The organism is Streptomyces sp. NBC_01515 (genome assembly GCF_045040345.1).
Lineage (GTDB): Bacteria > Actinomycetota > Actinomycetes > Streptomycetales > Streptomycetaceae > Streptomyces.
Window position 1 is genome coordinate 9,820,471 of record NZ_CP109416.1, and the last position, 57,671, is coordinate 9,878,141.

Sequence of the window (57,671 nt, forward strand, 5' to 3'; positions counted from 1 at the left end):
GACGCCTCGGCTGAGCATCAGCAGGGACAGCAGGTTCTTGATCTGGCGCACCCGCAGGCACTCGACGTCGGCGTCGTCGGTGGGGCCCTCGACGCCGCAGTTCCAGCTGTAGTTCTCGTCGGCGCCGTCGGCGTTGGCCTCGCCGTTGGAGTGGTTGTGCTTGGCGTCGTAGCTGACCAGGTCGTTGAGGGTGAAGCCGTCGTGGCAGGTGATGAAGTTGATGCTGTTGGTGGGGAGTTCGTCCTGGGCCGCGAACAGGTCGGCCGAGCCGCCTAGCCGGGAGGCGACCTCGCCGACCATCCCCGCGTCACCGCGCACGAACCGCCGTACGTCGTCCCTGAATGGACCGTTCCACTGCGCCCAGCGCTTCCCCGGGAACCGGCCGACCTGATAGAGGCCGCCGCCGTCCCACGGCTCCGCGATGATCTTCGTCTCGGCCAGCACCTGCGACAGCTCGATCGCCCACAGGGCCGGCGGCACCGCCATCTCGTAGCCCAGCGGGCCGCGCGAGAGCTCGGAGGCGAGGTCGAAGCGGAAGCCGTCGATGTGGTGCTCGGTCACCCAGTACTCAAGGCTCTCCACGATGAACTTGGTGACCATCGGATGGTTGGCGTTGACGGCGTTGCCGCACCCGGTGAAGTCCATGTAGTGCGAGCGGTCCTGCGGCCACAGGTGGTAGTACGCCTCGTTGGCCGCGCCCCGGAAACTGATCGTCGGCCCGAACTCGTTGCCCTCACTGGTGTGGTTGAAGACCACGTCGAGGATGACCTCGATGCCCGCCTGGTGGAACGCCTTCACCATGTCGCGGAACTCGGTGATGTGCGTGGCGAGATGGGGGCTGGAGCAGTAGCCGGTGTGCGGGGCGAAGAAGCCGTAGGGGTCGTAGCCCCAGTAGTTGCGCCGCGGGGTGCCGTCCGGTCCCGTGCGCAGGACCTGGGTCTCGTCGAAGTCGAAGACCGGCAGCAACTCCACGGCGGTGACGCCGAGTTCACGCAGATGCGGGATCTTGTCGATGACGGCGGAGAAGGTGCCGGGACGCTCGGCGTCCGAGGTCGGCGAGGCCGTCAGACCGCGCACGTGCATCTCGTAGACGACGGTCTCCGCCATCGGCGTGCGCAGCGGGGTGTCGCCCTCCCAGTCGTAGTCGTCGAGGTCGACCACCAGACTGCGCATGCAGCTCTCGACGTTGTCGCCGGGGCCGATGGCGTGGGTGCGCTCCCAGCGGCCGTTGATGTTGGCGCGCGCGTACGGGTCGATCAGCACCTTGCGGTGGTCGAACCGGGTGCCCAACTCACCGTTGTCACGTGGCCCGTCGATGCGGAACGCGTAGACCTGGCCGGCGCCGATCCCGCTCACGTGGCAGTGCCAGAAGTGGAAGCTGCGGTGGCGGTCGGGCAGCAGCGTGATGGTGCGGTACGGCTGCGGGCTGTCGCAGTGCTCGAAGAGCAACAGGTCGACCCGCGTGGCGTGTTCGGAGAAGAGCGAGAAGTTCACACCGTCGGCGTCGACGGTGGGGCCCAGCGGCTGTGGCCGCCCGGGGGTGACGTCGGAGGGACGGCCGCCGAGGGAGCCGGTGGCCTGGTCGGGGCGTAAGGTCAGCTGTTCTGTCATGGCATCGGTCGCAGAGTCCGTCGGAGTGTCGTACGCATGGGTGGCCACCCTCAGGTGAGTGCGGCCCGGGCCGCGGTCGGGGCGTCGGCGCGGAGGCCGGCGAAGAGTTCCTGCCAGGGCACGGGAGAGGCGCCCGGTCCCGTCTCGCTGCGCATCTCGAAGGTCACGCCCTGGGCGGCGGGCGAGTACAGCGCCTGCACACAGGCGTCGGCGACGAGCGGGCGGGCCACCCGGCCGTCGCCCAAGTCGCCCTGTTCCAGGTGCAGATGACCGTGGCCGAGGTCGTCGGTCAGCCAGCCAGGACGGATCACGGTGTACGGCAGCCCGGAGGAGCGGACCGCGTTCTCGCCGGCGAGGCGCCAGTCCAGCATCCGGCCGTAGGCGTTCATGGGGTGGTCGCGGCGGGTCACATGGCGCTGGCTGACCAGCACGACGTGCGGGGCCGCGGCGGTGGAGCGCAGGGCGTCGAGGACATGGCGGACCCCGGTGTGCAGGGTGGTCTCGGGGCTGTCGGGACCGGCGTCGTCGGTGCCCGGCTCCACGATGTAGACGACCGCCGAGCAGCCGTACAGCGGGGTGCGGACGGAGTCGGGGGAGCGCACGTCGGCCGCGAAGAACTGGGCCTGCGGCGGGGTGTGGCGGCGGGCGCGCTGGGTGCTGCGGCCGATGACGCGGACGCTCTCGCTCCGGGCGAGCAGTTGACGGGCGACGAGCCGGCCTGTGCGGCCGGTTCCTCCTATGACGGCGATCGGGCTGTCCATCGAGATCTCCACGGGGGCTGCGGAAGAGCCGGAAAGGGCGGGGGAGTTGGGGCGCTCAGATCCAGTGCAGGATGTCGTCGGAGCTGGTCAGATGGGTGCCGGTGGGCAGCCCGGTGACGGCGGGCACCCGCAGCCGCGGATAGACGCTCACCCCGGACAGCCGGGTGCCGGGCCGCAGGTCGGCGGCCTCGCCGATCGCGGAGTGGACGAGCCGGACCGGGTTGTCCCGCTCGGAGTGCACCCGCGCCATCGGCCCGACGTACGAGTCGGTGATGCGGGCGTACGGGCCGACGACCGCGCTGTCGCCGATCGCCGTCCGGCTGAGCCGGGCGCCCTCGTCCACGTCGACGCCGTCACCGATGTCGCTGAACCGCAGCTTCACGCCCGGCCCGATCTCGGCGTTGCGCCCGATGCGCACGGCGGGGCCGATGACCACACTGCCCTCGGAGATCTTCTGGGCGAGGGTGGTGCCGGTGACGCTGTCCTTGGTGCGCAGGCTGGACTCGTGGATCCAGTACGGCGGGTCGGTGCTCGTCGGTTCGCCCATGGCCCGGGTCATCCACCGGTAGCGGCCGGCGAGCACGTCGCCGAGGGTCGCGAGGTAGTCGGCGATGCTGCCGAGGTCGCCGAGCCGGTCGATCGGCGCGGCGGCGACCGGCAGTCCGCGCCCGACCAGCCAGGGCAGCAGGTCGCCGCCCCAGTCGAGGCGCTGCTGGGCGAGCCGGATCATCTCGGGGTTGCGCGCGGCCAGCCGCAGCCGGCCGCAGTCCACCAGGTACATCCCGGCGTTGGTCGGCAGGGTGCGGACGGAGGAAGGCAGCGATGTCTCGGGGAAGATCCGGTGGACGCGGTCCAGCGTGGGCTTCTCCACGAACCCCGAGACCAGCCCGTCCGGGGAGGTTTCCATCACGCCGTACTTGCCGGCGATCTCCTCGGGGGTACGGCCGACCGAGGCGACGGTCACGACGGCGTCGGCGGCGTCGTGCGCGTCGTTCAGCCTGTTCAGGTCGAACTCGAAGACGGAGTCCACCGGCAGCACCAGCGCACGGCCCGTCAGGTCCCACTGTTCGAGGTTGTGCAGGGTGGCGGCGCCCGATCCGACGTTGTACCGGTCCAAGCGGGCACGGGAGTAGTGGATCTCCACGCCGAACCGTTCGCCGTGGCCGAGCACGAGCTTGATCTGGCTGTGGTTCTCGGCGCCCTGGGCGATCACGTAGAAGCGGCGGATGCCCTGGTCGCGGCAGGCCTCGACGAGCCATTCGACGACGGAGCGGCCGACGAACGGGATGAGGGCCTTGCTGCGGATGTAGTCGGCCGAGGCGAGGGTGAGCGGCTTGGCGCGTTCGCCCCTGCCTCCCGCCAGGATGATTCCTAACGTCTCGTCCCCCATGACAGTCCTGCCTCCTCGGCTGACAAATCAACGCTCTTCAGTCAACTCGTGCTGTCATGTGGAGTCAAGTAAAAAGTAAAACAAGGTAGTTGGGGTGAACGCGAAGAGGCCCTGGTCGATGTCTCGACCAGGGCTGATGCTGCTTGACAAGAATGTGCGAGCGGGTCCGGGATTTAGATGACTCTCAGCCGGACCAGGGCGCCGAGCGTCAACGCGCCCGGAATGATGGGGATCCAGACCGTGATGATCCGGTACGCCAGCACCACCGCCGTAGCCACCGCGACCGGGCCGCCCGCCGCGACCAGCGCCACGATCAGCGCGGCCTCCACCGAGCCGATCCCGCCCGGCGTCGGCACCAGCGCGACCGCGACCGTCGCCGCCAGATAGGCGAGCGCCATCTGCGCGGGCGGCACCGGCAGGTTCAACGCCTGCCCCACCGCGACGAGTCCGGCCGCCTGGAGCGCGGGGAACGCCAGCGAACCGCCCCACAGCGCGAGCGCCCGCGCCGGCCGCGTGTGCACGGAACGCGCCTCGCTGAACGCCGTACGGAGGAACGACCGGATCGCCGTCCGCAGCCGCCGTACCAGAACGAGGACCAGGACCGCCGCGCCCAGCACGGCACCGATGATGAGGAGCAGCGGGCCAAGTGCCCCTGCGGGCAGGAGAGTTCCGAGGCGCAGGGCGTCCGGGAAGGCGATCAGCAGACCGGTGAGGAGAGTCAGCCGGGCTATCGACTCGGCGAGCAGGAACAGGGCGAGCGCGGCCGACGAACGGGCCAGCGGCAGCCCGCACACCGTCAGGAAGCGCAGGTTGACCGCGCCCGCGCCAAGTCCCGTGGGCAGCAGGTGATTTGCCGCGCCCGCCGCGAACTGGGTGGCCAACAGCCGCCGCGCGGGCAGCCGTTCGACCACGGCACCCTGCCGGGTGAAGGCGGCGGCGACCCAGGTCAGACAGGTGGCACCGGCCGCCGCCACCAGCCAGGGCCATTCCGCCGCCCGCAGCTGGGCGAAACCCTCGACGAGAACGGACCGGTGCTGGACGGCGACGACGGTGACCAGGAGCAGCGGGAGCAGGCACAGGATCTGCCGGACGCGGACGTGTCTCACATCACTGGAGGGTTTCCGCGCCACGACAACTGCGGGTTGCGGCAGCGGGGACAGCTCCTTACGCGCGCCCTTACACGTGCCCTCGCGCCACTCCTCGCGCGGGGATCCGGCGAATCCGTTGACCTCAACGACGCTTGAGGTCCTACGGTCTCTCCCATGAGCATGGAGAGCACGGCCTGGACCCAATTGCACACCGTCATGACCGCAGAACAGGAACGCCGCCCGTTCGCCCGCGCCACGCTGCGCCGCATCGCGGAGTTCGCTCGGCCGCACCGCCGCCCGATCGCGCGGTTCGTCCTGCTCGGGGTGGTGACCGCGCTGCTCGCCGTCGCGACCCCCGTACTGGCCGGACATGTCGTCGACGCGATCGTGTCGGGCGGCGACGACGGGACCGTCGTACGCCTCGCCCTGCTCATCGCGCTGATCGCGGTCGCCGAGGCGGCCCTCGGGATTCTTGGCCGGAGGCTTTCTTCCGCGCTCGGGGAGGGGCTCATCCTCGATCTGCGGACGGCTGTGTTCGATCATGTGCAGCGCATGCCGGTCGCGTTCTTCACACGTACCCGTACGGGCGCGCTCGTCTCCCGACTCAACAACGACGTCATCGGAGCCCAGCGCGCGTTCAGCAACACCCTCTCCGGAGTGGTCAGCAACTTCGTCACACTGCTGCTCACCCTCGCCGTGATGCTCACCCTGTCCTGGCAGATCACCCTGCTCGCGCTCGTGCTGCTGCCGGTGTTCGTGATCCCGGCCCGCCGGATGGGCAGCCGGATGGCCGGCATGCAGCGGGAGGCGGCCACGCTCAACGCCGCGATGAGCACCCGCATGACCGAACGCTTCTCCGCGCCCGGCGCGACCCTCGTCAAACTCTTCGGCCGCCCCGACGAGGAGTCCGTGGAGTTCGCGGAGCGCGCGAGCCGGGTCCGCGACATCGGCGTCCGCACGGCCACCGCCCAGTCGGTGTTCATCACCTCCCTGACCCTGGTCTCCGCCCTGGCCCTCGCCCTCGTCTACGGCCTCGGCGGCTGGTTCGCCCTGCACGGCACCCTGGAGCCGGGCGCGGTCGTGTCGCTGGCCCTGCTCCTGACCCGCCTCTACGCCCCGCTCACCGCCCTCGCCGGCGCCCGCGTCGAGGTGATGAGCGCCCTCGTCAGCTTCGAGCGCGTCTTCGAGGTCCTCGACCTCAAGCCCCTGATCGAGGACAAACCCGACGCCCGCGAGATCCCCGAGGGCCCGGTCGCGGTCGAGTTCGACGAGGTCCGCTTCGCCTACCCCTCCGCCGACAAGGTCTCCCTCGCCTCACTGGAGGAGGTCGCCTCCCTCGACACCCGCGGCGGCGCCGAGGTCCTGCACGGCATCTCCTTCACCGCCGAACCCGGCCAGACCATCGCCCTCGTCGGCTCCTCCGGCGCCGGCAAGTCGACGGTCGCCCAACTCCTGCCCCGGCTCTACGACGTCGACGGAGGGGCCGTACGCGTCGGAGGCGTCGACGTCCGCGACCTCACCGCAGCCTCCCTGCGGGCCACCCTCGGCATGGTCACCCAGGACGGCCACCTCTTCCACGACTCGGTCCGCGCCAACCTCCTGCTGGCCCAACCCGCCGCCAGCGAGGACGAGTTGTGGGACGCGCTGCGCCGCTCCCGCCTCGACGATCTCGTACGGTCGCTGCCCGACGGCCTGGACACGGTCGTCGGCGAACGCGGCTACCGGCTCTCCGGCGGCGAGCGTCAACGCCTCACCATCGCCCGGCTGTTGCTCGCCGGCCAGCGCGTCGTCATCCTCGACGAGGCCACCGCGCACCTGGACAACACCTCGGAGGCGGCCGTCCAGGAGGCGCTCACCGAGGCGTTGCAGGGCCGCACGGCGGTGGTGATCGCCCACCGGCTGTCCACCGTGCGCTCCGCCGACCAGATCCTCGTCGTCGAGGCGGGCCGCATCGTGGAACGCGGCACGCACGACCAACTCCTCGCCACCGGCGGGCGATACGCCGAGCTGTACCGCACGCAGTTCGAGAAGCAGCCGGAGATTGGACCGGTCCAGGAGGCGGTGGTGTGACGGAGGATCGGCGTAACGGGCGTCAGGGCTCGCGGTGTTCGTGCGCCGCGTTCTCCAACTCCTCGGCCTCCGCCTCGGCCACCCGGATCTCGGCCTCCACGTCGATCGAGCGGCTCAGCCACCAGTACAGCAACCCGGCGACCGGCAGTCCGACGAACAGGGAGAGGTCGGCGCCGTCCATGGCGTGCGCGATCGGGCCGACGTAGAGGGTGCCGACGGAGAAGAACGGCACCATGACGCCGAAGCCCACCAGGTAGGAGATGATCCCGTGCCAGCCCCAACGGCCGTAGATGCCATGGGGGTTGAAGATCTCGGCGATCGCGTAGTGGCCGCGGCGCACCACGTAGTAGTCCATCAGGTTGACCGCGGTCCACGGGATGAACAGGTAGAGCACCAGCAGCAGGAAGTTGTTGAAGTTCGTCAGGAAGTTCGCGGTCGCGGCCATCGCGCCGGCCAGGGAGAGCGCGGCGGTCAGCCCGATCGTCAACGCCCTGACGGAGACGGTCGGTTGGACCTTCTTGAACGAGTCGATCGCGCTGATCAGGGTCAGTGAACCGCCGTACATGTTCAGCGCGGTCACGGAGACCAGGCCCAGGGTGGCGAAGAGGAGCACGATCGCGCCGAAGCCGCTGAACACCTTGTCGCCGGCCGCGTTGATCGAGCGGATCGTGTCGAAGTCCTTGCCCGCCCAGGCGGCGAGCAGCGCGCCGAGCGTCATCAGCCAGACCCCGCCGAGCGCCGAGCCGAAGTAGGTCCAGTAGAAGGTCTTGCGGACGGTCACGTCCGGCGGGAGGTAGCGCGAGTAGTCCGAGACGTAGATCGCCCAGCTGATCTGGTAACCGGCGACCACACCGAACTGCGCGAGGAACGGCGTCCAGGAGAAGCCGCCGAGGTCGAAGGAGCCGGCCGGGTAGTGCAGGGTCGCCAGCACGCCCACGGTGAAGATCCCGAAGACGACCAGGAAGGTGTACGTCAGGAACTGCTCCGCCTTGTGGATGACGTCGTAGCCCACCAGCGCGATCACGAAGCCGACCACGGTGACCACGGCCACCCACATCTTGGTGCCGCCGTGCACCGTGGTGTGCAGGGCCTCACCGGCGAGGATCGTGTTGAAGACGTTGAAGCCCGCGTACTGCACATACGCGAACAGCCACACCAACAGGGCGCCCACGTAACCGAATTGGGGCCGCGACTGGATCATCTGCGGCAGCCCCAGCTGCGGGCCCTGGGCCGAGTGGAACGCCATGAAGAAGGTGCCGAGCAGGGTGCCCGCGACGATCGCGATGAGCGACCAGATGAGGTTGCCGCCCTCGGTGATGCTGATCAGGCCCACGGCGAGCGTGGCGATCTGCGCGTTCGACATGAACCACAGGGGGCCCAGATGCCACAGCTTGCCGTGGCGCTCGTTCAGCGGGACATAGTCGATGGAACGTATCTCCAGCCCCGACACCCGGGGCTCTGATGCGGTGGTCACGGTGCCTCCAGGGTGCTGATCAGGCCTGTGTGGCCACATTCATCCCCCGCACGGGTCCCGGCAACCGCAACTGAATCTGTGAACCACTCTCTTTACCTGGTCCATACATGGCGCCCGGGACTGTGCTGGCGCGCGCCCCTCGCTGTAAATTAAGGGACCAGCCCTTGACCTGCATAAACGCAGGCAGGGAGCCTAGATTCGGGAGTGCCTCCATGCTGCGCACCATGTTCAAATCGAAGATCCACCGCGCCACCGTCACCCAGGCCGACCTGCACTACGTCGGCTCCGTCACCATCGACGCCTACCTGCTGTACGCCGCCGATCTGCTGCCCGGCGAGCTGGTCCACATCGTCGACATCACCAACGGCGCCCGCCTGGAGACATACGTCATCGAGGGCGAACGGGGCACCGGTGTCATCGGGATCAACGGGGCCGCGGCCCACCTCGTGCATCCCGGAGACCTGGTGATCATCATCAGTTACGCTCAGGTGTCCGACGCCGAGGCGCGGGCGCTTCGGCCCCGGGTCGTGCACGTGGACTCCGCCAACCGGATCGTGGGCCTGGGCGCCGATCCGTCCGAGCCGGTGCCGGGTTCGGAGCAGGCGCGCAGCCCGCAGGCCGTCACGGCCTGACCATCGCACCAGGAGGAAGCCCATGAGCGAGACCGAGATCCGCGACGACCGGGCGGCGGGCCGCCTGGAGGCGATCGCCGACGGTGAAGTCGTGGGCCACATCGAGTACTTCGTCCTCGAATCCCCCGCGCGCGCCCTCGTCCCGGTCCACACGCTCGTGGAACCGGCCCACGAGGGAAAGGGCATCGCGGGTTCCCTGGCCCGCGAGCTGTACGGCATCGCGGCCCGCGAGGGCATCGTCGTCGCCCCGCTGTGCCCGTACGTCGTCAAGTGGGCGGAACGTCATCCTGACGAGGCGCCCGCCGCGGACCCGGAGTTGCAGCGGGCGGCGATGGAGTGGCTCAGGGCGCATCCGGGGCGGTTCTAGGGCGCCGTTCGACTGTGGCGTTGGTCGAGGAGGAGGGGCGGCGCATCGGCCGCAGGTCTCACGAACCGTTCGTGTCCCACGCACCGTTCCCATCTACCGAGGGCTGCGCCCGGCTGGTCGCGGACGCCGTCGACGCGGTCACCGGTGCCGACGTGATCGTCCTCGCGCAGGGGGCCACGGCACCGGCCCAGCGGCTTCCGGCCACGCCGATCCCGGTGCTGTCGAGTCCCCGCCCCCGGGCTCGCGGCCGGTGCACGCCGGGTGAGTGAGTCCACCCGGGTGAGTGTCCGGGCCGGTCACGGGTACGCGGGGGAGTAGTCCAGGGCCGACGTAGCCGACATTCACCACTGACTGGAGGACACGATGACCCAGCCGTACCCCGACCCCGTACCCCCGGCACCCATGCCGGGCCCCGGTCCCACGCCGGACCCGGTGCCCGGACCCGGTCCCGTACCCGTGCCGGACCCGGAGCCCCCGGTACCGCTCCCCGCGCCGCCGCCGGGCCCCGGCCCCACCCCGGGGCCGTCCCCGATCCCCCCGGGCCCGGAACCCGTACCGACCCCGAAACCGGGACCGCCGCTCACCTGACGGCTGCCCTGAACCGGGTCACCCGGCACCGGCCCCGCCGTCCTGGCAGGATGCCCCCATGGAACGTGTGCTTGGAATCGGCGGATATTTCCTGCGGGCCACCGACCCGGAGGTTCTGAGCGCCTGGTACCGGGACTGCCTCGGACTGGACGCCGACGAGCACGGGCTGTGGGGTCAGGAAGCCGGGCCGACGGTGTTCGCGGCGTTCGAGTCCGGGACCGACTACTTCGGGTCCCGGACCCAGCAGACCATGCTCAACTTCCGCGTCCGCGACCTCGACGCGATGCTCGCGCAGCTGCGCGCCAAGGGCGCGGACGTGGCAGAGGAGACGCAGGACATGGAGGGCGTCGGCCGCTTCGGCTGGGTCACCGACCCGGAGGGCAACCGCGTCGAACTGTGGCAGCCCGCCTGACTCGTGGTCTTCCGGCAGGCGGGCTGTGGCAGCCCGCCTGACCCGTGGCCCTTTCCAGCGGGCGGGCTGTGGCAGCCCGCCCGGCCGTGTTCCGGCGCCCCCCGGCCCGGGTATTCCCTACGCCGTAACCTCCGACCGATCCCCACCCCACAGCGTGTGGAATGCCCCGTCCCGGTCCACCCGGCGATACGTGTGCGCCCCGAAGAAGTCCCGCTGTCCCTGCGTGAGCGCCGCGGGCAGCCGCTCGGCGCGCAGCGCGTCGTAGTAGGCGAGGGCCGCGGAGAAGCCGGGTGTCGGGACGCCCTGGCGGGTGGCCGCGACGACGACTTCGCGCCAGTCGTCCTGCGCCGCCGCGATCTCCTGCGCGAACGTCTCGTCGGACAGCAGGCTCGGCAGGTCCGCGCGGGCGTCGTACGCGGCGCGGATGCGGTCGAGGAAGGCCGCGCGGATGATGCAACCGCCGCGCCAGATCGAGGAGATGGCGCCGAGGTCGACGTTCCAGTCGTACTCCTCGCTGCCCGCCGCGATCTCGTGGAAGCCCTGCGTGTACGACACGATCTTCGACGCGTACAGCGCCTGCTCGACCCGGTCCGCGAAGGCCCCCGCCTCGGACTCGCTCAGGGGCGAGGCCGTGGGACCGACCAGACCCCGTGAGGCCTCGCGCAGCGCCGCGTGGCCGGAGAGGGAGCGGGCGAAGACCGCCTCGGCGATGCCCGAGACCGGGACGCCGAGGTCGAGGGCGATCTGGACCGTCCAGCGGCCGGTGCCCTTCTGTTCCGCCTGGTCGACGACCACGTCCACGAACGGCTTGCCGGTGGCCGCGTCCACGTGGGACAGCACCTCGGCGGTGATCTCGATCAGGTAGGAGTCCAGCCGGCCGGTGTTCCAGGTGCGGAAGATGTCCGCGATCTGCGCGGGGGAGTACCCGGCGACATCGCGCAGCAACTGGTACGCCTCGCCGATCAGTTGCATGTCGGCGTACTCGATGCCGTTGTGGACCATCTTCACGAAGTGCCCGGCGCCGTCAGGACCCACATGGGTCACACAGGGCGCCCCGTCCTCGGCCTTCGCGGAGATCTTCTCCAGCATCGGACCGAGCGAGTCGTACGACTCCTTCGGGCCACCCGGCATGATGCTCGGCCCGTGCAGCGCGCCCTCCTCGCCGCCGGAGACGCCCATGCCGACGAAGTGGATGCCCTGTTCGCGCAGGTCGCGCTCCCGGCGCCGGGTGTCGGCGAAGTGCGCGTTGCCACCGTCGATGATCATGTCGCCCGGTTCGAGGAGCGGGGCGAACTCCTGGATCACCGCGTCCGTCGGGTCACCGGCCTTCACCATGACGACCAGGCGGCGCGGCCGCTCCAGCGCCGCCACGAAGTCCTTGGCGGTCTCCGCCGCGATGAAGTCGCCCTCACCGCCGAACTCGTCCACCAGGTCACGGGTGCGGGACGCGGTCCGGTTGTGCACGGCGACCGTGTAGCCGTTGCGCGCGAAGTTGCGGGCGAGGTTGCGGCCCATGACCGCGAGACCCGTGACGCCGATCTGCGCTGAAGTGCTCATTCGGTTGGCTCCTAAAGATCAGGAAGGTCCTGACATCGGTGGTACCGGTCGTGCTCGCCAGTATTGCCCCACTGACCATCCTGGCCCGCCGGTACCCCGACCGCACGTGCTGGCCGTGCGAAGTTGTCCGCCTTCGGTCGGTGTTCCACCTGCGCTCCTTCCGCGGAAACGCAACCCCAACCCCACCTGCCCCACCCGTTTCCCAACGGGCGGGGAATACCGGTCACTTGAGCCACAGGGAGGCCGGTTGCCGTCTTGTCATGGCCTGTTCGGGGCGCTTATTTTTGGCCCTCCTGACGCATGTGGAGGGGGATTCCCCATGGCCGTACGCGGCCGGCACCGCCGGTATCAGCCGAGCAGGATCAACCGGGCCTCGCTGCTCACGGTCACGGCGGGCGGTGCGGGCATCGCGATCCCGCTCGCGGCCGTGGGCGCGGGCACCGCGCAGGCGGCCGATGTGAGCACCTGGAACAAGGTCGCGGCCTGTGAGTCCAGCGGCGACTGGAACATCAACAACGGCAACGGGTTCTACGGCGGGCTGCAGTTCACCCAGTCCACCTGGGAGGCCTACGGCGGCAGGGCGTACGCGCACCGCGCCGACCTCGCCACCCGGGACCAGCAGATCGCCGTAGCGGAGAAGGTGCTGAAGGGCCAGGGGCCCGGCGCCTGGCCGGTGTGTTCGGTGCGTGCCGGGCTCACCCGTGGCGGCGGCACCCCCGACATCCACGTCGGCGGCACCAGGAGCGAGAGCACCGCGGCGCACAAGGCCAAGGCCAAGGACGCCAAGACGCAGACCGTGGTGAAGCGGTCCGTGAAGGACGTCCAGCCGCAGACCACACCGCAGTCCCGCGCGGGCACCGCCGAGATGTACACGGTCGTGCGCGGCGACACCCTTTCCGGGATCGCCGACACCGAGCGCGTCGACGGCGGCTGGCACGGGCTCTACGCCGCGAACCGCAGCACCGTAGGGGACGATCCCGACCTGATCCTGCCGGGCCAGCGGCTCAGCCTGCACGGCAAGGCGGCCACCACAGCCCACACGACGACGAAACCGGCCACCAAGTCCCCGAAGAAGAAGGCCTCTTCGGACACCGCCGAGAAGGTCACCCACAAGAGGACGACGAGTCACTCGCTCGTCGCCCCGGTGAACGCCCCCATCGGCACCGCGTACCACGCGGAGGGTTCCTCCTGGTCGAAGGGCTACCACACCGGCGTCGACTTCCTCGTCCCCACCGGCACCTCGGTGAAGGCCATCGAGAAGGGGACGGTCGTCAGCGCGGGGTGGGCGGGGTCGTACGGCTACCAGGTGGTGATCCGGCACGCCGACGGGCGGTACTCGCAGTACGCGCACCTGTCCGCGATCTCCGTGCGGGACGGCCAGTCGGTCGGCGAGGGGCAGCGCATCGGGCGCTCCGGGTCCACCGGGAACACCACGGGCCCGCATCTGCACTTCGAGGTGCGGACGGGGCCCGGCTTCGGTTCCGACATCGACCCGCTCGCCTATCTGCGGGCCGGCGGCGTCAAGATTTGACTCGGGTACGGCGCCGGTCGTGGACCGGCATCATCACGTACAGCCCGGCGTGGAACGGACCGAAGTAGCCGGCCGGTTCAGCGGGTCCGGCCGGTTCCAGGGTCTCGTAACCCTCGCCGGCCGGAATCGCCGCCTGGGCCGGGACGAGGATCCCGTCGCCCGGTGTGCCGGCCGTGATGTCCGCGGCCGGCACGTCGACGTTCGCGCTCACGCCGACGGGCTGTCCAGGGAGGGCGTCCAGCAACTCCTCGACGGGCGAGGGCACCACAGGAGGTGTGGTGGTGTCGGCCGGTACGCTCTCGCTGCCCAGCCGCTCCGTGGTCAGCAGGATCAGGCCGCCCGCGGCCACCACTCCGGCGGACAGGGCGAGGAGGGTGCCCGTCGTGCCGTAGCGGAAGGTCTCACCGAACATCGTGATGCCGACCGCGGCCGCCACCACCGGGTTCACGACCGTCAGGACCGCCAGCGGAGCCGCCAGGCCCGCGCCACGGTAGGACGCCTGCGAGAGCATCAGACCGGCGACCGCGAAGACCGCGATCACGCCGAGGAACGGGATGTCGGTCGCGGAGACCGCGCCGTTGTCCCAGTCGACCGTCACCGTCTTCGTGAACACCGAGGACATGCCGAACGCTATGCCGGACGCGGTCGCCAGCAGCACGCTGCGCACCGCCGGGTGCCGGTGTGCCGCGCGGCCCGCGATCATCAGGGTCACGACCACCGCGCCGGTGAACACGGCCACGGACACCCGCTGGGCGGTGCTCAGCGACTGACCCTCGGACGTCCCCACCAGGGACAGCAGACCCGCGAGACCGATCGTCGCCATGATGGCGCCGCGCCAGGCGGTGGAGCCGGCCTTGCGGCCGACGAACAGGGCCGCCATCGGCAGCGCGAACACGATCGTCAGCGCGCCGAGCGGCTGCACCAGGCTCAGCGGGCCGTAGGCCAGCGCCACCACGTGCAGCAGACCGCCCGTACCGTTCAACGCGACCGCCGCCCACCAGCTCGGGCGGCGCAGCGGCGCGTACTCCTGGTCGGGGGAGGACACCGCGACGCGCTCCTGCACGATCGCTCCGCCGGCGTAGGCCACGGCGGAGACGAGCGACAGCAGGATGGACAACGCGAGGGCGCTCATCGGCAGCTCCTCTGCGTCAGGCGGGTACCTCTGGCACCACGCGGCGAACGGTCGGCTTTCATACAGAACACGATGCCGCTTGATGTTCTTCCCGTCGTCGTACCTGAGCACCGATTGGGTAGTACTGCCGATGGAGTACGAAAGGCCCCTTGTCCTCCCCAAGGTGGGTGACACCGGACGACACCCCCTGGGGGAAACCCCTAAGAGCCTTGGTACTACTGCTCTTCGTGGACCTCGACCCCGAACTCGCCGCGCTCCGCCCCCTCGGCGGCTTCTTCGTACTACGCACGGGCGCAGCCCCGCACGGCCCGCTGCCGACGCTCGCGCGGACCTACGAAAACCCCGAGTCGGAGGTTTACGGAAATTCCCTGACTTTTCGTGTCCAGGTCGTCGCGGACCGTCTCCAGGCCCCTGAGCTGCGCATCGCCGCCTCGATCGCCCAGCAGGCGCTCGCGGCCCGCCTGTGGTCCGTGGCGCTCGGCTGCGCCGCCCTGTACGGCGGGATCCCCGACCTCGACCCGCGCCTGCTGCACTGGGACGCCGACAGCGGCGCCCCGGACGACCTGTGGCTGGCCGAGGTGCGCCCGCTGCCGGCCGACGCCCTCGCCGAGACCGTGCTCCACGGCCACCTGCAACCACTGAACGCGGCCCTGGCAGCCCGCCACCGCACGGCCACCGGCCTCCTGTGGGGCAACGCGGCCTCCGCGCTCGCGGGCGCCGCACGGGAACTGGACCGCTGGGCACGCGCGCGTGGCCGTACGGAAGTGGCCACGCGCGCGCGTGCGCTCACCGCGGAACTCTTCGCCCACCCGCTCCTCGCCGGAACCGGAACGTTCACCGGCACCTCCTTCCGGCGCCGCAGCTGCTGCCTCTACTATCGGGTCCCTGGTGGCGGCGTGTGCGGGGACTGCTGCTTCACACAGCCGCCTGGCTCTTCCCGAAACGCCGCTTCTGGGTGACCATGAGGGCAATCGGCCGCCGAGAACAAGGGGTTTCGGGTGCGAGTGGGACTACTGACCCGGGAGTACCCGCCGGATGTGTACGGCGGTGCGGGCGTCCATGTGGAGTTCCTCGCCCGGGAGCTGAGGCCCCTGGTCGATCTCGACGTGCACTGCTGGGGCGAGGGCCGCACGGAAGGCGTCGTACGCCACCGCTCCTGGCCCACCCTCGACGGCGCCAACGACGCCCTGCGCACCTTCTCCGTGGACCTCTCCATGGCCGCCGCCCTCGAAGGCCGCGAGCTCGTCCACTCCCACACCTGGTACGCCAACCTCGCCGGCCACTTCGCCAAGCTCCTCTACGGCATCCCGCACGTGATGACCGCCCACTCGCTGGAGCCGCTGCGCCCCTGGAAGGCCGAGCAGCTCGGCGGCGGATACGCCCTCTCCAGCTGGGCCGAGCGCACCGCGATCGAGGCCGCCGACGGCGTGATCGCCGTATCGGGAGCCATGCGCGAGGACATCCTCACCTGCTACCCGACGCTGGACCCCGCCAAGGTGCAGGTGGTCCACAACGGCATCGACACCACGCTCTACCAGCCCGACCACGGCACCGACGTCCTCACCCGGCTCGGCATCGACCCCGACCGCCCCTACGTGCTGTTCGTCGGCCGGATCACCCGCCAGAAGGGCGTGCCCCATCTGCTGCGCGCCGTGCGGGACATCGACCCGGCGGCCCAGGTCGTGCTGTGCGCGGGCGCGCCGGACACCCCCGAGATCGACCGCGAATTCCGCGAGCTCTTCCAGGAGCTGAGCAGCGTCCGCGCGGGCGTCCACTGGATCCCGCAGATGCTGCCGCGCCCCGAAGTGATCCAGCTCCTCACCCACGCCACCGTCTTCGCCTGCCCCTCGGTGTACGAGCCCCTGGGGATCGTGAACCTGGAGGCGATGGCCTGCGGTACGGCCGTGGTCGCCTCGCGGGTCGGGGGCATCCCGGAGGTGGTGGCACATGGGGAGACGGGACTGCTGGTGTCCGTCGACGACGACTTCGAGGCCAACCTGGCGCTGGCTCTCGACTCCGTGCTCGCCGACCCGGAGACTGCGAAACGGATGGGCGAGGCCGGGCGGGAGCGCGCGGTGGGCGAGTTCGGCTGGGACGCCGTGGCGCTGCGCACCGCGCGGCTCTACGGGGAGATCGCCAAACAGGCTTAGTGTGCGCTGCTCAGGGGCAGGCTGGGGTCAACCAGGGTGAGGGGAGCGGCCATGCGTCGTGGCGGACCTTCGGTGCTCGGGATCGTACTGGCGGGCGGTGAGGGCAAGCGGCTGATGCCCTTGACCGCCGACCGGGCCAAACCCGCGGTCACCTTCGGCGGAACGTACCGCCTCGTGGACTTCGTGCTGTCCAATCTCGTCAACGCGGACATCCTCCGCATCTGCGTCCTCACGCAGTACAAATCGCACTCGCTGGACCGCCACATCACGACCACCTGGCGCATGTCCAGCCTGCTCGGCAACTACGTCACACCCGTCCCGGCCCAGCAGCGCCTCGGCCCGCGCTGGTACCTCGGCAGCGCGGACGCGATCCTGCAGTCGCTGAACCTGATCTACGACGAGCGCCCCGAGTACGTGGCGGTGTTCGGCGCCGACCACGTGTACCGCATGGACCCGCGCCAGATGCTCGCCCAGCACATCGAGAGCGGCGCGGGCGTCACCGTGGCCGGAATCCGCGTCCCGCGCGCGGAGTCCTCGCAGTTCGGCGTGATCACCCCGGGCTCGGACGGCCAGACGGTGGAGAACTTCCTGGAGAAGCCCGCCGACCCGCCCGGCCTGGTGGACGACCCGGAGTGCGTCTACGCCTCGATGGGCAACTACATCTTCACCACCAAGGCGCTGATAGAGGCCCTCCAGCGCGACGCGGAGGACCTCGGCTCCGTGCACGACATGGGCGGTTCGATCCTCCCCGCGCTCACCGAGCGGGGCGAGGCCGCGCTCTACGACTTCAGCGCCAACCACGTCCCCGGCGAGACGACCCGGGACCAGGGCTACTGGCGGGACGTCGGCTCCCTGGACGCGTACTACGACGCGCACATGGACCTCATCGCCGAGCGTCCCGCCTTCAACCTCTACAACCGCAACTGGCCCATCTACACCCACTCCGGCCAGCTCTCCCCGGCCCGTTTCAACGCCGGCGGCATGGCGAGCGAGTCGATCATCAGCTCCGGGTGCCTCATCCGCGGGCAGGTCACGCGCTCGGTGCTCTCCCCGGGCGTGGTGGTCGATCCCGGAGCCGTCGTCCAGGGCTCGATCCTGCACGACAACGTCCACATCGGGCGGGGCGCGGTGGTCCGGGGCGCGGTCCTGGACAAGAACGTCGAGGTACCGCCGGGCGCGACGATCGGCGTCAACCCGGAGCGCGACGCCGACCTGTACACGGTCTCCAAGGGCGGCGTCATCGCACTCGGGAAGGGCCAACTGGTCACGTAGCGCCACGTCTTGGCGATCCGGGGCCCCGGTGCTTTTCGGCCGCACCGGGGCTTCGCGCTGCCCGGGTGCCTGCCGTGCCCCCTTCCCACCCCCACCCCGCCCGTGCTTGTCATGTCCCTGGACGGAATCCGGAATCCGTGTTGTCATGCCAACTGCCGCCTATGACAACGTTGTTATGGAGGTTCCGTGCGCATCAGACGACTCAGAGACCGACTCGCGTTACTGCTCGCCCTGGCCCTCGGCATCGCCGGGCTGGCCGCCGTCCCCACCGCGAGTGCCACCGCCGCCGACGACCCCGTCGAGATCCACGGCCTGAAGGGCGAGTACTACACCCAGTCCGCCCCCGGCGCCTTCGACTTCGCCGACCTCAAGGCCACCGGCGTCGACCCGAACCTCGACTTCGACAATCTCGAACCCCGACTCGCCTTCACCACCGGCCAGTCCGACGACGTCAGCGTCCGCTGGACCGGCAAACTCGTCCCGGCGAAGACCGGCCCCCACACCTTCTCGATCATCGGCGACAACGGCTTCCGCCTCTGGATCGGCGGACAACTCGTCATCGACCACTGGGTCGACGACTGGGACACCGAACAGACCTCCGCCCCCGTCGAGTTGACCGCCGGCACGGCCTACGACATCAAGGTCGAGTACTTCGAGCACTACGGCGGCTCCAACCTCCACGTCCGCTGGACCGAGCCCGGCGGTACGAAGACGGCCATCCCGCAGTCGGCCTTCCGGCTCCCCGACGGCTACGACTACGACGGCGCCATCGCCGCCACCGTCACCAGCACCGGCCGCACCCTGAAACTCGACTTCGCCCAGCCCCTCGCCGCACCCCCGGCCGACCTGACCGACCACCTCGAAGCGGTGATCGGCGGCGCCAAGTGGCCCCTGGGAACGGCCAAGTTGGACCCGACGGACCCGCGCACCCTGCTCGTCCCGCTCACCGAACCGGTCGTAGGCAACAAGACCGGCACCGCATCCGGCACCGCGGACATCCGCTACGACGGTGAAGCCGGCCTCGCGGCAGCGGATGGCAACGTTATCAACGGCTTCTGGAGCACCGGCCCGAACCGCTCCACCTACGAACTGCGCACCCAGTGGGCCGACAAGGTGGGCCCGCACAACGCCCTCCCCGAGTACCCGCGCCCGCAGCTCACCCGCACCGACTGGCGGAACCTGAACGGGAGTTGGCAGTTCGCCGCGGCGACAGCGGGGGAGCAGCCGCCGGTCGGGAAGAACCTCGCCGAGCGCATCCTCGTCCCGTACCCGGTGGAGTCCCAACTCTCGGGCCTCGAACGCCACGAGGACCGCATGTGGTACCGCCGCACCTTCACCGTCCCCGCCGACTGGAAGATCGGCTCGGGCAAGCGCCTGATGCTCAACTTCGGCGCCGTCGACTGGCGGGCCGAGGTCTACGTCAACGGCACGAAGGTCACCGAACACCAGGGCGGCTACGACAAGTTCGGCGCCGACGTCACCGATGCCCTGAGGCCCGGCCGCACGCAGGAGCTGATCGTCGGCGTCTACGACCCCACCGACGCGGCGAACGGCGAGAACCCCCCGATCGGCAAGCAGCGCCTGGACCCGAGCGGCATCTGGTACACCCCGACCTCCGGCATCTGGCAGACGGTCTGGATGGAACCGGTCGCTCCCGACCACGTCGACTCCCTCAAACTCACCCCCGACGTCGCCAAGAGCCAACTCACCGTCGAGGCCAAGGGAGTTCGGGACGGCGTACCGATCACGGCGACGGCGTACGACGGAAAGCGGCAGGTCGCCACCGTGCACGGCCGCACCGGCAGCCCGCTCACCCTGACCGTCAAGAACCCCCGTCTCTGGTCACCCGACGACCCGTTCCTCTACGACCTGAAGGTCACCGTCGGCAAGGACCGCGTCGGCAGTTACTTCGGGATGCGCTCGATCGCCGTCCAGAAGGTCAATGGCGTCCCGCGCACGGTCCTCAACGGCAAGCCCATCTTCATGATGGCCACGCTCGACCAGGGCTTCTGGCCCGACGGTCTCTACACGGCCCCGACCGACGAGGCCCTCGCCCATGACCTCAGGATCCACAAGGAGTTGGGCTTCAACGCGGTGCGCAAGCACATCAAGGTCGAGCCCGATCGCTGGTTCTACTGGGCGGACAAGCTCGGCCTCATGGTGTGGCAGGACATGCCCGCGATGACCGCCGGCGTGAACCCGTCCGCCGCCGCCCGCGCCGAGTACGAGCGTGAGATGAAGCAGATGATCGACGAGCACATCAGCAGCCCGTCGGTCGTCATGTGGGTGACGTTCAACGAGGGTTGGGGCCAGTACGACGAGGCCCGCATCGCCGACCAGGCGAAGGCCTGGGACCCGACCCGCCTCGTCAACAGCATGTCCGGCATCAACCTCGGCGTCGACGGCGGCACCGGCGACATCATCGACGAACACGGCTATCCCAGCCCCGCCCTGCCACCGCATCCGGACGGTCAACGCGCCCTGGTGAGTGGTGAGTACGGCGGTCTCGGGCTCGCGGTGCCGGGACACGCGTGGTCGGTGCAGCAGTCGTACGTCGACGTCGATCCGGCCGCCTACACCGACGACTACCTCGCCAAGCTCGCCGAGGTGCACGCCCTGACCTGCCAGGGGAGCAACGGCGCGGTCTACACCCAAATATCCGACGTCGAGGGCGAGTTGAACGGGCTCATGACGTACGACCGGCGCGTGCTCAAGCCCGACGCGCAACGGGTGAAGGCCGCTCAGCAGGCCCTGATCCGCGACGCCTCGCAGGCGACTCCCGCGAACTGCCCCACCACCTGACCCCTTTCGCCAACTGGAGGCCCACCCGCATGAGATGGACCCGGCGCCTGCGCCTGGGCATGGCGGGGGCGGTGGCAGCGTCCGCGCTGTTCGCCGTCCCCGCCGCGGCCGAAGCATCCGGCCATGGTCGACTCACCGACCTGGTCAACCCGTTCATCGGTACCGAGAACGACGGCAACACCTATCCCGGCGCCGCCGTGCCCTTCGGCATGGTGCAGTTCTCGCCGGACACCGGCCACAACACCGGATACGACTACTCCCAGAACCACATCCGCGGCTTCTCCCTCGTGCACCTCTCCGGCGTCGGCTGCGGCCTCGGCGGCGACCTGCCCGTACTGCCGACGACCGGTGACGTGACGCAGACCCACTACGCCCAGTACGCGGCCGAGTTCAGCCACGACGACGAGCACGCGAGCCCCGGCTACTACCAAGTCGGCCTGAAAACAGGCATCGAGGCCGAACTGACGGCGACCGCGCGCACCGGCGTCCAGCGCTACACCTTCCCGGCCACCGACAAGGCCAACGTCCTGCTGAACGCGGCCCAGTCACTCCACAGCGGGGTCACCTCGAAGGTCGAGGTCCTCGACAACCGGACCGTGCGCACCTCCATCACCGGCCGCGGCTTCTGCCAGGACACCAAGCCGTACACCGTCTACACGGTCACCCACTTCGACCGGCCCTTCACCACGTACGGCACGTGGAACGGTCCAACGGTGACCGCCGGTTCGCGGACCGGGAGCGGTGGCGCGTACGTCCGCTTCGACACGTCGAAGGACCGTACGGTCGAGGCGACCACCGCCCTGTCGTACGTCGACGCGCACGGCGCGGCCGTCAACCTCCGTGCGGAGGGCGGGAGTTCGTTCGACGCGGTACGTCACCGCGCCCAGCGGGCCTGGGAGGACCGGCTCGACGACGTGCGGGCACAGGGCGGTTCCGACAGCCTGCGCCGGACCTTCTACTCGTCCCTGTACCGGTCCTTCCTCGCGCCCAACATCGGCAGCGACGCCGACGGCCGCTACACCGGCTGGGACCAACAGGTCCACCGGGCAAGGGACTTCACGTACTACCAGAACTGGTCCCTGTGGGACACCTACCGCACCCAGTCCCAGCTCCTCGCCCTGCTCGCACCCCGTGAGGCCCGCGACATGGCGATCTCGGTGATCAAGATCGACGAGGAGAGCGGCTGGCTGCCCAAGTGGGGCTACGGCACGGTCGAGACGAACATCATGACCGGCGACCCGGTCACCCCGTTCCTCACCAACGCCTACCAGCAAGGCCTGTTGAAGGGGTACGAGGAGCGGGCCTACCGGGCGCTGAAGCAGAACGCCGACGGCGTGCCGCCCACCGACTCGGCGGCCGTGGGCCGGGAGGCGAACAAGGAGTACCTCGCTAACGGGTTCGCGCCGTACATCAAGGACCGCCCGCACGCGAAGCCCGGTGACTCGGACTACGACCACGGGGCCTCGGCCACCCTGGAGTACGCCCTCTCGGACGCGATGCTCGCGCAGATGGCCCGCGACCTCGGGCACGGCGCCGATGCCGCGCGCTATGCCGCCCGCGCCCAGAGCTACCGGAACATCTTCGACCCCTCGACCGGCTTCTTCCGCGCCCGTGACGCCTCCGGCGCCTTCGTCGGACCGGCCGATCCGGCGCAGAGCGAGGGCTTCCACGAGGGCACGTCGTGGCAGTACCAGTGGCTGGTGCCGCAGGACCTGCCCGGCATGGTCGACCTCATCGGCGGCCGGCAGGCGGCCAACGACCGGCTCGACTCCTTCTTCGCCTACGACCAGCTGCTGGCCGACCCGGCGAAGACCGCGCGCGAGGTGTGGGTCAACGGGCCGTACGACTACTACAACGCGGACAAGTACAACCCGCAGAACGAGCCCGACCTGATCGCCCCGTACACCTACCTGTCCACCGGGCAGCCGTGGAAGACGACCGACGTCGTCCACGCCGCGCTGACCCTCTTCACGGACGGCCCGACCGGCATGACCGGCAACGACGACCTCGGCACGATGTCCGCCTGGAACGTCCTGTCGTCGATCGGGATCTTCCCGGTCCAGCCCGGTTACGACACCTGGGGCCTGTCCACGCCCGTCTTCGACCGGGTCGACCTGACCCTGGACCGCCGCTACTACCCGCACGGCGCCCTGACCATCAAAGCGCCCGGCACCTCGGCCGCCGACCGCTACATCCAGGCGGCCCGGACGGACGGGACGCCGTACGACCGGACGTACCTGACCACAGGCGATCTCCGCTCCGTACGGTCGCTCGACTTCACGGTCGGCCCGCACCCGTCGGAGTGGGGTACATCACCCCAGGCGGCGCCACCTGCGCTGAAGTGATCCCGTGCGCCTCTAGAGTCCCACCCCTCCCAGAGGGGTGGGATCGGGGCGAGACGTAACCTGCCGTTAACTGTGCGTAGCTTGATCGTACTTGACCGTAATCGCTTGTCAGCGCTTGACTGCTGGCTCACCCCTAGTCGACGCGAGGCAAGCAATTGACTTCTGACCTGCTCGCTCCTCTCGACCTTGCGTTCTGGAACATCGAGTCCGACCGGAACCCGATGCACCTGGGCGCACTCGGCGTCTTCTCGGCACACTCGCCGACCGCGGGAGCCCACGCCGCCGACCTCCTCGCCGCCCGTGCCGCCGCCGTTCCCGGGCTGCGGATGCGCATCCGGGACGTGTGGCAGCCGCTGTCCCTGTCCTTCGGGAGCGCCACCCGCGAGGCCGACCCCGACTTCGACCCGCTCCACCACGTCCGGCTGCACGCCCCGACCGCCGACTTCCAGGCGGACGCGGGCCGGCTCATGGAACGCCCGCTGGAGCGCGGCCGGCCGCCGTGGGAAGCGCATGTGCTGCCCGGCGAGGACGGCGTCTCGTTCGCGGTGCTGTTCAAGTTCCACCACGCCCTGGCCGACGGACTGCGGGCGCTGACCCTCGCCGCCGCCATCCTCGACCCGATGGACATGCCCGAGCGCCGACCGCGCCCCGAGCAACCCGCACGCGGGCTCGTCCCCGACGTGCGCAAGCTGCCCGAACTGGTCCGCGGCGCCCTGTCCGACGTCGGCCGGGCCCTCGACATCGGGGCGTCCGTCGCCCGCTCCACCCTGGACGTCCGCTCGTCGTCGGCGCTGACCTCCGAGCCCTCGGGCACCCGCCGTACCGCCGGAGTCGTCGTCGACCTCGACGACGTGCACCGCATCCGCAAGACCGTCGGCGGCACCGTCAACGACGTGCTCATCGCGGTCGTCGCGGGCGCCCTGCGCAGCTGGCTCGACGAACGCGGCGACGGCAGCGAGGGCGTCTCGCCCCGCGCCCTGATCCCCGTCTCCAAACGCCGTCCGCGCAGCGCGCAGCCACAGGGCAACCGGCTCTCCGGCTACCTGATACGGCTGCCCGTCGACGACCCGGACCCCCTCGCCCGGCTCGACTCCGTGCGCGCCGCCATGGACCGCAACAAGGACGCCGGACCCAACCGGGGCGCCGGCGCCGTCGCCCTGCTCGCCGACCACGTCCCCGCCCTCGGCCACCGGCTCGGCGGGCCCCTCGCGGCCCAGGCCGCCCGGCTCTGGTTCGACATCCTCGTCACCAGCGTCCCGCTGCCCGGCATCGGCCTGAAGCTCGGCGGCAACCCGGTCACCGCGGTCTTCCCGTTCGCCCCGCTGGCCCGCGGCCAGTCCCTCGCGGTCGCCGTGTCGACGTACCGGGGACAGGTCCACTACGGCCTGGTCGCGGACGCCGAGGCCGTACCGGATCTCGACGTGTTCGCCCGCGCGCTCACCGAGGAGGTGGAGACGCTCATCACCGCCTGCGGGTCGTGACCTGGCGCGGGTTTGGTGCTGCGGCCCGGCGCTCCGTAAAATTCCCGGTTCGACGGTGTGCGCGATCGGGCGCCGCCGCAGGTGACCCAAGGAAACGGCAGCGCGATGACGGTGACAGAGAACGGCTCCACGACCCCGGACGAGGTCGTGTACGGGCCCGGCATCGACCCCGAGCGGCTGGCCGTCTGCCTCAGCGTGCTCGACGAGCTGGAGAAGATCGACGTCGACCACCCCGACGCGATCACCGTCCGCCGGGCCACCGCGGGCATCTACCGCAGCGTCAAGCAGCGCCGCCGCCAGGAGCGCCGGGCCGCGAAGACCGCACACGACAAGGCCGTCACCGAGTCCACCGCGACCGGCTCCGCCCAGCGCATCGACGACGAGACCGAGGGCCTCCTCCCGTCGTCGGTGACGGAGGAGGGCCGGATCGCCGGGATACTGCAGCGCCCGCGTTCCTGCTACACCTGCAAGACCCGGTACGTGGAAGTCGACTACTTCTACCACCAGCTCTGTCCCGACTGCGCCCGCCTGAACCGCGAGAAGCGCGACGACCACGCCGACCTCACCGGCAAGCGCGCCCTGCTCACCGGTGGCCGCGCCAAGATCGGCATGTACATCGCGCTGCGGCTGCTGCGCGACGGCGCCCACACGACGATCACCACGCGCTTCCCGAAGGACGCCATCCGCCGCTTCAAGGCGATGGACGACTCGGCGGACTGGCTGCACCGCCTGGAGGTCGTCGGCACAGACCTGCGCGACCCGGCGCAGGTCGTGGCCCTCGCCGACCAACTCGCCGAGGCGGGCCCCCTCGACATCCTCATCAACAACGCGACCCAGACCGTACGCCGGCTCCCCTCCGCCTACGCCGCCCTCGTCGACGGCGAGAGCGCCCCGCTGCCCGCCGGTGAACTCCCCGCCCACCACGTCATCGGCGCCTTCGGCTCCGGCGCGGTCGACGGCCTCGCCGCGCTGCCCGTCGGCATCAGCGGCCTCGACGCCCAGCAGGTCGCCGACCTCGCCCTGGTCGCGGGCAACGCCAGCGTCGCCCGCCACCTCGACGGCACGGCCATCGACGCCGGCGGCCTGGTGCCCGACGTCGTCGACACCAACACCTGGGTGCAGACCATCGAGCAGATCTCTCCCGTGGAGCTTCTCGAAACCCAACTCTGCAACTACACAGCCCCGTTCATCCTCATCAGCAAGCTCCGCCCGGCCATGGCCGCCGCGGCGAAGGCCGCGAGGAGCGGACGCGCGTACATCGTCAACGTCTCCGCGATGGAAGGCGTCTTCGGCCGCGGCTACAAGGGCGCCGGACACCCCAACACCAACGCCGCCAAGGCCGCGATGAACATGGTGACCCGCACCAGCGGCCAGGAGATGTTCCAGACCGACGGCATCCTCATGACCTCCGTCGACACCGGCTGGATCACCGACGAACGCCCCCACTACGACAAGCTCCGCCTCGCCGAGGAGGGCTTCCACGCCCCCCTCGACCTGGTCGACGGAGCCGCCCGCGTCTACGACCCGATCGTCCTCGGCGAACAGGGCGAGGACCTGTACGGCGTCTTCCTGAAGGACTACGCGCCGGGCAAGTGGTGACCGGGGACTGTCGTCAGGTGCGGTGAGGCGGCGCGGCCGACCTCAGCCGGTCGTGGACCGCGTACCCGCCCGACGTGTGCGCCGCCCGCACCCGGGTCCCGCCGTCCACCAGCAGATCCGCCCCGGTGATCCACTCGGCCTGGTCGGAGGCCAGCCACAGCACGGCGCGTGCGATGTCGGCCGGTTCCCCGATCCGGCCGAGCGGCAGTCCGGCGGCGACCTCCGCCTCGCCGGGCTCCCATACGAACCGCGCCATGTCGGTGCGGACGAGCCCGGGGGAGACGGAGTTGACCCGCACCTTCGGCGCGAGTTCGCCCGCGAGCTGTGCGGTCAGATGCAGCAGCGCCGCCTTGCTGGTGCCGTACGCCCCCACGTTCGGTCCGACATGCCCCGCGCCCTCCGTGCACACGTTGACCACCGCGCCGCCGTGCTCCCGCATCCACGCCCGCCAGGCGCACTGCACCAACCGCAGCGGCGCCTCGACGTTCACGGTGAACGCCGTCCGCCACGCGTCCGGATCGGCGTCCATGAGCGGGCCGTACGGCTGGTTCGTCGCCGCGTTGTTGACGACCACGTCGATCCGCCCGAACGCGTGCAGCGTCAACTCGGTCAGCTCGCGCAGGTGTTGCGGGTCGGCGACATCACCGGCCAGGCCGACACCGCCCAACTCCTGGGCGGTGCGCCGCACTTCGTCGGCGTTCCGCGCGCTCAGGCAGACCAGCGCCCCGGCCTCGGCGAACGCCTCGGCGACCGCGCGCCCGATCCCGCGCGTGCCGCCGGTGATCAGAGCGGCCCGGCCCCGTAGACCGTACGACGACGTCATCGCCGTACCGTCTCATGACGGACCGTCAGTCGACAGCCCCCAGGCGGGAGTTGGGAAGTCGGGAGTTCCGGGCGGCCACTATGCCCAGTACCGTGCGCCAGTCCTCCAGGACCCCGGCGTCGAGGCCGACGACCTTGGCCGCGTCGTCGGCCTGGCGCAGGGTGATCGCGTCGTCGGCGAGCGGGTCGCGCTCGAAGGCGGCGGCCTCGGCGGGGGACATGGGGCCGCCCTGGGTGCGCAGGGTCAGCGTGCTCTGTGCGGACAGGTCGCGGCCGGGGGAGGAGGTCGCCAGGTAGCGCTTCGCGGGGACGTGCAGGCGGACGAGGTGGGCGACCCGTTCGCCGAGCAGGGCGCGGACGGCGTTCGCCGCGTGGTCCGCGTGTCCTGCGTCGTCGCCCGGCTGAAGGAGATGGCCGATGTCGTGGACCAGGCCGGCGACCTGAAGTTCCTTGTCGGCGGGGCGACTTCGCCGTAGCAGCGCGGCCGTCTGCAGTGCGTGGTCGTGCAGATCGACGGGGTCGCCGCTCCGGTCGGGGGTGTCCCAGGCGCCCCGACACGCGTACAGCAGATCCATCAGCTCCTCGACGCTGCGCAACTCCATGCGTCAGTCCTCCCGCGAGACAGCCCGTGCGGAACGCCAGGAGATCATGGCGAGCTGTCGACTCAGCCAACGGGACCTGAACTGCGTGACGCCCGCCGCTCCCCGGACCTCGCCGTGTGCGTCGGTCGCACCGGGCTGTAAAATCTGGTCATACCGGACAGGTGTGGGCGACGTCAGCGCGCGTATTTCGATGACCGGTGCAGTGACAGCGAAGGACACCACCATGGACCGCTCGGATTCCGAAGGCCGTCCCGGCGACGACTTGGGGCGTGGCGCACCGGGGGTCCCGGCGCGCGGTCGTGGGCCCAACCGCCCCGGTGACATCTCGCAGGAAGATGACACGGCACCCTCGGCGGGGTGGGGTGCGGCGCGCAGTGTGACGCGGGTCCTCGCCAAGACCCGCGAGCCGGTCGGCGGACCGCTGGCGATCGTGAGAATGAACCACGAGAACGGCGGGTTCGACTGCCCGGGATGCGCGTGGCCCGACGACCGCAAGGGCCTGCACCTGGACATCTGCGAGAACGGGATCAAGCACGTCACCTGGGAGATGACCCGCAAGAAGGCCGGCCGGGAGTTCTTCGCCGCGCACACGGTCACCGAACTGGCCGACTGGCCGGACTACGCGCTGGAGGACCAGGGCCGGCTGACCGAGCCGATGGTGTACGACGACGCCACCGACAAGTACGTCCCGATCTCCTGGCCGGACGCGTTCGCGCTGGTCGGACGGACGCTGCGCGGCCTGGACAGCCCCGACCGGGCCGCCTTCTACACGTCCGGCCGGCTCAACAACGAGGCGACCTTCCTCTATCAGCTGTGGGTGCGCGAGTTCGGCACCAACAACCTGCCGGACTGCTCCAACATGTGCCACGAGGCCTCCGGCCGTGCCCTGCAGGCCGCGCTGGGCACCGGGAAGGGCACGTGCGACATCGCCGACTGGGACGCGGCCGACCTGCTGATCGTCATGGGCGTGAACGCGGCGTCCAACGCCCCGCGCATGCTCACCACGCTCGCCAAGGCACACCGGCGCGGCGCCCAGATCGTCCACGTCAACCCGCTCGTCGAGGCGGCCGCGCGCCGGACCATCGTGCCGCACGAGTTCGCCGCGATGGCCGCCTTCCACTCCACCGCGACCGGCGACCAGAACGTGCAGGTCCGCATCGGCGGCGACCTCGCCCTGCTGCGCGGGATCGCCAAGGCGGTGTTCGAGCGGGCCGAGGAGAACCCGGCGGTGCTCGACGGCGGCTTCATCGAACGGCACACCGCGGGCTTCGCGTCCTACCGCGACCTGGTGCGCGCCACCGACTGGGCCGAACTGGTGCGGCAGTCCGGGGTGAGCGAGAGGGAGATCCGCGAGGTCGCCGGCCGGTACCTGGCCGCCGACCGCACCGTCATCTCCTGGTGCCTGGGCGTCACCCAGCAGGACCACGGGGTGGACACCGTCCGCGAGATCGTGAACCTGCTGATGCTGCGCGGCAACCTCGGCCGCGAAGGAGCCGGACCCTCGCCGGTGCGCGGCCACAGCAACGTCCAGGGCAACCGCACCTGCGGCATCGACCACCGTCCCGCACCCGCGTTCCTCGACGCGCTCGACGAGGTCTGCGGAATCTCCGCGCCCCGTGCGCACGGACTGGACACCGTCGGCACCATCAAGGCGATGCGCGACGGCCGGGTGAAGGTGTTCGTCGCGATGGGCGGCAACTTCGTCCTCGCCGCCCCCGACACCGACGCGACCACGGCCGCGCTGCGCACCACCGAACTGACCGTCCAGGTGAGCACCAAACTCAACCGCAGCCACCTCGTCCACGGCCGCAAGGCGCTCATCCTCCCGTGCCTCGGCCGCACCGAGAAGGACACCCGGGCGACCGGGGAGCAGGGCGTGAGCGTCGAGGACGCGATGAGCGAGGTACACCTCTCCTTCGGCATGCGCAAGCCGCCCGCCGAGACCCTCAGGTCCGAGTGCGCGATCGTGGCCGGGATGGCACGGGCGACCCTGCCCGACTCGGCAACACCGTGGGAGGAGTACGTCGAGGACTACGACCGGATCCGCGACACCATGGCCCAGGTCCTCCCGGGCTTCGAGGACTTCAACCGCCGGGTGCGCGAACCGCTCGGCTTCCGCATCACCCAGGCCGCCCGCGAGCGCGAGTTCCACACCGCCTCCGGCCGCGCCGAGTTCCACCCGGGCGAACTCCCCGACGTGACCCCGCCCCAGGGCATGCTCGTCCTCTCCACCATGCGCTCGCACGACCAGTGGAACACCACCGTGTACTCCGACGACGACCGCTACCGGGGGGTAAAGAACCTGCGCACCCTGCTCTTCATGAACCCCAAGGACATGGCCGAACGGGGCCTGGCCGAGTTCGACCTCATCGACATCACGAGCCACGCACGCGACGGCAGCACCCGGTCGGTCTACGGCTACCGCGTCATCGCCTACGACATCCCGCCCGCCAGCGTCGCGGGCTACATGCCCGAACTCAACATCCTCTGCGGGCTCGACGACTACAGCAGGCAGAGCGACCAGCCCCTGATGAAACACCAACTCGTCACCGTCACCCCGTCGCAGGACGGGCGAACACTATGAACGCAATGATCGACGGGTAGTCCCCACCAGCGGCGGTTCCTAACATCACGGTGCGCAGGGCAACTTCGCACAGCGAATGCATAGGAGCCGCTCCCGTGACGACACTTGATCCGCCCGTACCGCCACGCCGGAGACTCCCGGCCCCTCGCCACCGTCGGGCGGTACTGGCCGCCGGCGTGGCCGCGGCACTCCTCGGCACGCTCGGCAACGCCCCCGCGCCCCGGACACAGGCCGAGCGGCCCGCGGTGACCGCCTGCCCGCCCAACCTGCTCGGGAAAGCGACGTGTTACACCGGTCAGGACACCAACGGGGCGTACTACGCGATGGCCGTTCCGGCCCGCTGGAACGGATCCCTCGTCGTGCACGCACACGGCGGACCCGACCTCGGCGACTCCTCGGACCCGGCACGCAGCACCGACGATCTGCAGCGTTGGGCGGTGATGGTCGACGAGGGATACGCGTGGGCCGGCTCGTCCTACCGCCGCGGTGGCTACGGCACCCGGATGGCCGCCGCCGACACCGAGAACGTACGCAAGCTGTTCGTCTCGGAGTTCGGCAAGCCGAAGCGCACCTATGTGCACGGCCAGTCCTGGGGCGGCGACGTGGCCGCCAAGGTCGCGGAGACCTACGGCAGACACCCCGGTGCCTACGACGGCGCACTGCTCACGAGCGGTGTCCTAGGCGGGGGTTCGCGCGGCTACGACTACCGGGTCGACCTACGGGTGGTCTACCAGTACTACTGCCACAACCACCCCCGCCCGACCGAGCCGCAGTACCCGCTGTGGCAGGGCCTGCGCGCGGACTCCACCATGACGAGCGCCGGACTCCGTGCCCGCCTCCAGGAATGCACCGGATTCGCCTCCGTCCCCGCGGACCGGACCGCGCTCCAGCAGCGCAACCTCGACGACATCCTCGCCGTCACCCGCATCCCGGAGCGCGCGCTCGAATCACATCTGCGGTTCGCCACCTTCACGTTCCGGGACATCGTGTCGACCCGCCTCGGCGGCCGTAATCCCTTCACCAACCAGGGTGTGCGGTACTCGGGTTCACACGACGACAAGGCACTCAACGCGGGCGTCGAACGCTTCTCGGCCGACCCCACCGCACGCCGTGACCTCTCCTACGACAGCGACCTGACCGGCGAGGTCTCCATCCCGGTTCTCACGATGCACGCGATCGACGACCCGACGGCCTTCGTCGAGCACGAGTCGGCCTACCGCGCCACGCTTCAGGGGGCCGGCAGGGGCGGCAACCTCGTCCAGACCTTCACGAAGGAGACCGAGCACAGCGCGCTGAGCGACTCCGAGTGCGCCAACTCCATTGCGGCGCTGGACACTTGGGTCCGTCACGGACGCAAGCCGACCGCGCGCTCGGTCGCGGCTTCCTGCGCGGCCTTCGACCGGAAGTACGGCAGCGGGTGCTTCTACGACCCGGCATTCCACCCCGCGCCGTACGCCTCCCGGATCCGGCCCCGGCCGGGCGGCCTCGCCTGGCCCGCCATGACCGCGAAGCAGGAGCGGGCGTGGAGCCGGATCGACGGCGTGGGGATCGCTCCCTGAACCCCGGCCGCGCGAGGAGTTCCCGGGCCGGTCCCGCAGGACCGGCCCGGGAGGGCTCACTGGGTGTAGGTGTAGTGCGGGCTGTCGTACTGAGGCCCGTTCTTCTCGTAGGTGAACCAGTAGGTCAGGGTGGAACCGGTGGCGAGCGTGACGTTCTGTGTCCAGGTGCCGCCGCTGTTGGTCATCCGGAAGTTCTGCTGGCCGGCGCCGTTGATCAGGTAGTGCACATCGACGTACGCCGCGGGTGTGGTCGGAACGAACGTGATCTGCGCCTGACTGGCGCTCACGTGGGTCACCCCGGCGGTGTAGTCCGGCGTCGTCGTGGTCCCGCCGGTGCTGCCGCCCGTCGTACTGCCTGTGGTGCCGCCGGTCGTCGTGCCGCCGGTGGTGCTTCCGCTCGGGCTCTGCTGGTAGACGGCGAACCAGTCGACGCTCATGGCGGCACCCGATGTGATGCTGCCCGCCTGTGCGGCCGAACTGCAGCCGCAGACCTTGTCGGGGTAGGAGCCGGCGATCGCCAGGTCGAAGATGGCCATGAACCCGTGGTCGACGGCGGCCTGCCACGTCGCGACCGACACCTGGTTCTCATTGACGGTGAAGGTCAGATTGCCGTCGAGGTAGAAGCGGAGCTGCTCCGCGGCGGTGTTCGTGCGGTCGATGATCGCGGAGTACGTGTGGTAGCCGGTCTGGCAGCCCGGGCACGGCTGAAGATTGCTGGTGATGCCGTCGGGGTCGTGGCACTCGCCCGCCCACACGCCGCAGTGGAAGGTGGTGGAGTGCTGGCTCAGCGCGTTGACGTCCTCCATGATGTCGAACTCGCCGATGCTCGGCCAGTTCGTCGCGCCGACCGGGCGGGCCGCGCCGCCCATCGCCCAGAACGCGGGCCAATAGCCCAGTCCGCTGGCCGGGTTGGGCTGAAGGATGGACGCGCTCATCTCCAGCTGGCCGCCGGCCGGGGCGGCGAAGTCGGTGCGCTGGGTCTCGATGCGTCCCGAGGTCCAGTGGCCGGACCCGTCGCGGAGAGCCTTGATGACCAGGTGGCCCTGGCCGTCCTGGTAGACGTTGCTGGTGGAGTCGGTGGCCGACTCGACCTCGCCCGTTCCCCAGTTGGCGGCACCTCCGGCGTAACTGGTACCCAGGTCGTACAGCCAGTTGGTCCGGTTCAGCGCGCTGCCGGACGCGCCGTTGAAGTCGTCCGAGAAGAGGGTGGTCCAGCCGGTCGGCGCACCCGGTACGGCCGCCGAGGCGCTGCCGCCGGTGCCGATCAGGCCTGCGAGCGCGCCGATGAGCAGCACCAGAGCGCTGCCCAGAACGAGGGGGACGGTTCTCTGTCTGCCGGCCGGAACACCGGTGGGCGGTGGGGAGGTTGTCATCGTTGTGGTGCTCCCTGTCAAGCATGCGGGATGGGAGTGCTGCAGGGGCCTGCCTCCTGGTGGGGCTGGGGAGCAGGTCGTCTCCGTCGTCTGGCGACATGGTCTGCTGACATCTTTGAGAGCGCTCTCAGGGTGATCATGAGTCTGCGGTTCCTCGTTGTCCTCCTCTGTGTCGACGCCGCCGCACTGTGGATCCTGGTGCGCGCGGCCGATTACGGACGATCCGCCATGTCGTAGGGGAAGAGCCTGAGTTGGCCGCTCACCGGGCGGAAATCGCCGTTTCAATGCAGGAGTGTCCGGCGCGACTCTTCATGCGTCAATGGCTTCAACGTGATCGGTTGAGGAGCGGGTCTTCTGGCGACGCTCTATGGAGTTCCGGAAAAGGTCCGAACCAAGCTCCGCCGGGCTGTGGAGCGCTCTCCGGCGACCGGTCGAGCGCGGTGGTGTCCCGTTGAGCTGCGGTTCTGTGACGGCGGCAGCGGGAGGGAGGATCTGTCGTCTCGCCGACGGCCTTCGACGCCGCTCGCAGACCTCGCGCGGCGGCTTCAGGAGTCGAAGGCAACCGCTCGCGCGCAGCCCATTCGGTCCGGGTGGGCAAGACCCGATGGCCGCATGTCCCTAATCTTTACCCCATGTTTTCAGCCCCATCGAGCGCCGGGTCGCTCATTTGGTTAACCTAAGGCAGACGGACAGCGACAAGGGGTCCCACCCACACCCATGGTCCGTCCCGGGACAAGCCGGTCACAACGGCCTGCTCTCACACGAGTAACCGGCGCCACCGCGTCCGAACTGCCTTCAACCCACGCCCGAGCGGGCCAGGTACCGGACCGGAGACGGCCGGTTGTGCCCCGAGGGTTACCCGACACATAAGGAGTGCGCGGTGACACCGGAGAAGACGAATCGCGAGCAACGCCCCGAAGAACGCACGGAGCGTGCGGGCCGCCGGTCCGACGAGCTCGGCAGCCTGGCCGTGTGGGCACGGTCCGCCCCCATCCGTCTCGCGGGCTACGAGGACGACCTCGCCGAGCCCCACATCCTGCCCAGCGTGGACTGACCCCCACGGGACCCTTCGCGATCGCCGACAGCATGGGCGTGCGAAAATCACGCCCATGCTGATCAGAGAAGCCGCGGCCGACGACTGGCCGCGGATCTGGCCTTTCTGGCACCGGATCGTCGCCGCCGGCGACACCTACACCTGGGCCCGGGACACCTCCGAAGAGGCGGCCCGGGCCCTGTGGACGTCCCCGCCGAAGCGCGTGTACGTCGCCGAGGACGAGACCGGAACCGTCGTCGGCTCGGCCTTCGTCACCCCGAACTACGGTGGCCCCGCCGACCGCATCGCCAACGCCGGCTTCATGGTCGACCCCGACCACGGCGGCCGCGGCATCGGCCGCGCCCTCGCCGAACACATCCTCACCACCGCCCGTGACCAGGGCTTCCGCGGCATGGTCTTCAACGCCGTCGTCGAGACCAACCCCGCCGTCAAGCTCTGGCTCTCCCTCGGCTTCACGATCCTGGGCACGGTCCCGGACGCGTTCGACCATCCCCGGGACGGCCGCGTCGGCCTGCACGTCATGTACCGCGCCCTCTAGAAGCGCCTTCTGGGAGCGCGGTCGAGAAGCACCTTCCAGAGGCGTCTTCTAGTCGAGCGGCGCCGTCCGCTGCCACGGGTGCAGCTTCTCCAGCTGCTCCGCCAGCTCCAGCAGCGCCGCCTCCGACCCCGGCCGCCCCACCAGCTGTACGGCGCAGGGCGCGCCCGAGGGCAGGGTGCCGAACGGGACCGACATCGCGGGCCAGCCGGTGAGGTTCCAAGGGGGCGTCAGCGGCGAGTAGTTGGTGTTCGCCAGCACATTGCGCAGCCAGCCCCGCTCGTGCCACGGCCCGGCCTTGGGGGAGCGGCGGGCCAGCGCCGCCGTCAGCAGGATGTCGTGCTCGGCGAAGAACGGCGCGAGGCGCTCCCGCAGCCGCTCCCGGCCCTTGCCGGTACGGACGCTCTTCACGAACCGCCGCCCGATCGCCGCGTGCACCCGGGTCCGCCGCGACAGCTTCCGCGGATCGAGCCCCGCCGCGTCCACCGACGTGCCCGCCGTCCAGTGCGCGAGCGACGTGGTGCTCAAGGACAGCGGATACGGCGGATCGGCGCGCCGCACGGTGTGGCCCGCCCCGTTCAGCAGGCCGGCCGCCTCGCGTACGGCGGTCGTATACGGCTTGCTGACGGCCACTCCGGCGAGCGGGCTGCGCACAGAGGCGGCGATCTTCCGGACGGTGGGTTCGTCGGGGCGTACGACCTCGACGTCCGCGATGACCGAAAACATCAGCCGGGCGTCCTCGACGGTCGTCGCCAGGGGTCCGTTCTCGGACATTCCGAACCAGTCGCCGTCGCCGATACCGGCCGGGACGACCCCGAACCCCGGCTTGATGGTGACCAGGCCGCAGTTGGCCGCGGGTATGCGCAGCGAGCCCATGCCGTCGTTGCCGAGGGCGATCGGCACCATGCCGGCGGCTACGGCGGCCGCGCTCCCGCCCGATGAGCCGCCCGCCGTGCGGGCCGTGTCCCACGGGTTGCGGCTGGTTCCGTGGACGCCCTCGGTCGTACCGAAGATGCACAACTCGGGCACGTTCGTGAGCCCGACGACCACCGCGCCCGCCGCCCGCAGCCGGGCCACGGTGATGTGGTCGTGGTCGGCGGGGGTGTCCGGGGTCGCGGCGGAGCCGACCCGGTTGGACTCGCCGGTCACCGGGAGGTTGTCCTTCACGGCCACCGGCACGCCCGCCAGGGGGAGTTCGGCCAGATCGGCCCGCGCGCCCACCTCGTCGGCCTCCGCGAGCGCGGCCTCCGCCCGCACCACCCGGAACGCGCCGATCCGCCCGTCGAGCCGCTCGATCCGGGCGAGATGCTCGGCCACCACCTCACGGGGCGTGACCCGCTTCTCGCGGACGGCGGCGGCGATCTCGACGGCGGTACGGCCGACCCAGCTGGTCACGGGCACGCTCCTTCTCACTACTCGCGAGTATGTAGGGAGAACTGTGCCTCGGCCGGGGCGGTGCGTCGAGAGGTGACCGGTCTTGGACATTCGAGGCCGTCTTGTTGGACTTTTCGCGAGCCGGTATCGGGTAGGCGCCGACTGACCTGCTGGTCATCCGATCAATGGCCCAACTTGGCTGCTCCCGCCGCCCATTGACAGCCCCTGAGTGCAGTCCAATCATCAGTCGTCCGATCAATCGCGACCGGTGGAGTGGCATGGCTGAGCGCAGGAAGAGACGGTTCCGGTTCATCGGCTTCGCGGCGGTGTTCGCACTGCTCGCCGCACCCACGGTGCCGGCGGTCGCGGTCCAGCAGGAGCGCGCGGTGCCGGTGACCGTGCCCGCGCTGTCCAACTGGACTCCTCGACTCGGGAGTTACGACTTCGGGACCGGGACCCGGCTCGTGGCCGACAGCAAGAGCGAGCGCGATGTCGCCGACACCCTCGCCGACGACCTCAAGGCGGCCGGTCACGGAACAGTGCCCGTAGTCCGGGGAGGTGCCACCCGCCCCGGTGACATCGTGATCGAAGTCCGGTCGGACAAGGGCTCGTTGGGTGCGGAGGGCTATGAACTCCAGGCGGGCAAACGGCTGTCGGTGACCGGCGCGACCGAGACCGGCGCCTTCTACGGCACCCGGACCCTCCTCCAACTCCTCGCGCAGGGTGACCACATACCGGCCGGACGCACGATCGACATACCGCGCTACAAGGAGCGTGGGGTCGGCGTCTGCGCCTGCTACATCCACATCTCCCTGCCCTGGCTGGAGAACCTGGTGCGCGAGATGGCGTACCACAAGCTCAACCAACTGCTCCTGGAACTGAAGGTGAAGAGCGCCGCGCACCCGGAGGCGAACACCTGGGGCTACTACACCCCGGACGAGATGCGCCGCCTCGTCGCCCTCGGCGACAAGTACCACGTCGAGATCATTCCGGAGATCAACTCCCCGGGCCACATGGACCCTTGGATAGAGAACCGCCCCGATCTCCAACTCACCGACAGCGACGGCAACAAGCAGCCCGCCCGGCTCGACGTCACCCAGCAGGCCGCGTTCGACTACTACACGAGCCTGATGGACGAGTACGCGCAGGTCTTCACCGCGACGTCCTGGCACATGGGTGCCGACGAGTACATGCTCGGCTCCGACTACTCCAAGTACCCGCAGATGCTGCGCTACGCCCAGGAGAAGTACGGCGCGAGCGCCACCCCGCAGGACGCGTACATCGACTTCATCAACCGCGTCCAGGCCTACGCCGCGAGCAAGGGCAAGAAGCTGCGCATCTGGAACGACGGACTCACCGGCGCCAACACCGTGCCGGTGGCCGCGGGCACGACGGTCGAGCACTGGCTGAACGTCACGGAGAAACCGAGCCAACTCATCGCCGAGGGCTACCCGTTGATGAACGCGGCCTACTCCCTCTACCTCGTCCGCGGCGGCTTCCACAGCGACACCGAGGGTCTGTACGACCAGAGCTGGGACCCGCGCAGCTTCGAGGGCGAGAAGCTCACCTCCAGCGACGGCATCACCGGCGCGAAGATCAGCCTCTGGCCCGACAACGGCCGCGGCGAGACCGAGAACGAGGTCGCCACCGACACCGAGCCCGCCCTACGGCACCTCGCCCAGGCGACCTGGGGCGATCCGCATCCCGACGCCACGTACGCCGCATTCACCGCCCGGGGTACGGCAGTCGGGCACGCGCCCGGGTGGCGGGACCTGACCCGGGTACCGGTGCCGGACGGGACATACACCTTCCGGACGGCAGGCGCCGGCATGGCCGCCACAGTGCGGCGCACGCCGGACGGTTACGCGACGCTGCGGACCGCCGACGGCTGCCTTGAGGTGCGGGGCGGCAAGCTCACCCTCAACGTGCCGCTCCAGCCCGGGGTTTCGGCGACCCCGCAGCCCTGCGATGCCACGAACACCATGCAGCGCTGGGAGTTGGTGCCCGCGGCGGGCGGCTACCGACTCGTGAACGCGATCACGCAGATGGCGCTGAGCGTCGCGGCCGACGGCCGGCTCGTGCAGTACCCGCCGGACCAACACCAGCCCGACACCTGGCACTTGACCGCCCACTGAGCAACCAGAGGAGTCCCACCCCATGGCCCTCTCCAGACGTCTCTTCGTCCTCTCGGCCACCGCGCTCGCCGCGACCGGCACCGCCACGGCATCCGCCCTCGCGGCTACCCCGACCCCGTCCGACTCCCGCTCCCGCATCCCCGTCAGCGCCGACGACACGGAAGCCGAGCTGGTCCGCAAGGCCTCCCAAGTCCGGCCCACCGCACGGCAGGTGGCCTGGCAGAAGCTGGAGCGGACGGCGTTCCTGCACTTCGGCGTGAACACCTTCACCGGCCTGGAGTGGGGGACCGGCGACGAGGACCCGAACGTGTTCCAGCCGACCGGCCTCGACACCGACCAGTGGGCCCGCGCCCTGCGCGACGGCGGCTTCAAGCTCGCCATCCTCACCGTCAAGCACCACGACGGCTTCGTCCTCTACCCCTCCCGCTACACCGACCACACGGTCGCGTACAGCAGTTGGCGTGCGGGGCAGGGCGACGTACTGCGCTCCTTCGCCGACTCCATGCGGCGGTACGGCCTCAAGGCCGGCGTCTACCTCTCGCCCGCCGACGAGAACCAGTACCTCCACGGCGTCTACGCCAACGGCAGTGCACGCACCACGCGCACGATCCCGACACTCGCCGACGGCGACGACCGCACCCCGGACGCCTTCTACACGCTGGACGCCACCGACTACGGCGCCCACATGCTCAACACCCTCTACGAAGTGCTGACCGAGTACGGCCCGATCGACGAGGTCTGGTTCGACGGTGCCCAGGGCCGTATCCCGCCGGGCCACGTCGAGGACTACGACTGGGACAGCTGGTACACCCTGGTCAGGTCGCTGGCCCCGGACGCGGCGATCGCCGTGACCGGACCGGATGTGCGCTGGGTCGGCAACGAGGCTGGCATCGCACGGGAGGACGAGTGGAGCGTCCTCCCGGTCAAGGCCGAGCAATACGGGCGTACGGACTGGGCGTTGTCGTACGACACCCCCGACGAGGGCAGCCGTGCCGCGCTCGTCTCGGCGCAGCCGAACACCGACTACCTGCAGTGGTGGCCCGCCGAGTGCGATGTGTCGATCCACGACGGCTGGTTCTACCACCCGGGCCAAGTCCCCAAGAGCGTCGACGAGTTGATCGACATCTACTTCGGCTCGGTCGGCCGCAACGCGGTCCTCCTGCTCAACGTGCCACCGGACACGGACGGCTTGCTGGCGGCCCCGGACGTGGCACGCCTGCGGGAGTTCCGCGAGCGCGTGGACCGGGAGCTGCCCGAGGACCTGGCGCGCCGGGCCCGGACGGCCGTCTCGCCGGGCCGGGTCACCGTCGATCTCGGCACTGAACAGGCCGTGGACCGCGTCCGGTTGGCGGAGGACACAGCGCGCTACGGCCAGCAGGTCGAGGCCTTCGTGGTCGAGGCGTACGTCGACGGGGCCTGGACGGAGGTGACCCGCGCCGGAACGATCGGCGCGAGCCGCATCCTGCCGCTGGCCGCGCCTGTACGGGCCCGGCGGTGGCGAGTTCGCGTGACGGCAGCCCGGGACGCCGTGAGGATCGCGGAGTTCGGGCTGTACCGGTCGCGGGTCTGAGCGGCGGCCGGAAACCGCCTGCGCTCACATCTCGCTGAGGAGCTTCTCCAGGAAGGACACCGACTCGGGGGCCGGTGACGCCACCATGCTCAGCCGGTCCATGACCGCGAGGTAGCGGTCGACCTCTTCGGGCTTGTCCAAGTAGAGGGCGCTGGTGAGCTGTTCGAGGTAGACGATGTCCGGCAGGTCCGGCACCGGGAAGCGCAGCACGGTGATCGGGCCGCCGGCGGCGGCGTGGCCGCCCACGTGGAACGGCAGCACCTGGAGGGTGACGTTCGGCAGGGCGGCCGTATCGATGAGGTGCCGCAGCTGCTCGCGCATCACGTCCGCCCCGCCCAGCGGACGGCGCAGCGCGGCCTCGTCCACCACGACCCACAGCTTCGGGGCGCCGGGCCTGGTGAGCAACTCCTGCCGGGTCATGCGGAGTTCGACACGGCGCTGGATCGCGTCCGGGGTGTCGACGGGACGGCCGAGCCGGATGACGGCCTCGGCGTACGCGGCCGTCTGCAACAGGCCCGGGATGAACTGCACTTCGTAGGTGCGGATGAGGGAGGTGGCCTCCTCCAGGCCCAGGTGCTGCTCGAACCAGGTCGGGAAGGCGTCGCCGTACGCGCGCCACCAGCCGGGTTCGTTGGCACGGCGGGCCGAGTCGAGGAACTCCTGCCGTGCGTCCGGCTCGTGGAGGCCGTAGAGGGTCAACAGGTCGGCTACGTCACGCTCCTTGAAGCCGACCCGGCCCAGCTCCATGCGGCAGAGCTTGGCGTCCGAGGCGCGTATCGCCGAAGCGGCCGTGTCCCGGGTGATGCTGAGGGACTCGCGCAGGCGGCGCAGGCGCGTGCCCAGCATGATGCGCTGGACCGTCGGACCGCCGCGCTGAAGGCTCAGCACGTCCGAACCCGAGGGCGCGTATTCCGGTTGAGCTGCAGTCATGTTCATCCCCTCGGCGGTCGCGCCGATACCGTCCGCAAGTTTTCGGGACTCAAAAGAGGATCGTAGCACCGAGGTTCCGGATAACTGCAGGGAGTGAAGGAGCCGGAAGGTGCCGGCCTGTGTCCGGCGCCTTCCGGCCAATCCGCGGGTTTGCCTGACCTCAGCGGCCGGGGAGTAGGCCGTCGAAGTCGCCGTCCTTCACACCGCGGACGAATGCGGAGATCTCGGCGCTGGTGTAGACGAGCGCCGGACCTTCGGGGTGGCGCGAGTTGCGTACGGCGACCTGACCGTCGGAGAGCGCGGCCAACTCGACGCAGTTTCCTTCAGGGTTGCTGTGGTGGCTCTTGCGCCACTGCGCGTCGCTCAGCAGGGTCGCCGCCATGCCGTTCGCGTGCTCTATGTGAGGCCTCATCGCTCCCCCGGAAGATCGAATGCAATTGCAGCTTCAATTGCACCCATTGGTGATGTGGAGGACGATAGCCCTCGGGGGGACCGCTCGCAAGATCGTCTGCAATTGCAGCGGTAATTGCCGATGCACTTGCGTTCGCAGGGGCGGGCGGAGGACGATGCTCCGGACAGGTGTAGTGCGCGCAGGTGTTCTCTCTTCCCAGGGGTCTCAGGGGTCGCGATGTCCGCAGAGCAAGTCGTACGACCGGTCGACACCCTGCGGATCGAGGGGACTTGGGAGTGGCTGTGCAGGGTCGTCGACCAGGTGGGCCCACCCGAGCCGGGGCGGACCGTCACCCTGGTCCCGGCCGTCGGCGACGGGCGCGACCCCGCTCTCTGTTCCGTGCTGGTCGTGCCTCCGATGCCTCAATCGGCCCAGGTGGCACGGGACTTCACCCGCGCGGCGCTGGCCGACCGGGCCGGGGACGAACTCGTCGACGACGTGACGGTCACCGTGTCGGAGCTGGTGAGCAACGCGCTGCGCTACGGCCGGGCGCCCAACTCCCGTGCGGAGCCGCAGCCTTCACTCTGGCTCGCGGTGTGGGACCGGCTGCCGTACGCGGTGTGCGCGGTGACCGACGACAGCGATCGCATACCCGTGGAGGGGCACCCCGACGAGTTCGCGGAGTCCGGGCGCGGACTGCAGGTGGTCTCCGCGCTGAGCGAGTCGTGGGGATGGAACCTGCGGGCGGGCGGCGGGAAGACGGTCTGGGCGCTGTTCAAGATCTGACCCGGGGGATACGTCCGGGGGATACGGAACGACAAGAGGGGCACCGGTAACTCCGGTGCCCCTCCTCTCTGTTACTGCTCAGACCTTGCGGCCGATGCCGCAGATCGCGTCCACGTCGGACGGGTCGCGGCCCACGTCGACCGGCTCCGGGTGCCACTGTGAGGTGGGCACGATGCCGGGCTCGATGACCTCCAGGCCCGTGAAGAACGCCTCGATCCGCTCAGGGCCGCGCAGGTGGTATGAGCTGGCCGAGTTGGCGTTGTACACCGAAATGGCTTGGTTCAGCGCCGCGTTGGTGTCGGTGCCGTCGCTCAGCGCGAGGTAGCTGCCCGGGGGCAGGGCGTCCAGGAAGCGGCCCACGACGGACTCGGGCTCGTCCGAGTCCGGGATCTGGCCCAGGATGCCCAGCATCGTCAGCGCGATCGGCTTGCTGAAGTCCAGGGTCTGCGCGGCGACTTCGAGGATGCCCTCGGGGTCGCGCACATCGGCGTCGAGGTAGGCGCAGGCGCCTTCCGGGGTGCTGGTGAGCAGCGCCTGGGCGTGCACCAGCACCAGCGGGTCGTTGTCGACGTACACGATGCGGCTCTCGGGCGCGATGCGCTGTGCGACCTCGTGCGTGTTGTCGACGGTGGGCAGGCCGGTCCCGATGTCGAGGAACTGGCGGATGCCCGCCTCTTCGGTGAGATAGCGCACCGCCCTTACCAGGAAGCGCCGTTGGAGGCGGGCGAGGAGGGCGATGTCGGGGAACATCTGGACGATCATCTCGCCGGCCTCGCGGTCGGCGGCGTAGTTGTCCTTGCCGCCCAGGAGGAAGTTCCACACACGGGCGGAGTGCGGCCGGTCGAGCTGAAGCCGGTCGGCCAGCGGGTCTTCGGAGGTCATGGGCAAAGCCTCACACGAAGTACCCGGCGGTGTCCGGCGATTCGGACTCGAAACGGGGGACACGCCCCCTTTCATGCCCGCGCCGCTCCCGTGCTGTCCCGCTCGATCAGCCGCGGCACCGGCACCCGCACCGTGCGCGCCGGACCGCCGTCCAGCAGCGCGGTCAACTCCCGGGCCGCCGTACGGCCGAACTCCACACTGTCCCGGGACAGCGCCGACAGCCACGGCCGGACCATGCGGCACAGCGCGGAGTCCTCCCAGGCGACCACCGACACGTCCGCCGGTACGGAGAAGCCGAGTTCGGACGCGGCGGCCACCCCGGCGACGGCCATCACGTCGTTGTCGTAGATCAACGCCGTTGGGGGAGCGGGGACTTCGAGGACCCGGCGGGTGACGGCGGCGCCCGCCGCGTCCGAGTAGTCGGTGGTCACCGAACGCACCTCGGTCAGCTCGCGACGGGCGGCCTCGGCGCGCAGGGCGCGGATACGGCGCTCGGTGTGCGCGAGGCCCGGCAGGCCGGCGATGTGCACGATCCGCCGGTGGCCGCGCGCGTACAACTCGTCGACGACCGAGGCCATCGCGCCCGCGTCGTCGGCCCACACCGTCGACAGGCCGGGGTGGCGTTCGTCGGGTGCGCCGCCGATCACCACGGCGGGCAGGCCCAGTTCGTCGAGGAGGTCGGGCCGCGGGTCGGAGGTGCGCGGGTCGGCCACCAGGACGCCGTCCACGCGGTGTTCGGCCCACCAGCGCCGGTACACCGCGCACTCGTCGTCGACGTCCTCGGCCATCTGGAAGAGCAGGCCGAGATGGCGCTCGGCCAGCACTTCCTGGATGCCCGAGACGAGTTGGAGGAAGAAGGAGTCGACGCCGAGGGTGTCCGCGGGCCGGGCGAGGACGAAACCGACCGTCGCCGCCCCCTCACCGGACAGCGCCCGCGCCGCCGTACTGGGCCGCCAGCCCAGCTGTTCCGCGACCCGGCGCACCCGGTCGCGGGTGATCTCGGAGACGCCGGGCCGGCCGTTGAGCGCGAAGGAGACCGCGCTCTCGGACACGCCGGCGCGCTGCGCGATGTCCTTCATCGTCGGCCGACGCGCGGGCGACCGCTTGCCTGACAAGCTCGCACTCCATTCCACCGGTGCCGCGCACTAATGCGCTTGAGTCAGCACACCCTAAAGCGCATTAGTGATCCACCGCAAGAATGCCAACACGCCTCGCTGACCAGTGCAGTTGGCCGGAACCGGCCAACTAATGAATTTAGCTGAGCGGAATCCATTGACTCGCCCGCCGGGGAGCGTGCAAGGTCTGCCCCGGCACGATTGGCCAACCCCCACTGCAAAGGAGCCACTCGCCGTGCGCATCTCCCGCAGAGTCTTCGCCGCAGTTGCCGCCGCCGTCGTCCTCATGCCGCTGAGCGCCTGCGGTTCCGGGGGAGACGACGGCGGATCGACCGACGCCTCGGGCAAGGTCGAGGGCGACATCACCTTCCAGACCTGGAACCTCCGCGCCAACTTCAAGCCGTACTTCGAGGGCGTGATCTCCGGCTTCGAGAAGAAGTACCCCGGCACCCATGTGAAGTGGATCGACCAGCCCGCCGAGGGCTACGCCGACAAGATCAGCGCGGACGCCGCCGGCGGCACCCTGCCCGACGTCGTCAACGTCTCCCCGGACCTCGTCGCCCCCCTCGCCAAGGCGGGCCTCGCGCTCGACCTCGACAAGTCGGCCGCGAAGTACAAGAGCGAGTACCTGCCGGGTGCTTGGGCCAGCCATGAGATACCGGGCATGACCGGCACCTACGCCTTCCCCTGGTACCTCAACACCGGCCCGCTCTTCTACAACAAGTCCCTCTTCGAGCAGGCCGGACTCAACGCCGACCAGCCGCCGAAGACGTACGACGAACTCTTCGCCCAGGCCCTCCAGTTGGCCAAGAAGACCGACGGCAAGGTCGCCACCCTCGCCAACGTCCCCACCGTCGAGGACTTCGGCCGCTACGGCGTCGAGCTCATGAACAAGGCGGGCACCGCGTTCGCCTTCAACGACGCGAAGGGGATCGAACTCCTCACCAAGTACAAGGAGTTGTACGACGCGAAGGCCCTCGACTCGCAGGCGCTGACCGCCACCCCGGAGTCGTCCGGCAAGAAGTTCCTCACCGGCGCCGTGGCGATGAACCCGGGCAGCGCCCTGGACCTCGACAACTTCAAGAAGCAGGCGCCCAGCCTGTACAAGAACATCGGCATCACCGACCAGATCACCAGCACCGGGCACGTCAACATGTACGTGATGGGCGTGATGGTCAACTCCAAGACCAAGCACACCCCGGCCTCCGTGGCCTTCGCGCACTACGTCACCGACGCCCAGCAGCAGATGTCGTTCGCGAAGAAGGTCGCCATCTTCCCCAGCACCGCCGGTTCCCTCGACGACCCGTACTTCACCAAGGAGGACGGCACCGACGAGACCCGGGTACGGATCGCCGCCGCCAAGTCCCTGAAGAACGCGGTCAATTACACGCCGGTGCTGTTCAGCGAGCAGATGAAGACCGCACTGCGCAACGAGGTCGCCAAGGCGTTGCAGGGCAAGGAGAGCCCCACGACGGCTCTCGACAACGCTGTCAAGGCGTGCAACACGCTGCTCCAGCAGGAAGGCTGAGGGTCCCCATGGCCGACGTGTCCCGCGTGCGGCGCCAACTGCCCACCAGCCCCTGGCTGTTCGCCGCCCCCGGGCTGCTCGTCGTCGGCGCCTTCGTGCTCTACCCCTTCGCCTCCACCGTGATCAACTCCTTCACGGACCGGCGCACCCTGATCCCGGGCCACTTCGTGGGCTTCGCCAACTTCCGCGAACTGTGGCACGACGACATGTTCTGGACCGGCCTGCGCAACAGCACCCTGTACATCGTCGGGGTGGTCCCCGCACTCGTCGTACTCCCGCTGCTGCTCGCCCTGTTGGTGCAGAAGAACATCCCCGGCATCACCTTCTTCCGGTCCGCCTTCTACACGCCGGTCGTCGCGTCGATCGTCGTGGTCGGGCTGATCTGGGTGTGGCTGCTCGACGAACGCGGCCTGGTCAACTCGCTGTTGGAGACGATCGGCGTCGGACAGATCGGCTTCCTCAGCGACCAGTGGCTGCTCCTGCTGAGCGCGATGGCCGTCACGGTCTGGAAGGGCCTCGGCTACTACATGATCATTTATCTGGCCGCACTCGCCAGCGTGCCACGCGAGTTGCACGAGGCCGCGTCGGTCGACGGCGCGGGCGCGGTGCGCCGCTTCTTCACGGTGACCGTGCCCGCCGTCCGCTCCACCATGGTGCTCGTCGGGGCGCTGTCCTCGGTCGCCGCCTTCAAGGTGTTCTCCGAGGTCTACCTGATGGCGGGCCCGAGCGGCGGACCGGCCGGCGAGGACACCACCCTCGTCATGCTCGTCCAGCGCACCGGCACGGGACTGACCGGCCGGGTCGGCTATGCCTCCGCGCTCTCGGTCGTCGTCTTCGTGGTCACCGTCGCGCTGATGCTGCTCGTACTGCGGGCCGACCGGAAGGAGGACGCTTGAGCGTCATCGAGCGCACAAGGCCCGTCCAGGAGACGGCAGTTCGTGAACCCCGCATCACCGACGAGCACGGCCGCCGCATCCGCGTCTGGGAACTCGCCCTGCGCTACGCGCTGTTGCTCATCGTCCTCGCCATCACCGTCGGCCCCTTCGTGTGGCAGCTCTCCACCTCGCTCAAGGGCCCGACCGAGGACATCTACAGCTCACCGCCGACCTTCCTCCCCGAACACCCCACCCTGCACAACTACAAGCGGGTCGCCGACACCATCCCCGTCTGGGACTACGCCTTCAACTCGCTGAAGGTCGCCGCCGGCAACGTCGTGACGAACTGCGTCGGTTCGGCCCTCGCCGGCTACGCCCTGGCCCGGCTGCGCTACCGGGGCCGCCGCGTGGCCACCCTCGTCTTCATCCTCGCGATGCTCGTGCCGGTGGAGGGCATCATCATCGCCCAGTTCACCACCATGCGGGAGCTGGGCCTCAACAACACCCTGATCGGCGTGGTCCTCCCGGGCTGCGTCGGCGCGATGAACGTGCTGCTGATGCGCAACGCCTTCCTCAACCTGCCGTACGAGATAGAGGAAGCGGCCTTCGTCGACGGCGCGAACGTGTGGCAGCGGTTCCTGCGGATCGCGCTGCCGTCCGTGAAGGGCACCATCGCGGTCGTCGCGATCTTCGCCTTCATGGGCGCCTGGGACGACTTCCTGTGGCCGCTCATCGTGCTCAGCGACCCGTCCAAGTTCACGCTCACCATCGGCCTCAACTATCTGCACGGCACCTTCGCCAACGACGAACGCCTCGTCGCCGCCGGCACGGTCATCGCCGTGGCACCGCTGATCGCCCTCTTCGCCTGCCTCCAGCGGTACTTCTTCCGGGGTGTCGGCGAAGGTGCCGTCAAGGGCTGACCCACGGCCCGATTCTCCTCCGTACGCACTACAGAACCAGGATCCCGATGTCTTCTGCCGTGCGCTTCGGCGTCAACTACACACCCAGCCAAGGGTGGTTCCACCACTGGCTCGACTTCGACCTCGACTCCGTACGCGCCGACCTCGACTCGATCGCCGAGCTGGGCCTCGACCACGTCCGTGTCTTCCCGCTGTGGCCCTACTTCCAGCCCAACCGGACCCTGATCCGAACCAAGGCCGTAGAGCAGCTGGTTCAGCTCGTGGACGCGGCCGGTGAGCGCGGGCTCGACGTCAACGTGGATGGTCTGCAAGGGCACTTGAGCAGTTTCGACTACCTGCCCGCGTGGACCCGGACCTGGCATCGGCGCAACCTCTTCACCGACCCGGACGTCCTCGACGGCCAGGCCGCCTACCTGCGCACGCTCGCCGCCGCCCTCGCCGACCGCCCGAACTTCATCGGCATGACCCTCGGCAACGAGGTCAACCAGTTCTCGGCCGGCCCGCACCCGGACCCCGACCGGGCGACCGAGGACCAGATCGACACCTGGCTGGCGCGGATGCTCGCGGCCTGCGCGGAGGGCGCGCCCGGCAAGCCGCATCTGCACGCCGAGTACGACGCGACCTGGTACCAGGACGACATGCCCTTCACTCCGGCCCAGGCCGCCCGGCACGGCGCGATGACGGCCGTGCACTCCTGGGTCTTCAACGGCACCGCCCAACGCCACGGCCGCAGTTCGGTCCCCTCCGAGCACCATGCCGCCTACCTGATCGAGCTGAGCAAGGCGTGGGCCGAGGAACCGCACCGGCCCGTCTGGCTCCAGGAGGTCGGCGCGCCCCAGCCCCTCGTACCCGCCGAGCACGCGGCCGACTTCGCCTCCGCGACCATCGCCAACGCCCTTGACTGCCCCGACCTCTGGGGCATCACCTGGTGGTGCTCGCACGACGTGTCCCGCGACCTCGCAGACTTCCCCGAACTCGAATACGGGCTGGGCCTGTTGACCAACGACCGCCAACCCAAGGACATCGCGCTGGTGTTGGCGGAGGCGGCACGCGAGCCCACGTACACGCCCGCCACCCGCACCACGGCGCTCGTCGTGCCCGCCGATCCGTCGGTCCGCTCGGTCTGCGGTCCCGGCGGGCCGGTCTTCGACGCCTACTTCCGACTCGTCGCCGACGGAGCCCGCCCGGCGACCGTCCTCGACGTACGCGCGGACGACAAGGAACACCTCGCCGCGCGCGGCATCACCGAAGTCGTCACTCCCGAACAGGTACTCCCCACCCCACAAGGAGGCACCAGCTCGTGAACCCCCAAGGCCCCACCAGACGCACCGTCCTGCTCGTCGGCGCGGCGGCCACCCTGCTGCCCCAACTGCCCACGCCCGCCTTCGCCGCCGCGCAGGCCGCCGCCAACACCGGGCAGCCGTACGCCGGTTACTGGTACCCGGACTCCCTCCCCGCCGGCACCCCGGGCACCGGCATCACCTGGAACAGCCTGAAGACCTGGACCGCCGCCGCGGACGCGGACCTCGCCTTCAACGCCGCCGCCGTCCCCCTGGCCGCACGCTTCACCCCGACCCCTGCCAACAGCACCGCCCGCTCCGGACAGGCCCGCATCCAGTCCCTGGTCTCCTTCGGACCGACGTCGAGCAACCCCTCCCAGGGCGCGGCCACCGCCGACTACTACGCCCTCACCCACTGGTCCTACCTCGACGAACTCGTCTTCTGGGGCGGCTCCTCCGGCGAGGGCATCATCCTCGCCCCGAACGCCCCCATCGTCGACGCCGCCCACCGGCACGGCGTCCCCGTCCTCGGCAACATCTTCCTGCCGCCCGTCGCCTACGGCGGACAGCTCCAGTGGACCCGCGACCTGGTCCAGAAGGACTCCGCCGGGCACTACCCGCTGGCCGCTCAACTCGTCGCCGTAGCAGCCGCGTACGGCTTCGACGGCTGGTTCGTCAACGCCGAGACCAGCGGCGGGAACACCGCCCTCGGCACCGACATGCAGGGATTCGTAGGTGAGTTGAAGTCCCTCGCCGCCGCGCAGGGGCAGCGGGTGACCTGGTACGACGCCATGACCGTGAACGGGACGGTCAGTTGGCAGGGCGCGCTGAACTCTTCGAACCAGGCGTTCTTCCAGGCCGCGAACGACATGTTCATCGACTTCCGGTGGAGTACCAGCACGCTGGCGGCCTCCGGGACCAAGGCGGACGGGCTCGGGCGCAGCCGCTACGAGTTGTGGGCCGGTGTCGACGTCGAGTCCAACGGGTCGGGTACGTCGGTGAGTTGGGACGCGATGGTGCCGACGACCAAGGCGCACATCACGTCGATCGGGTTCTACCGGCCGGAGTGGACCCGCAACCACCTTCCCGCGAGTCGTACCCCGGGCGACTTCCACGCGGCCGACGACCGGTTCTGGACCGGGCGTTCGCTCGACCCGTCGCAGCCGGACAGCACGGACACCTGGCGGGCGCCGGCCGTGTCGGTCGCGGACCGGTCGACGGTGGGCGGCGCGCTGCCGTTCGCGAGCGTCTTCAACACCGGGCACGGGCTGTGCTGGTACGAGGACGGGACGGTCACCTCGGACGCGGCCTGGAACCACCTCGGGCTGCAGGACCGGCTGCCGTCGAGGCGGTGGGTGGTGCGGACGGCGGGCCAACGGCCCACGGTGACCTTCGACTTCGCGGACGCGTGGCGGGGCGGCAGCAGCGTGCTGGTCTCGGGTGTACTCGATCAACCGACGACTGTGGATGTGTACGGTTCACAGCTGCCGATCGATGATGACACCGTGGTCGACCTGACCTTCCGCACCGACAGTGGCAGCGGCAGCGACAGCGACAGTGTGAACGTCGAGCTGGCCGTCGCCACCGCCGAACCGAGCACCGCGGGGTCGACACCGCCGTACACGTATCTGCCTGTGAACTCGGTTAACGGCGTGCGGGCTGTGACGGGCGTCAACGGGTGGCAGACGGTGACCGTGCCGCTCACAGGGCTTTCCGGCACGCTGTATGCGATGGGTGTACGGCTCACCGCGGGCGATGCGAGCGGGAGCACTGTGAACTGGCGGCTCGGCGGTCTCGCTGTTCGCGATGTCAACGACACCCAGCCGCCCGCCGCCCCCTCCAACCTGCGGATCACCGCCGCCACCGGAGGCGACCTGCGCTTCGCCTGGGACGCCGCGCCCGGCGCCGTACGCCACTACACGCTGCACCGGCTCCTCCCCGACGGCACCCGGCGCTTCCTCGGCGGCACTTGCCAGCTCGCCTTCTTCGTCGGTGGGCTGCAGGCCGAACAGGGCGAGCAGGAGGCGTGGTTCGAACTGCGCGCTACAGGGGAGCTCTACTCAGCGTCGGCCCCCGTGACCGTCGCGCACACCTGGTGACACCCGCCCGGCAACACCCGTGACCCAACCCGCAACCGAGCTACGGAGCACCCCACATGCATGACGACCGCAGCCTGGTCGAAGCCCGCCTCAAGCGCGTCCTCGAAGAGCGCATCCGTCCCGCCGTGTACCCCGAGTCCGTGCCGCTGGAGGTGGCCGTCTGGCACGCGCCCGACGAGCCGGTGCCCGTGGCCGAGGGGCTCGCGGGCACACCCGAACCGATCGAGGTGGGTGCTCGGTGGGGTGCTCCCTGGGGTACGAGCTGGTTCCGTGTCACCGGGACCGTCCCCCAGGAGTGGGCCGGGAAGACCGTCGAGGCGCTGCTCGACCTCGGCTTCGACGAGAACATGCCCGGCTTCCAGTGCGAGGGCCTCGTCTACCGGCCCGACGGCACCCCCGTGAAGGGCCTCAACCCGCGCAACCAGTGGGTCAGGATCGGGGCGCCCGTCGCCGGCGGCGAGGAGGTGCGGCTGCACATCGAGGCCGCGTCCAACCCGGTGGTGATGGACTACCACCCGTTCGTGCCGACGCGGTTGGGCGACAAGGAGACGGCCGGGAGCGAGCCCCAGTACACGCTGATCCGCATGGACCTCGCGGTCCTCGACGAGCACGTGTGGAACCTCGTCCTCGACCTGGAGGTCGTCGGCGAGCTGATGGCCGAGCTGCCGGTGGACTCCGCCCGCCGCTGGGATCTTCTCCGGGCGATCGAGAAGGCGCTCGACGCCGTGGACCTCCAGGACGTCAACGGCACGGCGGAACGCGCCCGTTCACAGCTGGCGGCCGTCCTGTCCACCCCCGCCGTCCCGTCCGCGCACCGGATCAGCGCGATCGGGCACGCGCACATCGACTCGGCGTGGTTGTGGCCGTTGCGGGAGACGGTCCGCAAGGTGGCGCGCACAACGTCCAACATGACGGCCCTTCTTGAGGACGAACCGGACTTCATCTTCGCCATGTCGCAGGCCCAGCAGTGGGCTTGGGTGAAGGAGCACCGGCCCGAGGTGTGGGCGCGGGTCAAGAAGGCGGTGGCGGACGGGCGGTTCGTGCCGGCCGGTGGCATGTGGGTGGAGTCGGACACCAACATGCCGGGCTCGGAGGCGATGGCCCGTCAGTTCGTGCACGGGAAGCGGTTCTTCCTCGACGAGTTCGGCATCGAGAACGAGGAGGCCTGGCTGCCCGACACGTTCGGCTTCGCCGCCGGACTCCCGCAGATCATCAAGGCGGCCGGTTCCAAGTGGCTGCTGACGCAGAAGATCTCCTGGTCCCAGACCAACAAGTTCCCGCACCACACGTTCCGTTGGGAGGGGATCGACGGGACCCGGATCTTCACGCACTTCCCGCCCGTCGACACCTACAACTGCTCCATGCAGGGCCGTGAGATCGCGCACGCGGCGCGCAACTTCAAGGACAAGGGCGTCGCCCGGCACTCCCTCGCGCCCACCGGCTGGGGCGACGGAGGCGGCGGCACCACGCGCGAGATGGTCGCCAGGGCGGCCCGTCTGCGCGACCTCGAAGGTTCCGCGACCGTGGCGTGGGAGACCCCGAAGGAGTTCTTCGAGAAGGCCGAGGCCGAATACCCCGAACCGCCTGTCTGGGTCGGCGAGTTGTACCTCGAACTGCACCGCGCCACCCTCACCAGCCAGGCCAAGACCAAGCAGGGCAACCGGCGCAGCGAACACCTCCTGCGCGAGGCCGAGTTGTGGGCGGCGACGGCTGCGGTCCGGGCCGGATTCCCGTACCCGTACGAGGACTTGGACCGGATCTGGAAGACGGTGCTGCTGCACCAGTTCCACGACATCCTGCCCGGCTCGTCCATCGCCTGGGTGCACCGCGAGGCCCGCCGGACGTACGAGCGGATCGCCTCGGAGCTGAACACCATCATCGACGCGGCCCAGCGCGCGCTGGCGGGGGAGGGCACGACCCCCCTGGTCTTCAACTCAGCTCCCCACACCCGCGAAGGCGTCCCCGCGGGCGGCGCCCAGACCCCGGCCGTCCAGGGCGAGACGGCACTCGCGACGCGGGTCGGCGGTGGACACGTACTGGAGAACGGCCTGCTCCGTGTCGAGATCGACGGCCGGGGACTCGTCGTCTCCGCCCACGACATCGAGGCCGACCGCGAGACGATCGCCCCCGGCCGGGCCGCCAACCTGCTCCAACTCCACCCGGACTTCCCGAACATGTGGGACGCCTGGGACGTCGACGAGTTCTACCGCAACACGGTCACCGATCTCACGGACGCGGACGAGGTCGTGGCCGACGGGAACGCGGTGCGGATCGTACGGTCCTTCGGCGAGTCCAAGGTCACCCAACTCCTGTCCCTGGCACCCGGGGAGCGGCGACTGCTCATCGACACCGAGGTGGACTGGCACGAGACCGAGAAGTTCCTCAAGCTCGCCTTCCCGCTGGATGTGCACGCCGAGCGGTACGCGTCCGAGACCCAGTTCGGGCACTTCCACCGGCCCACGCACACCAACACCTCGTGGGAGGCGGCCAAGTTCGAGGCCTGCAACCACCGGTTCGTCCACATGGAGGAACCCGGCTGGGGCGTCGCCGTCGTCAACGACTCGACGTACGGCCACGATGTGACCCGCACGGTCCGCGGCGACGGCGACAACGGTACGACCACCACGGTCCGTGTCTCCCTCCTCCGTGCCCCGCGCTTCCCGGACCCCGAGACCGACCAGGGCGTCCACCGCTTCCGGCACGCGCTGGTGCCCGGCGCGGGCATCGGCGACGCGGTGCGCGAGGGGTGGCGGATCAACCTGCCGGAGCGGCGAGTTGAGGGTGGGCGGGAGGTCGCGCCGCTGGTGAGCGTCGACCGGGACGCGGTCGTCGTCACGGCGGTGAAACTGGCGGATGACGGGAGCGGGGACGTCGTGGTCCGGTTCCACGAGGCGCACGGGGGGCGGGCCAGGGCGACACTGACGGTGGGCTTCGACTTCGACGCGGTGGAGGTCGTAGACCTGCTGGAGCGGCCGTCGGCCGACGCCGAGGAGGTGACCCGTGAGGGCGATCAACTCGCCTTGCGGCTGCGCCCGTTCGAGCTGATGACGCTTCGCCTCGGACGCTCCTGACCCGGTACGGCTTTCGCCGACGGCCGTGATCGCCCGATGATGTGGCGATGAGACGAAGAACGGCCGTCGGCCAGGCCTGGGCCTCGCAACCGGATCCGCTACTGGCGCTCGCGCGGCAGGAGTTGGAGTTCTACGCGGGGGCATGCGACCGGGCGAGGTGGCTGCACTACACGACGGAACTCGGCGCGCTCGCCGCCACGTCCGCGACGGTCGTGGCGGCGGGCCTGCACGCACCTGCCTGGCTCACCGCCCTGATCGCGGGCAGCGCCGTCTTCTTCACCGGCATGCGCCAACTCTTCAGCCCCGGCTCACGCTGGGTCCTGGCCGCCCAGGCACGGGAGACCCTGCGCCGTGCGATCGACCACTACCTCCTGCTCCCGCAGTCCGACCGCGACGCGGACGCGCGTGCCGCCCTGCACCGAGCGATCGACGAGGTCGGCACCAGCGAACTACGCGGATGGACGGAGGTCCAGGGCCAGCGGGGCGAACCGCCACTGCCCACCGGGGGCGCGTGAACGCCGGGACGGGGCGGGTGCCCGTTGACGTCCGCTGCGGGTGCGTGAGAGGCGATGGGGCGGGTTTCCTGCGCTGCTTGCCGCGGGCGCGCCGGGACCGCGCGGGTGTCTGAGTGTCGGCTCAGGGGCGGTGCCCTGCGTTGTCCGCCGCAGGCGCCTGAATACCGGAACCACGCGGATACCCCCCGGCGTCCGCCGCAGGTGCCGGAAAAGCAGGGCAGCGCGGGCCCCTCCGGTGCTCGCCCCGGCAACTGAACCCCCCCTGCTACGAACCGAGTTGGGCCCGCAGCCACTCCTCGACCTCGCCCACGTGCGAGGCCGCCGCCGCGCGGGCCGCTTCCGGGTCGCGGGCGACCAACGCTCGGTGGATCGCGGCGTGTTCGCGGCGGGTGCGGGCGAAGGCGCCCTCTTCCTGGTAGCCGCGCCAGACTCGGGCTCGGAACGTGCGGGACGACAGGCCCTCCAGGATCGCGGCCATGGTGTCGTTGCCGGCGGCGGCGGCGATCTCGCGGTGGAAGGCGAGGTCGTGGGCGAGGATCTCCTCGGGGTCGTCGGTGGCGTTCATCGCCGTGAGGTGTTTCTCGACCTCGGCCAGCTGGTCCGGGGTGATGCGGGCCGCGGCCAGGGCCGTCGCCGTCGACTCCAGGATTCGGCGGACTTCGAGGAGCTCCACCAGACCCGGGCCGCGCGAGAGGTCGGCGACGACACCGAAGGTCTCCAGGAGGTCGCCGGCCTCCAACTGCGTGACGTAGATCCCCGAACCGTGCCGCGCCTCCAGCACGCCCAGCACCGTGAGCGCGCGGATCGCCTCGCGCATCGAGCTGCGGGAGATGCCCAGTTGGGCCGCGAGATCGCGCTCGGTGGGCAGCCGCTGGCCCGGCTCCAGGCGGCCCTCGCCGATCAGCGCCTTGATCGAGTCGATGGCGCGCTGCGTCACCGTGCCCTTCGGCGGAGCGGCCACCGGTTCCGTCTCGCTCGGCAGGGTCTCGTCCACGCCACTCCTCCTGTCGCCGGTCCGCGCAGTCTAGCCATGGATGTGGTCCGACCACTACGGCCCGAAACTGCGAAAATTTGGCTCCTGAGGGTGTTGCAGCCCCGAAGTGGTCTGATAAATATTCCGGCAACTGCTCGAACACGCTCGATGAGGAGCCCGACAGATGGCCGGCAGCACAGTGCGGAACGGACGGCAAGGCAGACGACTGACCGCGTGGGCGGTGCGTGCGACGGCAGCCGCCGCGTGCGGCACCCTCGCGCTCACGGCGTGCGGCAGCACCAAGGACACCGGCGCGAGCAGCGCCAGTGGCGGCACCGGCAAGGTGGGGGTGATCCTGCCGCTGCTGACCTCGCCGTTCTGGCAGTCGTACAACGACTACGTGCCGAAGATGGCGAAGTCCGAAGGTGTCCAGGCGCTGAAGACGGTCAACTCCAACAGCGACCCCTCGCAGCAGATCACCGACATCAACAACGAGCTGAACCAGGGCGTCAAGGGCCTGGTCGTCGCCCCGCTGGACAGTGCCGCCATCGAAGCCGGCCTCGACCAGGCCGAGCGCAAGGGCGTGCCGGTCGTCGCGGTCGACGTGGCGCCCGACAAGGGCAAGGTCGCGATGGTCGTGCGCGCCGACAACGTCGCGTACGGCGAGAAGGCCTGCGAGTACCTCGGCGCGCACATCACCAGCGGCAAGGTCGTGCAGATCATGGGCGATCTCGCGTCCGTCAACGGCCGTGACCGGTCGGAGGCGTTCAGGGCCTGCGTCAAGAACAAGTACCCGAAGCTCAAGGTCCTGGAGATCCCCGCCAAGTGGGAGTCCGACACGGCCGCCTCGAAGCTCGACACGCTCCTCAACGCCAACCCCGACATCAAGGGCATCTACATGCAGGCGGGCGGCGTCTACCTCGCGCCCACCCTCCAAACCCTCAAGTCCAAGGGCCTGTTGAAGAAGGCGGGCCAGGCCGGGCACATCATGATCGTCTCGAACGACGGCATCCCGCAGGAGTTCGACGCGATCCGCAAGGGCGAGATCGACGCCACCGTGTCCCAGCCGGCCGACGCCTACGCCAAGTACGGCATGTACTACATCAAGGCCGCGATGGCGGGGAAGACCTTCAAGCCCGGCCCCACCGACCACGACTCCACGATCGTCAAGCTGCCCAGCGGCATCCTGGAGGACCAGCTCCCCGCGCCCCTGGTCACCAAGGACAATGTCGACGACCCCAAGCTCTGGGGCAACACGGTCAAATGAGTACTCCAGTGACCACTCCGCTGGTGGAGGCGACGGGAATCGTCAAGCGGTACGGCCCCACCGTCGCCCTCGCCGACGGTCGACTCACCGTACTGCCGGGCGAGTCCCACGCCCTCGTCGGCCGCAACGGCGCCGGCAAGTCCACTCTCGTCACCGTCCTCACCGGACTCCAGGCCCCCGACGAGGGCACGGTCCGCTTCGACGGCGAACCCGCACCCGCGCTCACCGACCGCGACGCCTGGCGGAGCAAGGTCGCCTGCGTCTACCAGAAGCCCACCGTGGTACCCGAGTTGACGGTCGCGGAGAACCTCTTCATCAACCGGCAGCCGCAGTCCCGGGGTGGCGTCATCAGCTGGCGCCGGCTCCGTACCGAGGCCGCCGAACTCCTCGACACCTGGGACGTGCACGTCGATCCCGAGGCGCGCACCGCCGACCTCAAGGTCGAGGACCGCCAAATGGTCGAGATCGCCAGGGCGTTGAGCTTCGGCGCCCGGTTCATCGTCCTCGACGAACCGACCGCCCAGCTCGACAACCGGGAGATAGAGCGCCTCTTCACGCGGATGCGGGCGCTCCAGGAGTCGGGCGTCACCTTCCTGTTCATCTCGCACCACCTCCAGGAGGTGTACGAGGTGTGCCAGACCGTCACCGTGCTGCGCGACGCCCGCTGGATCACGACCGCACCGGTCGCCGACCTCCCGCGCCGGGCCCTGGTGGAGGCGATGGCGGGGGAGTCGATCGCCGAACTGGATGTCCAGCTCAGGGAGTTGGACACCGAGGCACCCGTCCTCCTCGACGCACGCGGACTCACCTCCGAGTCGTACGAGAACGTCGACCTCACCGTGCGTCGTGGTGAGGTCGTCGGACTCGCCGGATCGAGCGGCAGTGGCAAGGTCGAACTGGCCGAGTCCTTCACCGGGTTGTACACGCCCACGGGCGGTACCGCTCAACTCGACGGCGAGCGGCTGCCGTTCGGGGATGTGCAGGCGGCTCTGAAGGCCGGTGTCGGCTGCGTGCCGCGCGACCGGCACGGGCAGGGGCTGGTCTTCGGCATGTCCATCGGGGACAACGCCACCATGACGGTCCTGGAGCGGCTCGGCCGCTTCGGGTTCGTCGGCACCGAGCGCAAGCGCGCGTTCGCCACCGAGCTGATCGACCGGCTCGACATCCAC

Annotated in this window: 45 protein-coding genes (2 of these 45 only partly in view); 29 read left to right on the forward strand and 16 right to left on the reverse strand. The window is 70.0% G+C overall.

Going from position 1 to position 57,671, the window contains the following annotated elements; all coding sequences use genetic code 11:
* The 4 genes from glgX to OG407_RS43420 form a co-directional block, all read right to left on the reverse strand.
* Positions 1-1,611, reverse strand: the 5' portion of a protein-coding gene (glgX, locus tag OG407_RS43405) for a glycogen debranching protein GlgX (RefSeq protein WP_405866053.1). It extends 537 nt beyond the left edge of the window; only the first 1,611 of its 2,148 coding nucleotides appear in the window; the start codon lies at positions 1,609-1,611; its stop codon lies beyond the left edge, outside the window.
* 50 nt (positions 1,612-1,661) lie between these two features.
* On the reverse strand, positions 1,662-2,372 hold the full coding sequence (locus OG407_RS43410; RefSeq protein ID WP_405866055.1) for an NAD(P)H-binding protein: 711 nt from the start codon (positions 2,370-2,372) through the stop codon (positions 1,662-1,664).
* A gap of 55 nt (positions 2,373-2,427) precedes the next feature.
* Positions 2,428-3,762 (reverse strand): sugar phosphate nucleotidyltransferase, encoded by a 1,335-nt coding sequence (locus tag OG407_RS43415; RefSeq protein WP_405866057.1) that lies wholly within the window; start codon positions 3,760-3,762, stop codon positions 2,428-2,430.
* Between the two features lie 173 nt (positions 3,763-3,935).
* A complete protein-coding gene (locus OG407_RS43420; RefSeq protein ID WP_405866059.1) occupies positions 3,936-4,868 on the reverse strand; it encodes a YbhN family protein in 933 nt (310 codons plus the stop codon).
* Positions 4,869-5,030: 162 nt separating this feature from the next.
* Here OG407_RS43420 and OG407_RS43425 point away from each other — a divergent pair, with 162 nt between their 5' ends.
* Complete coding sequence (locus OG407_RS43425) at positions 5,031-6,920, forward strand: ABC transporter ATP-binding protein (RefSeq protein ID WP_405868906.1); 1,890 nt, start codon at positions 5,031-5,033, stop codon at positions 6,918-6,920.
* Positions 6,921-6,942: 22 nt separating this feature from the next.
* Here OG407_RS43425 and OG407_RS43430 read toward each other — a convergent pair whose 3' ends face one another.
* Positions 6,943-8,394: a purine-cytosine permease family protein gene (locus OG407_RS43430; protein WP_405866061.1), complete on the reverse strand. Its 1,452-nt coding sequence runs from the start codon at positions 8,392-8,394 to the stop codon at positions 6,943-6,945.
* A gap of 212 nt (positions 8,395-8,606) precedes the next feature.
* On the opposite strand from OG407_RS43430, the gene panD reads away from it, so the two are divergent.
* From panD to OG407_RS43450, 4 genes are all read left to right on the forward strand, one after another.
* Complete coding sequence (gene panD, locus OG407_RS43435; RefSeq protein WP_405866063.1) at positions 8,607-9,026, forward strand: aspartate 1-decarboxylase; 420 nt, start codon at positions 8,607-8,609, stop codon at positions 9,024-9,026.
* 22 nt (positions 9,027-9,048) lie between these two features.
* Positions 9,049-9,393: a GNAT family N-acetyltransferase gene (locus OG407_RS43440; protein ID WP_405866065.1), complete on the forward strand. Its 345-nt coding sequence runs from the start codon at positions 9,049-9,051 to the stop codon at positions 9,391-9,393.
* A gap of 71 nt (positions 9,394-9,464) precedes the next feature.
* The gene (locus OG407_RS43445) at positions 9,465-9,662 is read left to right on the forward strand and encodes a hypothetical protein (RefSeq protein ID WP_405866066.1); all 198 of its coding nucleotides are present in this window, start codon (positions 9,465-9,467) and stop codon (positions 9,660-9,662) included.
* A 377-nt stretch (positions 9,663-10,039) separates the two neighbouring features.
* Positions 10,040-10,393: a VOC family protein gene (locus tag OG407_RS43450; RefSeq protein ID WP_405866068.1), complete on the forward strand. Its 354-nt coding sequence runs from the start codon at positions 10,040-10,042 to the stop codon at positions 10,391-10,393.
* Positions 10,394-10,510: 117 nt separating this feature from the next.
* Here the strand turns inward: OG407_RS43450 and gndA are convergent, their stop codons facing one another.
* On the reverse strand, positions 10,511-11,950 hold the full coding sequence (gndA, locus tag OG407_RS43455; protein ID WP_405866070.1) for an NADP-dependent phosphogluconate dehydrogenase: 1,440 nt from the start codon (positions 11,948-11,950) through the stop codon (positions 10,511-10,513).
* Between the two features lie 319 nt (positions 11,951-12,269).
* Between gndA and OG407_RS43460 the strand changes: the two genes are divergently transcribed.
* Positions 12,270-13,481: a transglycosylase family protein gene (locus OG407_RS43460; RefSeq protein WP_405866072.1), complete on the forward strand. Its 1,212-nt coding sequence runs from the start codon at positions 12,270-12,272 to the stop codon at positions 13,479-13,481.
* Here OG407_RS43460 and OG407_RS43465 read toward each other — a convergent pair.
* The gene (locus OG407_RS43465) at positions 13,471-14,613 is read right to left on the reverse strand and encodes a DMT family transporter (RefSeq protein WP_405866074.1); all 1,143 of its coding nucleotides are present in this window, start codon (positions 14,611-14,613) and stop codon (positions 13,471-13,473) included. The genes OG407_RS43460 and OG407_RS43465 overlap by 11 nt on opposite strands.
* A gap of 209 nt (positions 14,614-14,822) precedes the next feature.
* Between OG407_RS43465 and OG407_RS43470 the strand changes: the two genes are divergently transcribed.
* From OG407_RS43470 to OG407_RS43500, 7 genes are all read left to right on the forward strand, one after another.
* Positions 14,823-15,572: a (2Fe-2S)-binding protein gene (locus tag OG407_RS43470; protein WP_405866076.1), complete on the forward strand. Its 750-nt coding sequence runs from the start codon at positions 14,823-14,825 to the stop codon at positions 15,570-15,572.
* 39 nt (positions 15,573-15,611) lie between these two features.
* Positions 15,612-16,763: a glycogen synthase gene (glgA, locus tag OG407_RS43475; protein WP_327399599.1), complete on the forward strand. Its 1,152-nt coding sequence runs from the start codon at positions 15,612-15,614 to the stop codon at positions 16,761-16,763.
* A 51-nt stretch (positions 16,764-16,814) separates the two neighbouring features.
* The gene (gene glgC / locus OG407_RS43480; protein ID WP_327399598.1) at positions 16,815-18,035 is read left to right on the forward strand and encodes a glucose-1-phosphate adenylyltransferase; all 1,221 of its coding nucleotides are present in this window, start codon (positions 16,815-16,817) and stop codon (positions 18,033-18,035) included.
* A 186-nt stretch (positions 18,036-18,221) separates the two neighbouring features.
* Positions 18,222-20,837, forward strand: a complete 2,616-nt coding sequence (locus OG407_RS43485; RefSeq protein WP_405866079.1) for a PA14 domain-containing protein — start codon at positions 18,222-18,224, stop codon at positions 20,835-20,837.
* Between the two features lie 29 nt (positions 20,838-20,866).
* Entirely contained in the window at positions 20,867-23,182 is a 2,316-nt protein-coding gene (locus OG407_RS43490; RefSeq protein ID WP_405866081.1) for a GH92 family glycosyl hydrolase, read from the forward strand.
* Positions 23,183-23,337: 155 nt separating this feature from the next.
* Positions 23,338-24,663: a wax ester/triacylglycerol synthase family O-acyltransferase gene (locus tag OG407_RS43495; RefSeq protein WP_405866083.1), complete on the forward strand. Its 1,326-nt coding sequence runs from the start codon at positions 23,338-23,340 to the stop codon at positions 24,661-24,663.
* 105 nt (positions 24,664-24,768) lie between these two features.
* Positions 24,769-26,262, forward strand: a complete 1,494-nt coding sequence (locus OG407_RS43500; protein WP_405866085.1) for an SDR family NAD(P)-dependent oxidoreductase — start codon at positions 24,769-24,771, stop codon at positions 26,260-26,262.
* Positions 26,263-26,275: 13 nt separating this feature from the next.
* On the opposite strand, the gene OG407_RS43505 is transcribed toward OG407_RS43500, so the two are convergent.
* The gene (locus OG407_RS43505; RefSeq protein WP_405866087.1) at positions 26,276-27,085 is read right to left on the reverse strand and encodes an SDR family oxidoreductase; all 810 of its coding nucleotides are present in this window, start codon (positions 27,083-27,085) and stop codon (positions 26,276-26,278) included.
* A 25-nt stretch (positions 27,086-27,110) separates the two neighbouring features.
* Complete coding sequence (locus tag OG407_RS43510) at positions 27,111-27,686, reverse strand: HD domain-containing protein (RefSeq protein WP_405866089.1); 576 nt, start codon at positions 27,684-27,686, stop codon at positions 27,111-27,113.
* 223 nt (positions 27,687-27,909) lie between these two features.
* Here OG407_RS43510 and OG407_RS43515 point away from each other — a divergent pair, with 223 nt between their 5' ends.
* Both OG407_RS43515 and OG407_RS43520 read left to right on the forward strand, forming a co-directional pair.
* The gene (locus OG407_RS43515) at positions 27,910-30,270 is read left to right on the forward strand and encodes an FdhF/YdeP family oxidoreductase (protein WP_405866091.1); all 2,361 of its coding nucleotides are present in this window, start codon (positions 27,910-27,912) and stop codon (positions 30,268-30,270) included.
* A gap of 95 nt (positions 30,271-30,365) precedes the next feature.
* Positions 30,366-31,829, forward strand: a complete 1,464-nt coding sequence (locus tag OG407_RS43520) for an alpha/beta hydrolase family protein (protein WP_405866093.1) — start codon at positions 30,366-30,368, stop codon at positions 31,827-31,829.
* Positions 31,830-31,885: 56 nt separating this feature from the next.
* Here the strand turns inward: OG407_RS43520 and OG407_RS43525 are convergent, their stop codons facing one another.
* On the reverse strand, positions 31,886-33,202 hold the full coding sequence (locus OG407_RS43525; RefSeq protein WP_405866095.1) for a glycoside hydrolase family 16 protein: 1,317 nt from the start codon (positions 33,200-33,202) through the stop codon (positions 31,886-31,888).
* Between the two features lie 880 nt (positions 33,203-34,082).
* On the opposite strand from OG407_RS43525, the gene OG407_RS43530 reads away from it, so the two are divergent.
* The gene (locus tag OG407_RS43530) at positions 34,083-34,256 is read left to right on the forward strand and encodes a hypothetical protein (RefSeq protein ID WP_405866097.1); all 174 of its coding nucleotides are present in this window, start codon (positions 34,083-34,085) and stop codon (positions 34,254-34,256) included.
* Between the two features lie 55 nt (positions 34,257-34,311).
* Complete coding sequence (locus OG407_RS43535) at positions 34,312-34,794, forward strand: GNAT family N-acetyltransferase (protein ID WP_365299104.1); 483 nt, start codon at positions 34,312-34,314, stop codon at positions 34,792-34,794.
* A gap of 48 nt (positions 34,795-34,842) precedes the next feature.
* Here OG407_RS43535 and OG407_RS43540 read toward each other — a convergent pair whose 3' ends face one another.
* Positions 34,843-36,186 carry an amidase gene (locus tag OG407_RS43540; protein ID WP_405866099.1) on the reverse strand — a complete coding sequence of 448 codons (1,344 nt, stop codon included), beginning with the start codon at positions 36,184-36,186 and terminating at the stop codon, positions 34,843-34,845.
* Between the two features lie 257 nt (positions 36,187-36,443).
* Between OG407_RS43540 and OG407_RS43545 the strand changes: the two genes are divergently transcribed.
* Both OG407_RS43545 and OG407_RS43550 read left to right on the forward strand, forming a co-directional pair.
* Positions 36,444-38,300, forward strand: a complete 1,857-nt coding sequence (locus OG407_RS43545; RefSeq protein ID WP_405866101.1) for a family 20 glycosylhydrolase — start codon at positions 36,444-36,446, stop codon at positions 38,298-38,300.
* Positions 38,301-38,322: 22 nt separating this feature from the next.
* Complete coding sequence (locus OG407_RS43550) at positions 38,323-39,870, forward strand: alpha-L-fucosidase (protein ID WP_405866103.1); 1,548 nt, start codon at positions 38,323-38,325, stop codon at positions 39,868-39,870.
* Between the two features lie 24 nt (positions 39,871-39,894).
* On the opposite strand, the gene OG407_RS43555 is transcribed toward OG407_RS43550, so the two are convergent.
* Complete coding sequence (locus OG407_RS43555; RefSeq protein WP_405866105.1) at positions 39,895-40,800, reverse strand: helix-turn-helix domain-containing protein; 906 nt, start codon at positions 40,798-40,800, stop codon at positions 39,895-39,897.
* A 160-nt stretch (positions 40,801-40,960) separates the two neighbouring features.
* A complete protein-coding gene (locus OG407_RS43560) occupies positions 40,961-41,212 on the reverse strand; it encodes a DUF397 domain-containing protein (RefSeq protein WP_328675996.1) in 252 nt (83 codons plus the stop codon).
* A gap of 216 nt (positions 41,213-41,428) precedes the next feature.
* Here OG407_RS43560 and OG407_RS43565 point away from each other — a divergent pair, with 216 nt between their 5' ends.
* Positions 41,429-41,977, forward strand: a complete 549-nt coding sequence (locus OG407_RS43565) for an ATP-binding protein (protein ID WP_405866107.1) — start codon at positions 41,429-41,431, stop codon at positions 41,975-41,977.
* Between the two features lie 78 nt (positions 41,978-42,055).
* Here the strand turns inward: OG407_RS43565 and OG407_RS43570 are convergent, their stop codons facing one another.
* A complete protein-coding gene (locus OG407_RS43570) occupies positions 42,056-42,859 on the reverse strand; it encodes an SAM-dependent methyltransferase (RefSeq protein WP_403586292.1) in 804 nt (267 codons plus the stop codon).
* A 71-nt stretch (positions 42,860-42,930) separates the two neighbouring features.
* Complete coding sequence (locus tag OG407_RS43575) at positions 42,931-43,938, reverse strand: LacI family DNA-binding transcriptional regulator (RefSeq protein WP_405868908.1); 1,008 nt, start codon at positions 43,936-43,938, stop codon at positions 42,931-42,933.
* Positions 43,939-44,209: 271 nt separating this feature from the next.
* On the opposite strand from OG407_RS43575, the gene OG407_RS43580 reads away from it, so the two are divergent.
* Genes OG407_RS43580 through OG407_RS43610 form a run of 7 tightly spaced genes read left to right on the forward strand, consistent with a single transcriptional unit; the run spans position 44,210 to position 54,262 of the window.
* A complete protein-coding gene (locus OG407_RS43580) occupies positions 44,210-45,502 on the forward strand; it encodes an ABC transporter substrate-binding protein (RefSeq protein ID WP_405866110.1) in 1,293 nt (430 codons plus the stop codon).
* Positions 45,503-45,510: 8 nt separating this feature from the next.
* Positions 45,511-46,398, forward strand: a complete 888-nt coding sequence (locus tag OG407_RS43585) for a carbohydrate ABC transporter permease (RefSeq protein ID WP_405866112.1) — start codon at positions 45,511-45,513, stop codon at positions 46,396-46,398.
* Entirely contained in the window at positions 46,395-47,297 is a 903-nt protein-coding gene (locus tag OG407_RS43590; RefSeq protein WP_405866114.1) for a carbohydrate ABC transporter permease, read from the forward strand. Before OG407_RS43585 ends, OG407_RS43590 begins: the two co-directional genes overlap by 4 nt.
* Positions 47,298-47,344: 47 nt before the next feature.
* Entirely contained in the window at positions 47,345-48,601 is a 1,257-nt protein-coding gene (locus tag OG407_RS43595) for a glycosyl hydrolase (protein WP_405866116.1), read from the forward strand.
* Positions 48,598-50,676, forward strand: coding sequence for an endo-beta-N-acetylglucosaminidase (locus OG407_RS43600; protein WP_405866118.1), 2,079 nt, complete (start codon positions 48,598-48,600; stop codon positions 50,674-50,676). Before OG407_RS43595 ends, OG407_RS43600 begins: the two co-directional genes overlap by 4 nt.
* Positions 50,677-50,732: 56 nt before the next feature.
* Complete coding sequence (locus OG407_RS43605; RefSeq protein WP_405866120.1) at positions 50,733-53,747, forward strand: alpha-mannosidase; 3,015 nt, start codon at positions 50,733-50,735, stop codon at positions 53,745-53,747.
* A 47-nt stretch (positions 53,748-53,794) separates the two neighbouring features.
* Positions 53,795-54,262: a DUF4231 domain-containing protein gene (locus OG407_RS43610; RefSeq protein ID WP_403586310.1), complete on the forward strand. Its 468-nt coding sequence runs from the start codon at positions 53,795-53,797 to the stop codon at positions 54,260-54,262.
* Between the two features lie 265 nt (positions 54,263-54,527).
* Here the strand turns inward: OG407_RS43610 and OG407_RS43615 are convergent, their stop codons facing one another.
* Complete coding sequence (locus OG407_RS43615) at positions 54,528-55,256, reverse strand: FadR/GntR family transcriptional regulator (RefSeq protein WP_403586312.1); 729 nt, start codon at positions 55,254-55,256, stop codon at positions 54,528-54,530.
* 163 nt (positions 55,257-55,419) lie between these two features.
* Between OG407_RS43615 and OG407_RS43620 the strand changes: the two genes are divergently transcribed.
* Positions 55,420-56,502: a sugar ABC transporter substrate-binding protein gene (locus tag OG407_RS43620; protein ID WP_405866122.1), complete on the forward strand. Its 1,083-nt coding sequence runs from the start codon at positions 55,420-55,422 to the stop codon at positions 56,500-56,502.
* Positions 56,499-57,671 carry the 5' portion of a sugar ABC transporter ATP-binding protein gene (locus tag OG407_RS43625; protein WP_405866124.1) on the forward strand. It continues 333 nt past the right edge of the window, so 1,173 of the gene's 1,506 nt are visible here — the first part of the coding sequence; it begins with the start codon at positions 56,499-56,501; its stop codon lies beyond the right edge, outside the window. Before OG407_RS43620 ends, OG407_RS43625 begins: the two co-directional genes overlap by 4 nt.

Coding starts and splice junctions, on each gene's coding strand:
- OG407_RS43410 (WP_405866055.1), bottom strand. CDS start 2,372: ATGGACAGCCCGATCGCCGTCATAGGAGGAACCGGCCGCACAGGCCGG.
- OG407_RS43415 (WP_405866057.1), bottom strand. CDS start 3,762: ATGGGGGACGAGACGTTAGGAATCATCCTGGCGGGAGGCAGGGGCGAA.
- OG407_RS43425 (WP_405868906.1), top strand. CDS start 5,031: ATGGAGAGCACGGCCTGGACCCAATTGCACACCGTCATGACCGCAGAA.
- panD (WP_405866063.1), top strand. CDS start 8,607: ATGCTGCGCACCATGTTCAAATCGAAGATCCACCGCGCCACCGTCACC.
- OG407_RS43440 (WP_405866065.1), top strand. CDS start 9,049: ATGAGCGAGACCGAGATCCGCGACGACCGGGCGGCGGGCCGCCTGGAG.
- OG407_RS43450 (WP_405866068.1), top strand. CDS start 10,040: ATGGAACGTGTGCTTGGAATCGGCGGATATTTCCTGCGGGCCACCGAC.
- gndA (WP_405866070.1), bottom strand. CDS start 11,950: ATGAGCACTTCAGCGCAGATCGGCGTCACGGGTCTCGCGGTCATGGGC.
- OG407_RS43460 (WP_405866072.1), top strand. CDS start 12,270: ATGGCCGTACGCGGCCGGCACCGCCGGTATCAGCCGAGCAGGATCAAC.
- OG407_RS43465 (WP_405866074.1), bottom strand. CDS start 14,613: ATGAGCGCCCTCGCGTTGTCCATCCTGCTGTCGCTCGTCTCCGCCGTG.
- glgC (WP_327399598.1), top strand. CDS start 16,815: ATGCGTCGTGGCGGACCTTCGGTGCTCGGGATCGTACTGGCGGGCGGT.
- OG407_RS43490 (WP_405866081.1), top strand. CDS start 20,867: ATGAGATGGACCCGGCGCCTGCGCCTGGGCATGGCGGGGGCGGTGGCA.
- OG407_RS43500 (WP_405866085.1), top strand. CDS start 24,769: ATGACGGTGACAGAGAACGGCTCCACGACCCCGGACGAGGTCGTGTAC.
- OG407_RS43505 (WP_405866087.1), bottom strand. CDS start 27,085: ATGACGTCGTCGTACGGTCTACGGGGCCGGGCCGCTCTGATCACCGGC.
- OG407_RS43510 (WP_405866089.1), bottom strand. CDS start 27,686: ATGGAGTTGCGCAGCGTCGAGGAGCTGATGGATCTGCTGTACGCGTGT.
- OG407_RS43515 (WP_405866091.1), top strand. CDS start 27,910: ATGGACCGCTCGGATTCCGAAGGCCGTCCCGGCGACGACTTGGGGCGT.
- OG407_RS43525 (WP_405866095.1), bottom strand. CDS start 33,202: ATGACAACCTCCCCACCGCCCACCGGTGTTCCGGCCGGCAGACAGAGA.
- OG407_RS43535 (WP_365299104.1), top strand. CDS start 34,312: ATGCTGATCAGAGAAGCCGCGGCCGACGACTGGCCGCGGATCTGGCCT.
- OG407_RS43545 (WP_405866101.1), top strand. CDS start 36,444: ATGGCTGAGCGCAGGAAGAGACGGTTCCGGTTCATCGGCTTCGCGGCG.
- OG407_RS43550 (WP_405866103.1), top strand. CDS start 38,323: ATGGCCCTCTCCAGACGTCTCTTCGTCCTCTCGGCCACCGCGCTCGCC.
- OG407_RS43555 (WP_405866105.1), bottom strand. CDS start 40,800: ATGACTGCAGCTCAACCGGAATACGCGCCCTCGGGTTCGGACGTGCTG.
- OG407_RS43560 (WP_328675996.1), bottom strand. CDS start 41,212: ATGAGGCCTCACATAGAGCACGCGAACGGCATGGCGGCGACCCTGCTG.
- OG407_RS43565 (WP_405866107.1), top strand. CDS start 41,429: ATGTCCGCAGAGCAAGTCGTACGACCGGTCGACACCCTGCGGATCGAG.
- OG407_RS43570 (WP_403586292.1), bottom strand. CDS start 42,859: ATGACCTCCGAAGACCCGCTGGCCGACCGGCTTCAGCTCGACCGGCCG.
- OG407_RS43575 (WP_405868908.1), bottom strand. CDS start 43,938: ATGAAGGACATCGCGCAGCGCGCCGGCGTGTCCGAGAGCGCGGTCTCC.
- OG407_RS43585 (WP_405866112.1), top strand. CDS start 45,511: ATGGCCGACGTGTCCCGCGTGCGGCGCCAACTGCCCACCAGCCCCTGG.
- OG407_RS43595 (WP_405866116.1), top strand. CDS start 47,345: ATGTCTTCTGCCGTGCGCTTCGGCGTCAACTACACACCCAGCCAAGGG.
- OG407_RS43605 (WP_405866120.1), top strand. CDS start 50,733: ATGCATGACGACCGCAGCCTGGTCGAAGCCCGCCTCAAGCGCGTCCTC.
- OG407_RS43610 (WP_403586310.1), top strand. CDS start 53,795: ATGAGACGAAGAACGGCCGTCGGCCAGGCCTGGGCCTCGCAACCGGAT.
- OG407_RS43620 (WP_405866122.1), top strand. CDS start 55,420: ATGGCCGGCAGCACAGTGCGGAACGGACGGCAAGGCAGACGACTGACC.